General features: G+C 45.1%; 43 protein-coding genes. 16 read left to right on the top strand and 27 right to left on the bottom strand.

From position 1 onward, the window contains the following. Positions 1-432 precede the first annotated feature (432 nt). The 3 genes from QXR61_07610 to QXR61_07600 form a co-directional block, all read right to left on the bottom strand. Entirely contained in the window at positions 433-759 is a 327-nt protein-coding gene (locus QXR61_07610; protein MEM3757813.1) for a hypothetical protein, read from the bottom strand. A 4-nt stretch (positions 760-763) separates the two neighbouring features. After that, the gene (locus QXR61_07605) at positions 764-1,936 is read right to left on the bottom strand and encodes an AAA family ATPase (protein ID MEM3757812.1); all 1,173 of its coding nucleotides are present in this window, start codon (positions 1,934-1,936) and stop codon (positions 764-766) included. Positions 1,937-2,003: 67 nt separating this feature from the next. Continuing rightward, positions 2,004-2,732, bottom strand: a complete 729-nt coding sequence (locus QXR61_07600; GenBank protein ID MEM3757811.1) for a ThuA domain-containing protein — start codon at positions 2,730-2,732, stop codon at positions 2,004-2,006. Positions 2,733-2,833: 101 nt separating this feature from the next. Between QXR61_07600 and QXR61_07595 the strand changes: the two genes are divergently transcribed. Beyond that, complete coding sequence (locus tag QXR61_07595) at positions 2,834-3,904, top strand: uroporphyrinogen decarboxylase family protein (protein ID MEM3757810.1); 1,071 nt, start codon at positions 2,834-2,836, stop codon at positions 3,902-3,904. Positions 3,905-4,027: 123 nt separating this feature from the next. Continuing rightward, positions 4,028-5,083 (top strand): alpha/beta hydrolase family protein, encoded by a 1,056-nt coding sequence (locus tag QXR61_07590; protein MEM3757809.1) that lies wholly within the window; start codon positions 4,028-4,030, stop codon positions 5,081-5,083. Between the two features lie 19 nt (positions 5,084-5,102). Here QXR61_07590 and QXR61_07585 read toward each other — a convergent pair whose 3' ends face one another. The 6 genes from QXR61_07585 to QXR61_07560 all read right to left on the bottom strand — a co-directional run bounded on the left by QXR61_07585 (position 5,103) and on the right by QXR61_07560 (position 9,829). After that, on the bottom strand, positions 5,103-5,309 hold the full coding sequence (locus QXR61_07585; GenBank protein MEM3757808.1) for a hypothetical protein: 207 nt from the start codon (positions 5,307-5,309) through the stop codon (positions 5,103-5,105). Positions 5,310-5,338: 29 nt separating this feature from the next. Further along, a complete protein-coding gene (locus QXR61_07580; GenBank protein MEM3757807.1) occupies positions 5,339-6,427 on the bottom strand; it encodes a DNA topoisomerase IV subunit A in 1,089 nt (362 codons plus the stop codon). Continuing rightward, a complete protein-coding gene (locus QXR61_07575; protein MEM3757806.1) occupies positions 6,414-7,937 on the bottom strand; it encodes a DNA topoisomerase VI subunit B in 1,524 nt (507 codons plus the stop codon). The genes QXR61_07580 and QXR61_07575 overlap by 14 nt, the downstream gene beginning before the upstream one ends. Positions 7,938-8,021: 84 nt before the next feature. Continuing rightward, entirely contained in the window at positions 8,022-8,582 is a 561-nt protein-coding gene (locus QXR61_07570) for a KH domain-containing protein (GenBank protein MEM3757805.1), read from the bottom strand. Beyond that, entirely contained in the window at positions 8,563-9,363 is an 801-nt protein-coding gene (locus QXR61_07565; GenBank protein ID MEM3757804.1) for a serine protein kinase RIO, read from the bottom strand. The genes QXR61_07570 and QXR61_07565 overlap by 20 nt, the downstream gene beginning before the upstream one ends. Before the next feature lie 154 nt (positions 9,364-9,517). Further along, the gene (locus QXR61_07560) at positions 9,518-9,829 is read right to left on the bottom strand and encodes a translation initiation factor eIF-1A (GenBank protein MEM3757803.1); all 312 of its coding nucleotides are present in this window, start codon (positions 9,827-9,829) and stop codon (positions 9,518-9,520) included. 164 nt (positions 9,830-9,993) lie between these two features. Between QXR61_07560 and QXR61_07555 the strand changes: the two genes are divergently transcribed. From QXR61_07555 to QXR61_07525, 7 genes are all read left to right on the top strand, one after another. Next, a complete protein-coding gene (locus QXR61_07555) occupies positions 9,994-10,785 on the top strand; it encodes a ParB N-terminal domain-containing protein (protein MEM3757802.1) in 792 nt (263 codons plus the stop codon). After that, positions 10,776-13,811, top strand: coding sequence for an FtsX-like permease family protein (locus QXR61_07550; protein ID MEM3757801.1), 3,036 nt, complete (start codon positions 10,776-10,778; stop codon positions 13,809-13,811). The genes QXR61_07555 and QXR61_07550 overlap by 10 nt, the downstream gene beginning before the upstream one ends. Before the next feature lie 62 nt (positions 13,812-13,873). Continuing rightward, on the top strand, positions 13,874-14,905 hold the full coding sequence (gene fen, locus QXR61_07545) for a flap endonuclease-1 (GenBank protein MEM3757800.1): 1,032 nt from the start codon (positions 13,874-13,876) through the stop codon (positions 14,903-14,905). 122 nt (positions 14,906-15,027) lie between these two features. Further along, positions 15,028-16,536, top strand: a complete 1,509-nt coding sequence (locus QXR61_07540) for a phenylalanine--tRNA ligase subunit alpha (GenBank protein MEM3757799.1) — start codon at positions 15,028-15,030, stop codon at positions 16,534-16,536. A gap of 2 nt (positions 16,537-16,538) precedes the next feature. After that, positions 16,539-18,233: a phenylalanine--tRNA ligase subunit beta gene (pheT, locus tag QXR61_07535; GenBank protein ID MEM3757798.1), complete on the top strand. Its 1,695-nt coding sequence runs from the start codon at positions 16,539-16,541 to the stop codon at positions 18,231-18,233. Positions 18,234-18,386: 153 nt separating this feature from the next. Further along, positions 18,387-19,226: a hypothetical protein gene (locus tag QXR61_07530; GenBank protein ID MEM3757797.1), complete on the top strand. Its 840-nt coding sequence runs from the start codon at positions 18,387-18,389 to the stop codon at positions 19,224-19,226. A gap of 426 nt (positions 19,227-19,652) precedes the next feature. Beyond that, entirely contained in the window at positions 19,653-22,676 is a 3,024-nt protein-coding gene (locus QXR61_07525; GenBank protein MEM3757796.1) for a glycosyl hydrolase, read from the top strand. Here QXR61_07525 and QXR61_07520 read toward each other — a convergent pair. Continuing rightward, positions 22,670-23,752, bottom strand: coding sequence for a hypothetical protein (locus tag QXR61_07520; protein ID MEM3757795.1), 1,083 nt, complete (start codon positions 23,750-23,752; stop codon positions 22,670-22,672). The genes QXR61_07525 and QXR61_07520 overlap by 7 nt on opposite strands. A gap of 88 nt (positions 23,753-23,840) precedes the next feature. On the opposite strand from QXR61_07520, the gene QXR61_07515 reads away from it, so the two are divergent. Further along, positions 23,841-24,398, top strand: a complete 558-nt coding sequence (locus QXR61_07515) for a DUF998 domain-containing protein (GenBank protein MEM3757794.1) — start codon at positions 23,841-23,843, stop codon at positions 24,396-24,398. An 87-nt stretch (positions 24,399-24,485) separates the two neighbouring features. After that, complete coding sequence (locus QXR61_07510; GenBank protein ID MEM3757793.1) at positions 24,486-25,424, top strand: sugar kinase; 939 nt, start codon at positions 24,486-24,488, stop codon at positions 25,422-25,424. On the opposite strand, the gene QXR61_07505 is transcribed toward QXR61_07510, so the two are convergent. Further along, a complete protein-coding gene (locus QXR61_07505) occupies positions 25,414-26,064 on the bottom strand; it encodes an RraA family protein (protein ID MEM3757792.1) in 651 nt (216 codons plus the stop codon). The two genes, QXR61_07510 and QXR61_07505, sit on opposite strands and share 11 nt — an antisense overlap. Before the next feature lie 138 nt (positions 26,065-26,202). Between QXR61_07505 and QXR61_07500 the strand changes: the two genes are divergently transcribed. Together QXR61_07500 and QXR61_07495 are read left to right on the top strand one after the other, a co-directional pair. Next, positions 26,203-27,405: a mandelate racemase/muconate lactonizing enzyme family protein gene (locus QXR61_07500; GenBank protein MEM3757791.1), complete on the top strand. Its 1,203-nt coding sequence runs from the start codon at positions 26,203-26,205 to the stop codon at positions 27,403-27,405. 217 nt (positions 27,406-27,622) lie between these two features. After that, a complete protein-coding gene (locus tag QXR61_07495; GenBank protein ID MEM3757790.1) occupies positions 27,623-28,498 on the top strand; it encodes a hypothetical protein in 876 nt (291 codons plus the stop codon). Between the two features lie 26 nt (positions 28,499-28,524). On the opposite strand, the gene QXR61_07490 is transcribed toward QXR61_07495, so the two are convergent. The 5 genes from QXR61_07490 to QXR61_07470 form a co-directional block, all read right to left on the bottom strand. After that, positions 28,525-29,880 (bottom strand): hypothetical protein, encoded by a 1,356-nt coding sequence (locus tag QXR61_07490; protein ID MEM3757789.1) that lies wholly within the window; start codon positions 29,878-29,880, stop codon positions 28,525-28,527. A 121-nt stretch (positions 29,881-30,001) separates the two neighbouring features. Continuing rightward, positions 30,002-33,277, bottom strand: coding sequence for a carbamoyl-phosphate synthase (glutamine-hydrolyzing) large subunit (gene carB, locus QXR61_07485; protein ID MEM3757788.1), 3,276 nt, complete (start codon positions 33,275-33,277; stop codon positions 30,002-30,004). A gap of 6 nt (positions 33,278-33,283) precedes the next feature. Next, positions 33,284-34,441: a glutamine-hydrolyzing carbamoyl-phosphate synthase small subunit gene (gene carA / locus QXR61_07480; GenBank protein ID MEM3757787.1), complete on the bottom strand. Its 1,158-nt coding sequence runs from the start codon at positions 34,439-34,441 to the stop codon at positions 33,284-33,286. Positions 34,442-34,475: 34 nt separating this feature from the next. Further along, complete coding sequence (gene argH / locus QXR61_07475; protein MEM3757786.1) at positions 34,476-35,972, bottom strand: argininosuccinate lyase; 1,497 nt, start codon at positions 35,970-35,972, stop codon at positions 34,476-34,478. A gap of 8 nt (positions 35,973-35,980) precedes the next feature. Then, entirely contained in the window at positions 35,981-37,183 is a 1,203-nt protein-coding gene (locus QXR61_07470; GenBank protein ID MEM3757785.1) for an argininosuccinate synthase, read from the bottom strand. Positions 37,184-37,290: 107 nt separating this feature from the next. On the opposite strand from QXR61_07470, the gene QXR61_07465 reads away from it, so the two are divergent. Beyond that, complete coding sequence (locus QXR61_07465) at positions 37,291-37,968, top strand: hypothetical protein (protein ID MEM3757784.1); 678 nt, start codon at positions 37,291-37,293, stop codon at positions 37,966-37,968. Between the two features lie 41 nt (positions 37,969-38,009). Here the strand turns inward: QXR61_07465 and QXR61_07460 are convergent, their stop codons facing one another. From QXR61_07460 to QXR61_07420, 9 genes are all read right to left on the bottom strand, one after another. Beyond that, complete coding sequence (locus tag QXR61_07460) at positions 38,010-38,843, bottom strand: sugar phosphate isomerase/epimerase (protein MEM3757783.1); 834 nt, start codon at positions 38,841-38,843, stop codon at positions 38,010-38,012. A gap of 107 nt (positions 38,844-38,950) precedes the next feature. Then, positions 38,951-39,544 (bottom strand): type-4 uracil-DNA glycosylase, encoded by a 594-nt coding sequence (gene udg, locus QXR61_07455; protein ID MEM3757782.1) that lies wholly within the window; start codon positions 39,542-39,544, stop codon positions 38,951-38,953. Between the two features lie 91 nt (positions 39,545-39,635). Further along, complete coding sequence (locus tag QXR61_07450; GenBank protein ID MEM3757781.1) at positions 39,636-41,231, bottom strand: hypothetical protein; 1,596 nt, start codon at positions 41,229-41,231, stop codon at positions 39,636-39,638. Further along, positions 41,210-42,019 carry an ABC transporter ATP-binding protein gene (locus QXR61_07445; protein ID MEM3757780.1) on the bottom strand — a complete coding sequence of 270 codons (810 nt, stop codon included), beginning with the start codon at positions 42,017-42,019 and terminating at the stop codon, positions 41,210-41,212. The genes QXR61_07450 and QXR61_07445 overlap by 22 nt, the downstream gene beginning before the upstream one ends. 17 nt (positions 42,020-42,036) lie before the next feature. After that, positions 42,037-42,522, bottom strand: a complete 486-nt coding sequence (locus tag QXR61_07440) for an adenosine-specific kinase (protein ID MEM3757779.1) — start codon at positions 42,520-42,522, stop codon at positions 42,037-42,039. 67 nt (positions 42,523-42,589) lie between these two features. Next, positions 42,590-43,594 (bottom strand): radical SAM protein, encoded by a 1,005-nt coding sequence (locus QXR61_07435; GenBank protein ID MEM3757778.1) that lies wholly within the window; start codon positions 43,592-43,594, stop codon positions 42,590-42,592. A gap of 40 nt (positions 43,595-43,634) precedes the next feature. Then, positions 43,635-44,345 carry a glycosyltransferase gene (locus QXR61_07430; GenBank protein ID MEM3757777.1) on the bottom strand — a complete coding sequence of 237 codons (711 nt, stop codon included), beginning with the start codon at positions 44,343-44,345 and terminating at the stop codon, positions 43,635-43,637. 204 nt (positions 44,346-44,549) lie between these two features. Then, positions 44,550-44,714 (bottom strand): 30S ribosomal protein S30e, encoded by a 165-nt coding sequence (locus QXR61_07425; protein MEM3757776.1) that lies wholly within the window; start codon positions 44,712-44,714, stop codon positions 44,550-44,552. Between the two features lie 19 nt (positions 44,715-44,733). Beyond that, entirely contained in the window at positions 44,734-45,363 is a 630-nt protein-coding gene (locus QXR61_07420) for a methyltransferase domain-containing protein (GenBank protein ID MEM3757775.1), read from the bottom strand. A gap of 56 nt (positions 45,364-45,419) precedes the next feature. Here QXR61_07420 and nucS point away from each other — a divergent pair, with 56 nt between their 5' ends. Continuing rightward, entirely contained in the window at positions 45,420-46,208 is a 789-nt protein-coding gene (gene nucS, locus QXR61_07415) for an endonuclease NucS (protein ID MEM3757774.1), read from the top strand. A 13-nt stretch (positions 46,209-46,221) separates the two neighbouring features. On the opposite strand, the gene QXR61_07410 is transcribed toward nucS, so the two are convergent. Together QXR61_07410 and QXR61_07405 are read right to left on the bottom strand one after the other, a co-directional pair. After that, positions 46,222-46,587 (bottom strand): hypothetical protein, encoded by a 366-nt coding sequence (locus QXR61_07410; protein ID MEM3757773.1) that lies wholly within the window; start codon positions 46,585-46,587, stop codon positions 46,222-46,224. 51 nt (positions 46,588-46,638) lie between these two features. Then, entirely contained in the window at positions 46,639-46,869 is a 231-nt protein-coding gene (locus QXR61_07405; protein MEM3757772.1) for a 30S ribosomal protein S17e, read from the bottom strand. A 210-nt stretch (positions 46,870-47,079) separates the two neighbouring features. On the opposite strand from QXR61_07405, the gene QXR61_07400 reads away from it, so the two are divergent. Beyond that, on the top strand, positions 47,080-47,295 hold the full coding sequence (locus QXR61_07400; GenBank protein ID MEM3757771.1) for an NFYB/HAP3 family transcription factor subunit: 216 nt from the start codon (positions 47,080-47,082) through the stop codon (positions 47,293-47,295). Positions 47,296-47,505: the final 210 nt, after the last annotated feature.

Genomic DNA, 47,505 nt, shown 5'->3' with positions numbered 1-47,505 from the left:
TCTTGAATCTTAAGTATAGTCCCTAAACCTATACCGGTCTTCTCAACTATCTCCATCGGCGGCGTAACAGCTACAGCCTCTATAGTCACGTAACCCGCAGCCCTAAGCTTAGACGCTATTGATGGGCCGACACCATCAAGAGACTCTAAATCCTCCATCCTTAATAGGCCTCCCACACGACATTATTTTTTGAGATTTTCCTCCAGCATTTCCAGCACAAAGGGGTTCTCTTACCTTTGTACACGATATATACAGCTATGTCAGTATTCTTGCATTTATCATCCCATGGATTTAGGCAATGCTCCAAATTAACCCCCACGCTAATAGACGATAAATTATCGGGTTTAGCCTGAATCCCAAACCTAATTCTAGTCATCCACACAACCATTTAATATTTTGCGTCTCAGAGTTATTTAAGGAATCTGTGAAAAATTAGGTAGGGGGAGGGGGGTGACCTTTAACCTTCTTTATTGCTGCAAGAAACTCTAGTAGGGCTTTAATTGCTTCATTCTCAGTGTTTATTTGATATGTCTTTGGCTTGAACCTGTTCTCCTTAACCCAACCTAGATCAACTAGTATTTTAAGTCTCCTGTCAACTGATGGTGTTCTAAGACCTGTATACTTAGTTAAAGCGTACTTCGTGAAAGCTTTATCTGGGTTTAGAGCCAAATGAATTAAGACTCTAAGCTTTTTTCCTCCACCTAAACCAAGCTCAAGCTCTTCCCATATGCTCTCAATTCTCTTATTTTCTTTTCTCATTTCTCTATGCTTCCAACTGTCTCAACAGATTATTCAAAAATCTTTCCAAATCCACTAGGGTTGCGCCGGATATCCCGATCTCCATCAAGGATTTCATATCAACTATTCCTCTATAAATCAAGTCTTGAACATGCTCTTCGAAATCCTCAACTGGTTTTACACCATACTCTTCACAGATAATATTGTAGAATCGCTTTAGATCCCTTAAGCCTATGTACGCAGACCTGTTTGCTTTCAATCCCCTAACAAGAGCTAAAAGAATTAGTCTGCCGTCTTTATCAAGGTTCATAATGTCTTCAGTCGTTATGGTCGGATTTATCTCGCTGAAGACCCTGCGAACATGCTCAGGCAAAACCCTATTTAACCCAAGATTTTCCGCCAATATCCCAGAATAATAAAGGAGTTCAAGACCAATCCTAACATCACCGTTGACTGGCGGGTTTGCGGTTACATCGCTTGCTAAGTCAAGCGTCTCGTCTAAGACGACGCCCGGCTGGAAAGCTTCTTCAACCCTGTCTTCAAGTATATCTCTGATCTGACTACTCGTGTATCTCGGAAACTCTATTATGCCTATTCCAAGCGTCGATCTCTCACCTGACTCAAGGAGATCATGCCACTTAAGCGACCTAGCGATAAATATCTCGCCAATTATTGGTATAGGTTCGCCGGGGCGCATTTCCGGTATACGCGTCAAATCATATATAACCCGCTCCCTCGGGTTCATCTGAACAAAATAATCTATTTCGTCAAATGTTATTATGAGGAAGATTTCTTCAAACCTTAAATATTCAATCAGCTGCCTAATCATTTCCTCAGGGCTTAAGCTTTTCGTTGATATTTTTTGTGTAACCTTCCTCACCAAATTGCTGAAGAGAACATAACGTGTCGCCCCATCAACTTTACAATTCACATAAACATGCTTAAGGTTAATGCCCTCCCTACGCGCCATCTCAACGATGATTTCGCCAAACTTAAGCGCGGTGCAGGTTTTCCCGGTTCCAGCGGCCCCAACAATCTGGGTGAAACGCGGGTAGGCGTCCCAAACATTTTTTAACGTGTTGCCGTAGATTGAGAGCAACATGCTTATCTGCTGATCCCTATGAGGTAAACGCTTTGGAACATAATAGGGCGAGAGCTTGTTCCTATCCTTAAATATATGTGACTGGGCTTTAAACAATTTTCGAACCCAAATTAAAACTATTTAGAAAGGTGGTCATAAATAATTGTGTTGAAGAAGTTTTAGTTTAAATGGGTTCAAGAGGTTTCACATTACCCATTATCGGTTTAGGTCTCCTTATTGGGGCACACCATTTAACAGCGTTGCCTATAACCTTCAGTACAGTGGGGTTATAGTAAGTTGGATAGGTTTCGTGGCCAGGTCTAAAGTAAAATATTTTGCCCGCCCCCCTGTAAAAGCAGCATCCGCTGCGGAAAACTTCGCCGCCCTTAAACCAGCTTATGAATACTAGTTCGTCTGGAGGCGGTATATCGAATGGTTCGCCGTACATCTCCTCATGCTCAATTTCAAAGTAGTCTCCAAGCCCTTCAGCGATCGGATGCCATCCAGCGACAACCCATATTCTCTCCTTTTCAGCAGCCTCCCTCCACTTAAGGTTGCATGAGGTTCCAAGTAGGCGCCTGAATATTTTGGAGAAATGCCCTGAATGCAGTACTATTAGCCCCATTCCGTCAGACGTTACCCGCCTGTACACTCGGTCAACTACGGTGTCGCTCACTTTATCGTGCGCAACATGCCCCCACCAGATCAATACGTCCGTGTTGTTAAGAACTTCTTCTGTTAAGCCATGCTCTGGCTCATTAAATGTAGCCGTCCGAGCATTAAAACCTTGGTCACGAAGATATTTGGCGATAACGGCGTGCATTCCTTCGGGATATATTTCAGCAACCCGCTTATCTTCCCTTTCATGAATAAACTCATTCCAAACAGTTACGTTTATCCTATTGCTGTCCATATGCATCACACGTAGAAAAATAGAAACTTTATCAGATAAATCTTTTTAAATGATAAATTATCTGTAGGCTGAAGACTAATAATTCTGATCGGTGCGTTGAGATGAATATTGCTGAAAGGGTTAAAACAGTGCTAGATGGAAGAATGCCTGACGCTGTTCCAATATTAATTTATTCAAATCATCTCCCAAGAGGTGAATTTGAACGAAACTTAAGGAATATTGGTTTAGGTTTAGATGTCAGATGCAGCGTTTATAGATCGTATATGCCCAATGTTAAAGTGGAGGAGAGGAGAACAGGTCATTACGTTTACACTATTTATAATACTCCTAAGGGCAGTCTCTCGATGATTACGAGAGTTAATCTTAAATTTCAGCTTCCAGGCGGCAGCTGGATCGTTGAGTATCTCGTCAAAAATATTGATGATGTCAAGGCTTTAAAGTTTATTATTGAGGATACTGTGTATGAGGCTAATTATGAAGAGTACATTCAGATTAAAGAAGATTTAGAGGGGGACGGTATAGTTACAGCGAGCTCCGATTATACGCCGCTCATGAAGATCATCTTAAGATACATGGGCTTCAGGAATTTCGCTATGATGTTTAAAAGGAGGCCGGATATTATAGATGATCTTGTTCAAACGATCGACGAAAAATACGCGGAAATGTATGCTGTTATAGCTAGGTCTCCGGCAGAGATAGTGAGAATTGGAGACAACATAGATGGCGTAATGATATCGCCGTTACTCTTTGAGAAATATTGCTTGCCATTCTACAACAAGTATTGCAGTATTCTTAAGGCGAGTGGAAAGAAAGTTATATCGCACATGGATGGAAGGCTTAGAGTTCTCAAAGACCTCATATCTTTGACCAGTTTAGACGCGATAGAAGCCTTCACACCGCCGCCGGGAGGGGACTTGCCGCTTAAAGAGGCTAGAGAATCTTGGCAAAACAAGGTTATATGGATGAATTTCCCGGAAGCCGTTTTATTGGAGGGTCCGGAGAAGGTGAGGGATTTCACCATAAGCCTTTTGAGGGAATCCGCTCCGGGAGATAGACTGATAATGAGCATAACTGAGGATATACATCCAATTTACCTTAAATCAGGATTGAGGGCTCTGGTGGAGACGGTACATAAGTACGGGAAGCTGCCGATCGAAATTCCCACATCCTAATAAATCTAAGCGGAAGAATACGTGTAAACATCTTACTGTACCATCTTAAGTTTCTGCTCACATTTTATTACCTAAGATTATTTAAGTCGCTAGCGCTAGCTCTATGTATTAAGGTGATGGCTCGTGGTTGATGTTGTTGATGCCCCTCAAATCACGGACAACTTCATCTTAAAGCTTTACAAGCGGATTAAACCTTCCATGTCCTTTAAAGCAACTTCCAGAGAGGAGTTTGAGGAATGGAAAGCCGAGGTGAAGAATAAAATTATACAGCTTTTAGGGGAGTTCCCTGAGCCAGCCCCATTAGAGCCCCTTTTACTTTCGTCTGAAGAGACTGAGAAATTTGTAAGGGAGAAGTGGTTAATTCAATCCGAGGAGGACTGCTATGTTCCGCTCTACCTACTGATACCGAAAAACGGCGGAGGAAAGAAGCCAGCAATACTTTGCGCTCACGGGCACGGCCCCTATGGCAAGGATCCCGTAGCAGGAGTTCACTTTAATGATCCTGAAAGAAAAGCTAACATTTTAAGGCACAACTATAATTATGGGGAGCAGATGGCTGAGGCGGGCTTCATAACCATTGCGCCTGATTGGAGAAGCTTTGGGGAGCGCATAGCCTATCACAATCCATATCCTGGAAGAGACATATGTAACGTTCATTTTCTCCAGCATCTGATCTTAGGTAGAACCCTGCTTGGGTCAAACATATTTGACGGAATGCGGGTAATAGACTTCCTTTTAACGAGAAGAGAGGTGGATCCGGAAAGAATAGGCTGCATGGGTCTCTCTTTTGGAGGAACAATGACCACTTTCTTAGCTCTGCTGGACGATAGGATAAAAGCTGCGGACATAATATGTTATGCGACAACCGGTGAGCATTACGCTATTAGCAGACCTAATTTCTGTGGCTCCCAAATCGTGCCATATTTATACAAGTATATGGATGTGCCTGATGTGATAGCTGCAATAGCGCCTAAACCACTGCTAATAGAAAGCGGTGCGTCCGACACATGCTTCTGGATCCATTCAGCGCTAAAAGCACATGAAACCATTAGAAAGGCGTATGAGGTTAGCGGGCACCCAGAAAATCTCTGGATAGAGGTTTTTCCGGGAGAACACAGCTTTTCGGGACGAAAAGCTTTCGAGTTTTTCAAAAAATTCCTTATGGAGAAAAACGCTTAGGTTTTAGCTTGGAGTGGCTTTATGTGGTTTCAGCGATGATCATTAGTAGTCCTAGAAGAACCAGTATTGCGCTGACGATCATAAAGAAGACTCCAGCTCCGCCTATATTGCTTAAATTCATGTTTGTTTGATGCGCCAGTATTACGCCCACAATCAATAGGATTAAGCCGGAGATTCTTTCTATAAACATTAAACCTAAAGATTTCTCTTCTCTCCCTCTACTCATCCATCTCCCTCAGCTGAACCAGAAAAGTTTTACTCTCCAACGTCTTTTAATCTTTGCGGCAAATACTTGTCCACAATGTGGGTTAACCCATACCTTGAGAACGCTTCCAGCTCACACTTCCTCTGAATCTTCATGAAGACGTTTATCTCCCTCTGCCATATCTCCCCCTTATATCTCGGATCACGCATAAGTTCATGTAGACGCTTGACGTCTATGTCCTCAAGCTTATCGCTTGGCAGCTTATAGTTCACTATGTCAGACGCCCAGACACCAGCCCATTTAGCATCAGGTGTCGTCAACTCTTTCACGTGGGCTGCGTTAGCTGAACCGGAAATTATCACCATAGCTATGTGCATGCCCCACGGATCAGCGTCAGTAAACACGTAAACTGGCAACCCCAGCTCTCGGTTTAATCTGCGGATAAAATATCTTGTTGAACGCGGAGCCTGGCCGCCCAAAAAGACTAGGATGGCCTTAAATTTTTCATGAACCCTTTCTTCAATAAATCTCGTGAATAAACCACCCTTCTCAATAGCTATAACCTTGTCGGCGCTTGTATCCACAAACTCCGCTGAAGTTAACGCTGGCCCGATCATTACGCCGTCCGGATGTGATGTTAAATTAAGACGCTTCCCCTCATAGTTTGGGACAGTATATTCTATCGTTAGGTCGCCGAAAACCGCCGACCTCTCCTCTGGAAAAACATTGAAGTCTTCTCTTGTACACCCCAATATTGTTTCTAGATCAGTTATAATGTCGTCGGACTCATCCTGAGTGTTAAAAGATACATCGTACGCTTGGGCTGAGTAGAAGACGTCTCTGAGCGTCGAAGTCTTTTGATTTAAAGTTAACTCATGAACGAAATACGCCATCCAAACCAGCTGTGTAAGGGGTCTCAAATGCCTAATATTACCCGCGCTTCTCTTAACTCTCTTACTACCTAAGACGTACTGCCTAAGCTCTGGGTCGTAGTATATGTTGTCAATAGATCTGCTCGGCATAATAATGTTCGGGAACGTTCCCTCCTCCAATTGGCTGTATATGTCGCATCCAAACCTTTCAAGCTTTAAAAGAACCTCTCTCCTCTTCTCCCTAGCTGTGATGCTAATCTTCTTCAAGCTTCCTAGCCCTCCTTAAAAGTTCCCCTACACTGGGTATTTCCTCTTTTCCAGCCAGTTTTGCCGAAAACTCAGCTATTTTGGGCAGATACTTCGCGAAGACCGAGAGGCGTGCTTTCTCACGTTTAACTCTTTCTTTTCTCGATAAATAGGCTCCTAATTGACGTGCAACCTCTCTTACCCCATTTAAAATCTCCCTGCTAACTTCCGGTCTATCAGCAATCATCTCCTTCCCAACAGTTTTCCACGGTATCTTTGTGCTGCATACATGAACTAAAACAGCAAAGGGCATGCCGAGAGTCAACCCATAATTCCTCCAATCAATAGACTTAACAATCCTCCAGCTAACATCGCCTGACTCATCGTAAACTAGAGGTATTTTGTTTGCAAACCTATACAAAAGTATGTCGTCTTTTATCGGAACCTTGCCGCCGTACGCTATCCCAACCTCAATAATGAATGGATGCCCAGAATACGCTGAGGGCTTACGCTGAGTAACAGCCACAAACTCGGGTTCAAGCTCCTTCAGTATCCCAGCCCTGAGTATTTCTTCGCCTAAAGGCGATAAGCAATCGGCGTCAGGCGGCAGAAAATCGTTAAAGCTCTTCATTGCTTGGACAAGCTTAACTATCTCCTCTGGCTTAAGGCTTTTAGGGTCGGCGTCCTCCGGGAAACCGGCAAACTCGAGGAAACGTTGGGCAATGCGTTTGCCAACCCTATGAAAGTGCTCCTGCATAAAATCGAGTAGGGTCTTACACCGTGTTACACGTATTATGCGATATAATGTTTCAACGTCCACGCCATGGGGGTGAGGCAACGTTTCTTTCGGTTGGGGCGGAAGCCTTGAAACAACTCTCTCAAACTTATATAGCCGACCTCTTGGATCAACAAACGTGATATTGGCGTATGGGTTAACGATCGCCGTCTGCTTTAAATACTCGAGAACCTTCGGCATCGCTTTGGTATAATCGCCTTCAAGGCTCAGCTCAACTATTGTTCCATGCCATCCTCCCTCATTTTCACGTATTCTTCTATCTAAGATGATTGGGCGGTTACGCTCAATATCTATCATTAGGGTGTACTCGTATATCTTCTGGGAGCCGGTGCTTGAGATAACTTTTACAGGTTTATTAGTCGTTATCTGCCCATAGAGGATAGTCATCGTTCCGCCTAGACCGAATGTTCCACGGGATTGCCGCAACTTATATTTCGAGCTGAATAGGAATTGGCAGAAGGCTAATGGCACATAGTCTGCCGGTATGCCTGAACCATTATCTCTAACTCTCAAAAAGTAGATATTTTCATTCTCACCCTCGTTAGTAGACGATAAACGTATATAAATCTCCGGTAAAATCCCCATGGGTTCCGTAGCGTCAAGAGAATTCTCTAAAAGCTCTCTTATAGCTGAGAAAATAGCCCTTGCAGGGTTCGCGAAACCCGCTATCTCCCTATTCCTATAGAAGAAGTCGGCTGGACTTATTTCCTGAAATACTTGACTTATTGTTTTCACGCCCCTCTAACTCTTAAAATTGCATATCTTAGTTATGAGCTTATTGAATTCATATTATGTTCATCTAGATCCGGGTGATAGAGTTCACGCTTCCCAGAGTTCAAGTCGCCTCTTCTTAAGCTCTTGCTTCTTCCTCTGCAGAAACCTGTAGACTGTCGAGTGCTGGCTACCGTTTATCAGCATATTTATTGCTTCGCGGGCTACGTTAACTTGTTCAATATCACCTATTATCGCAACTGTATGCCCATAAACAGATACTAGGGCTCCGCTTAGCTCCTCAATCATTTCCCTAGACTTTCCTTCCTTCCCAATTATTCTGCCTCTAACTCTCCTCATTTCAGACTCAGATTTCCCAAGGATCTCCCTTAAATCAATTATGTCTAGCATATAGTCTTCACCTTCTAAAAGTTTAAAGGCTCTTTCAGGAGAGAAACCTCTACCTATCGCTAAAACTATATCTTTAGCCCTAAAAAGCAGCGAGGGGTCGTCGGCGTCATCTCTTAAAGTGATTGTTACGTCACCAGTATCACTGTCAATGTCAAGGTTCACCGGTAGCTTCTTCTGTATATAATCTTTTACGCTACCGTTCGGTCCTATAAGTACACCGATTCTCTCCCTAGGTATCTTAACGAACAGCTGCTTCACCTGTCACCACCCTATATAATTCTTCGATATCAATAACATTTACACCAATCCTTGAAAAATATCTATTTATGTTCTCTAGATCTCTAAAAAGAAATTGATCTGAACTAGGATGCTCTATTGGAACAGCTTGTGAGAGATCGAATAGAACGGGTCTGCCCCTCCAAACCATAATGTTGTATTCGCTTAGATCCCCGTGAACTAGACCAGCCCCCCTATAAAGTCTCTTAACATGTAAAAGAACCATACGATACATTCTCCCCGGATTTTTAAGATCAACCTCCTTTAAAAGCGGCGCGCTTACGCCATTTCTACCTATAAACTCCATGATTAAAACGTTATTTTTTATAGCTATTGGGCGCGGAACCCTGACTTTAGCCTCGTACGCCGAATTCAAATTCTTAAACTCCTTTTGAGCCCATAAGAAGACTAGATTCCTCAAATTCTTCCTAACGTTCTTAAATCTTGGATCCCCAATAATATATGGGAGTCTGCCCTTCCTAAACTCGGCTGAAACCGTTAGAAATATTTTTATGGCTATTTCCTCATCGTTTGGACCTATTCCCCAATATATCCGCGACTCCTTACCGGAATTCACGACGCCGTAAATCTCCTTTATTGTACCATCATTCATAAAATCGTATATTGTCATAAGAGTCGATTTATCGAAGACCTCTTCAAGAACCTCGTATTCTTCGCTTCGCTTCTCCTTCATCAGTTGCTCCGACTCATAGGTCTTCTCCTCTCGTTCCAGCTTCTTCCGCAATCTATCCTTAAGTGACAATGAAAAATACCTCCGGATTACTGGTAGAGATGCTTGTAATACCTTTTTCCATGAGGCAAGTTTCCTTAAATAGGTTACTTGACATTTATTGAGAAGATGCTTAAATAGATATTCCAGCTCACCTGTTAAAACTCACGAGTTTTGGAAAAGACTACTATTGAATAGTTAAAAGACCCATTTTACGCAGATGCTCCGCTTGACCCTTCGTGTAGCGCCAAATTATGTCTCCTCGCGTTTCATATTGGAAGTCCCATGGTGAAACTAGAACAACGTCACCAACTCTTATCCAAAACCTACGTTTAAGCTTACCCCTTATGCGGCATATGCGTTCATGTCCATCCTGACACTTAACCAACACGCGGTCATAACCAAGCAACTTGACAGCTATTCCTAAAACATCGCTTCCAGATGGAAGCACTAATTCCTCCTCAAGCTCTTCTTCACTAACAACTTTCTTTTTACCCAAGTACCCTCCTCATCATTTACGCTGATTACATCTACCTATTAAAGTACGGGCCCTACTTAAATACATTACACCTAAGATCCATTCTGTTAATAAATGGTTTACTCTAAGTCACACTTATATTCTTCATTCTCTAAAAATAGCTTGAAAAAGTGAGGCTGAAAATATTGCGTAAAATAGAGCTGACAACGCTAGAAGATTTGCCCGTAAAAGTTGAAAGTATTAAATCAAGTCTTGAGAGAATCTATGGCGTTAAGCTGGGAATGGAGTTTAAGGTTCTGCCCGTTAAATCACTTTGCCCAACAGAAGATTTTCTAGAGAAGGATAAATTAGCTATGATTCTCATGAAAATCATAGACGAGGGCTATAGGGTTCCTATAATAACCGTTAGGAAGGGCGGAGAATACTACGTTGTGGATGGTCACCATAGAGCCTACATCTTAACAAAAATGATGAAGGAAACCGTAGAGTCCTACGTACTACGTTTTCCGGAAGAGGTGAGCTACCGTGCTCCCCAGAAACGCGCAATAGAAACGCTGCCCATAATTGATCCAGCACCTATAGATGATCCAATTTTAAAGGCGTGGAGCCAAATAATCACATTACTGAAGTATTATGAGGCAATGTACGGCTTGCCGTTTTACATAATAGTTGAAAATGTGCCTCTAGAAAAGCTTGTTCCTACGCAGCCGCAGGTCAGCGGTGAGCAAGTAAGGTCGATAGAAAGGTTGCTTGTCCCAATAGTCTGCATTAAATACGGGGGGAAATATTATATTCTCGATGGACATGCGAGAGCCCTAAGAGCTAAAGAAATGAACTTAGAAACCATTAGAGCCATCCTCTTAACTCCAAAAAAGGATCTAGAATATGGAATTATCAGAACAGTTAACAGGTTGGGTCTTAAAGGAATTGACGATATAAAAGTATGCGGGGAGGAGTATGCAAAATTATGCATGTAAAATACCTTACAGTTATTTTTTTCGCAGTGTTGCTAATACATTATTGTTTAACTTCATCATGTATCGTCAACTGCGCTTCTCTTTCTCGTCAATCCATGCAAGTAATTGATGTTGCAGAACAGACATATGTCTCGCCATTGATACATGTAAAAACCATTGATGCTCTGACGGGTAAAGCTGTACGGAATGCGACAATAATATTGTGGGACATATCTAATTTAATTGTATATAAATATTTCACTGACGAGAACGGGGAATGCATAATACCTGAAGACCGTATCAGACTTAGAAGCACATATTGGCTGTATGCTTTTAGAGGCGACTTCAATGCGAGAATGGTTGATTATGTTCCCGTAAAAGCGACGATTTATTTCGAGAGGGCGGAGGCTAAAAACATGATTTTAACGTTGCTTCCAGGGGCATTAATTGAGATTGAAGGTATCCCCTATATTGCTCAGTCGCCGAGTATGGAAAAACGCCGCATGAGCGTAAAGGTCATGGTGGAGACAAAACCTTTCAACCACTCATTTATTAGTGAGTATGGTTCCTCTCTAGACGCTTTCTTCTTAGGCTTACCGGACAGCATCGTGATTGTTCCAGCGGGTTTTCCCTTCTTCCTTGAAGTTGGAGTATCCTATATAAGAAGGGAGTTTTCGCGGTTATCATTTGAGAAAGAGATCTTCCGCATATATAATGGGTCTCTACCATTTATAGCGTCTCAAGGAGAGGTTCTCCCGCCGATCAAGATTCCAGCCTACAGCCTTAAGAGGGGCGTGGAGTATACTAGAACGCTATTCGCAGAGATTTCTCGTATTATCGATGGGGCGCAAGCTATTGGTTTCACCGTTTTCGATGAAAGAAGAATGTTAGGCCACGTAAGCCAAAACATAGTGGAAGCTGAAGTACTTTTGCAGGGCGCCCAAAAGGACGAGGATTTCAGAAAAGTTTGGTTAACTCTTAGAAAAGCCATTGACGAAATAGATAGTATTCACAGGATAATCAGAGATAAATTGTTTTTTGCCGAGAGTCAAGCCGTTTATCTCCCGGCTGTTATTTCAGTCTTTAGTATCGCGGTGTCCTTCTTCTTTTTTGAGGATGAAAGAAGGAAAATATTGTCAAACATTATCTTTTATGTGCTATTCTTAGCGGCCCTCTACTATACTCATCCAGGTACACATGTAATAATCAGCAGAAACATCATGCTTTTCATATGCGCTGCCGTCGCCTCATTCATCGTTTTCTCATCTTTAGTTTTCATAATACCGCGGATTTGGAAAGAGCGGTCTGTTGAAGGAGAGGTTACGTGGAGAAGCGCAATCGTGTTACTCTTCTCTATGGGTAAACGCCAGATAAAACGCAAAAAGATACGCGGGTTCTTTACAATCTTCTCGGTTGGTATTCTTATTTTAGCGTTTGTGTCGCTTACATCTTTTGGAACCGTTTTTGGAGTAGTTTCTGAAAGAGTTGACTCTACATCGCCACAAGAAGGTGTTCTAGTGAGGAGAATGGTTAATGGTTCCTCAGCTTTCTTTTCGCCATTAGGCTACGGCGATATAATCACTATCTCAGAAATAATCCCCATGGTTAATGTCGCACAGAGATGGAGAAACCTTCCTCAAGCAAACCCCATAGTCCTGCTAGTAAACCCGAAAACCAATGAGAATCAACCTATTTACGGCATGATGGCTATATGTCCCAGTATTGAAGCGTACTATACAGGGATAAGGGAAATCGTTGAGAGCGGAGAGCATTTAGGCGATGATGCTTATGGCGAGGTTCTTATAGGTTCAAACTTGGCTAAAAGGTTGGGCGTTAGGGAAAACAGTAACGTGACCATAAGGATAACAGGCGGCCTTACAGAGAATTTTATTGTGAAAGGGCTTATTAACGATGAGAAATATGAGGCTTTAAAAGATATTGACGGCTCATTTTTCGGCCCATACAGGCTCCTTGAAGATGGCTCCTTGCGAAGGTGCAATGCCACAGAAATAATGGTTATTAATCTGAAGACCGCGGAAAAAATTCTTGATAGGGTACCAAACCTCATGTTACTATCAGATATAGTTTTTCAACCAGCCTCCATCACTAACGTGGAGTCAAGTATTAAAAGTATTGTTCTCACGTATGGTTATGACATATTTGTTTCATCAAATAATGTGGTCACATATTACCATATCGGCTCTTTCATAGAGTTTAAAGGGGTTTTAGAGCTTTTAATTCCGATAATTATGGTTGTCCTTAACGTCAGCATGGTGATGATTAACAGCGCTTATGAGAGAGAAAAGGAGATTAGAGTTTTATCGGCGGTTGGATTAAATCCAACACACATAGGATTAACATTTGTAGCCGAAGCCGCGGTTATAGGCATGGTTGGCGGCAGCTTAGGCTACCTGGCCGGATTAAGCTTTTACAGAATCATGACGCTCTTCGGCCACGATCTAATGGTTAGGGAGAAGCTCGAATGGTGGTGGAGCGCCCTAGGCTTCGCCTTAGCCATACTGATCTCAGTATTATCCGCCATGAAGCCGGCAGCCATGGCTGTCAGCGCATATACACCATCAAGGATAAAGAGGGTTAAAAGACCTGAAGAGGAGGAGAGAAAGCGCAGAGAAGAGATATTCAGGGTATATCAGGTCAGAGAGTTAAGCATGCCGATAAAAGTGCTGATTAATGAAAAGGAGTTCTTTGTAGGCTACTTTTTAAGCTGCTTAAGCGACTTGAGGCATGGTTACGTGGAGAGAGTTGAAAATATTGAAGATCTGCCGGAGACTGAGAGCGTTAGAGGTGAAATAATAAAGACTATTAGATTTGTGTATCTGTTCGGCCCTCCAGAGAATAGGCGTGGGACAAATAATGCTTTAACTTTAGTGAAGAGGCGGGATGAAGAATATTATAGAGTTAAACTGGTTTCGGAGCCAATTTCGCCTGGTATGCCTGAGAGCGCTATGGAAAGAACCGTAGATTTTGTTCATGAGATATTGATGAGATGGATTAAAGAGAAAAAGAGGATAATGGGGGCGGTTTAAAGATAAAATAAAAAATAATAATGGGAATTTCAAATTACACCTTATTAAAGAGAGTTGGGTTTATGGGTGTCGATTTAGGCGATTTGGTTCCTAGAACGCCGACTGATTTAAGCAGCCTTAGTGGTAAGGTTGTGGCGATAGATGCATATAACGCGCTATACCAATTTCTCGCGATAATTAGGCAGCCTGATGGGACACCGCTCATGGATCACTCGGGGAGAATTACAAGTCACTTGAGCGGCCTATTTTATAGAACATGCAATTTACTTGAGTTAGGGATAAAACCCGTTTATGTTTTTGATGGTAAGCCGCCAGACCTTAAAGAGGCTGAGATCAAGAGTAGGATGAAGGTGAAAGAAGAGGCAATAAAGAAGTATGAAGCCGCGTTAAGGGAGGGTAAGATCGAGGAGGCCCGCAAATATGCGCAGATGACCTCTCATCTAAAAGACTACATGGCTGAGGATGCTAAGCGTCTGTTAACGCTTATGGGCGTACCATGGGTTCAAGCCCCATCAGAAGGTGAAGCCCAGGCAGCGCATATAGTTAGGAAAGGAGACGCTAACTTCTGTGCAAGCCAAGATTATGACAGCTTGCTTTTTGGCGCGCCCCACCTACTAAGGAACCTAACTATATCTGGGAAGAGGAAGCTTCCCAGAAAGAACGTCTATGTTGAAGTTACGCCCGAAATAGTCGAGCTGGATCGTATTCTTAGGGAGCTGGGCATTACACGTGAACAATTAATTGACGTGGGAATACTCATTGGGACAGACTATAATCCCGATGGCGTAAGGGGCATTGGGCCTAAAACAGCGCTTAAACTCATAAAGACGTATGGGAGCTTAGAGAAAGCCCTGCCGGCGATAAAGGGTGCCGAGTTTCCAGTTGAGCCAGCGAAAATAAGGGAAATTTTTCTTCACCCGAACGTTACAGATAAGTATGAAATTAAATGGGGTGAGCCGAATATAGAGGGCGTGCTGAGTTTCCTTTGCGGTGAAAAAGATTTTTCGGAGGACCGGGTGCGAAAGGCTTTGGAGGAAGCCATCAAAGGGATGAGGAAAGCTAGGGCGAAAAGAACGCTGGAATCATGGTTCTAGCATTAGTATAACTTGGGTGAAAAAGGCTAAAAGGAGCCTAAACCAGAAATTGCTTATTTGAATCCTAGCGAAAAATATATGAGTTGATGGCTTTAAGGAAGCAGAGGGAAAAGGTGAGATCAGTGGATCTGCGTGAAAATGAGAGAAGAGTCCTCATGGCATTAAAGAATTTTGGCGGGAGAGCTACTATTGAGAAGATTGTTGAAGCGACCGGTCTCGCACATGCGGCTGTTATACGGGCGGCTTTATCGCTTGAGGATAAAAAGCTTGTGAAGATGAATGAGAAAAAGGTGACACGTTTTTCACTTAACGATGAGGGGAAGAAATACGCTGAAGATAAGTTGCCGGAGAGACGGTTAGCTGAGATACTGATGAAAATGGGTGGTGAAGCATCAATAGACGATGTTTTTAGGGCTGCTTCAATGGACAACGAGACTGCAACTATAGCGTTGGGCTGGCTTATCCGCAAAGGCTGGGCGAAGATGGAATCTAGGGAGCGGAGGCTTAAGATTTTAAGGGAGCCGGAGACCGGATCCGATGAAAAGCTTTTGGCGATGCTTAACATGGCTGGAGTTTTAACCCTTGAAGAGCTAGACGATAACCTGAAAGAGGCTTTTAAGGTCCTTAAGGGTAGAAAGATAATCAACGTTAGTGAGGGATCCATTAAAGAGGTTGAGTTAACTAATGATGGGTTGAGCCTGCTTGAAAGGGGAGTCGAGGTGGTTGAGGAGATAACGCAGCTAACTCCGGAGATCATAGTGACTGGTAAATGGCGTGAAAAGAGGATCCTAAAATATGATATTAGGGCTCCTACGCCCAGAGTTTGGCCTGGAAAAAAGCATCCATACCTGCGTTTCCTAGATGAGGTTCGAGAGAAGCTTGTTGCTTTAGGATTTAAGGAGATGAATGGGCCGATTGTTGAAATAAGCTTCTTTAATTGTGATGGGCTCTATATGCCTCAAGACCATCCGGCCAGAGAGATTCACGACATGTATCTTGTTAAGGATCCTGAGTATGGCGACTTAACCCCCTATATGAAGTTTCTTGAGCGGGTTAAAGAGGCGCATGAAAATGGGTGGAAGACTGGCTCAAAGGGTTGGGGATACAAGTTCTCGCTTCTCATGGCTGCAAGACTGATTTTGCGCAGTCATACGACAGCAGTAAGCGTAAGGACGCTTATAAGCGAGGATCTTGAGATACCCGGAAAATATTTCGCTATAGCCCGCTGCTATAGGCCTGAGCTCATGGATAAAACTCATTTAAGCGAGTTTAATCAGGTTGAAGGCATAGTTGTAGGTGAAGATTTAACGTTACGCGATCTGCTTGGGATACTTGAACGCTTCGCAATAGATATAGCTGGAGCAGATAAGGTTAGGTTCAGACCGGACTACTTCCCGTTCACCGAGCCGAGCGTTGAGTTGTCAGCCTATAAAGAGGGTTATGGCTGGATGGAGTTCGGCGGCTCCGGAATCTTTCGCCCAGAGGTGACGCTGCCGCTCGGCATAGATGTCCCAGTTTTAGCTTGGGGTTTAGGCGTAGATAGGCTCTTCATGATGAAGGCTGGAATAAACGATATACGCTATCTATTCACTCACAACCTTGATTGGCTTAGAAGAAAGGAGATGATATAAGTATGCCGACAATCGAGGTTGAACGTGAGGATCTGGAGTCGCTTCTAGGAATGAGGCTGCCGCAAAGTCCTGAAGACTTGGATGAAATATTGTCGTTCATAAAAGGCGAAGTGAAGTATGCTGACGAGAAAGAGATCCATATAGATGTTAAGGATAGTAATCGCGCCGACATATGGGGCGTGGAGGGGATAGCGCGTGCCTTGAAAGGAATACTTAACATCGAGAAGGGCCTTAAACGCTACGAGGTTGCTGGCGAATCGGGGGTTGAGATCGCCGTTGACCCACGCTTAAAAAATATACGTCCATATATCGCTTGCGCGGTCGTTAAAAATGTGAAGCTAAGTGATGCGGCGATACGCCACGTAATGCGCTTCCAAGATAAAATGGATCAAACCTATGGCCGCGGTAGGCGTAGAACATCAATAGGGCTATACGATTTTGATCTGGTTACCCCTCCATTACGCTACACTGTTTCTAGACCGGATGAAACGAGGTTCATTCCGCTGGGTTTTGATGAGGAGTTAACGTTAGCCGAGATACTTGAGAAGCATCCTAAAGGAATAGAGTACGGGCATATAGTTAAACAGTTCGATGTTTGGCCGATCTTCATAGACTCTAGGAGCAAGGTTTTATCTTTCCCACCCATAATCAACTCAAATGACCTTGGGAGAGTTACAGTTGAGACAAAGAACGTTCTTGTGGAGGTGACTGGCACATTATACAGAACAGTTCTATACACTCTGACAAACATTATTTTAGCCCTAGCAGATAGAGGCGGAAGAATATATTCAGCTAAAATACGCTATCCCTACGAAGATCTAGGAGAAGTTACAACGCCAGACCTCAAAACGGAAAAGATGCATATAAACATTGACTATGTGAGGAAAGTTATAGGGGTTCCGTTAAGTCTCAACGAGATAATAGATCTTTTGGAGAGATCTAGATACGGGGTTTCAGAGGTAGAAGGCGCCGAGATTGTTGTTGAGATACCGTGTTATCGCCCAGATATAATGCATCCAATAGACGTTGTTGAAGACATAGCTACAGCCTACGACTTAAACAGGATAAAGCCAAGGTGGCCTCAAATATCGACCGTCGGTGGGCTCTCGCGTGAAACTCAGCTTCGTAACCTAGTTAGGGAATTGATGATTGGCTTAGGTTACCAGGAGGTTCTCACATTCACTTTAACAAATCAAACCGTGCTATTTGAGAAAATGAACATTCAACGTGAGAGGGTGGTTGAGGTGGCAAACCCAAAAGTTTCGTCAATGACCTGCTTAAGGAGCTGGCTGCTGCCAAGCTTAATGGAGTTTTTAAGCCACAATACTCATGTCGAGTATCCGCAAAGGATCTTTGAGGTTGGCTACTGCGCTATACATGACGAAAAGCAGCCCAATAAGACCAGAGACGTTGAGAAATTAGCGTGCGTGACAATAGATTCTGAAGCCGGGTTCTCCGAAATTAAATCGGTTCTTGAAGCACTATTATATAACCTGGGGCTTGAATACAGTTTAGAAGAGACGAGCCACGGAAGCTTTATCGATGGACGCGTTGGAAAAATAATTGTGAATGGGGAGGAGACCGGTTTTATAGGTGAGATAAACCCACAAGTGCTCCAGAACTGGGGCTTAGAGAACCCAGCCGCAGCCTTCGAGATAAACCTTAGCAAAATATGGAGCCTGTTAAAGACTAAGTAAATCTTTTTCCTATCCTTTTTTCGTTGAGAGGATCGGAAAAGCATGATTTTATCTAATCTTTTAAATTTTTGGCATCTGGGCAACCGGTAGGCTTAGAAAAGTTTATTAGATTCTTACATTTCTATTTCTGGGTAACCGGGTGAATAATGTTAATTGTCGTTTGAAATACAAGACTTAGCAGACATTTTAAGAATCCTCACCCTAATAGAGCTCGGTGAGAAAGTTGTTTCAAGGCGTGGTTTAGAGCATAGAATATGCCGCCTCTGCAAGGGGCGATTTAACATTGATGCTAAGGATTTTAATGAGACTTTAAAGAGCATGGTTGAAGAGGGTCTCTTATCCGCGTCAGGCGACCACGTTAAGTTGACTGATAAGGGGGCTGAGATAGGCAGAGAATGGAGAAAATTCCTTTTTAGGAGCGAACCTGTCTTAGAGGTTATAGCTGGTATAGCGGATGGAACAGTTGCCAGCCTTGTGGTGATAGCGTCCTCCCTTATAGCTGGGTTGACTGTGAAAGTGACGCTGATAGCGTCTATATTAAGTCTCATAATAATTTCGATAACAAACTTTTCAAGTTTTCTGCTGGGCGGAATGACTGAGGATTTAGCGGATCTAACAACGTTGCAGAACCTAATAATTTATAGTTTAAGCGATATCCCGGACAAAGTAGAGAAAGAGAAAGCGATTTATCTAGCTAAGGAGCTTCTTGACTTACTGCGTAAGGAGAGGAGTAGAACGAACGTTTTATCAGCTCTAACGTGTGGAGGAGCAACGTTTATTTCGGCCGCTGTACCGATAGCGATCTACCTCATCCTGCCTCAACCAATCGATGTTTTCCTATCATTCCTAATCATCGCAGCAATGATCGGTCTGTTCCTAGTTTACTACCGCTCCCGCAAAATGAAAATACACTGGAAAATAACGCTCCTACAGACCATAGCAGTTATAATTGGAGCCGCAGCCATATCTCTGATTTTAGGCGCCAACATCTAGAGTTCCGAAGCGCTTGAAGAGGAGGGCTCACATAACACTGAGCGTTATACGCTAAGGTAAAATGGTGGGCTGGGTTAAAGTAAAGTTTATTTACATTTTCTATATACGATAAATTTAGCGATGATACGAGCTTAATCCCGCCGGAACCCTTTTCGCGGGGCCCGCAGAGACGGACTCAACCGAGATGGGCGTAAAGCCCCTTCAATGAGGGAGAGTTTACCCAGATGCGGGACACGGCGGGCGTGGGCGCTAAGATTCCACGTGTGAGAGAGCCCAGCTGAGGGGAGCGAAAGACCGCTCGTCTGTGAGGCTGGGTGTTAGTCGCGTGGAACACAAAGCGCCCACGATAATTATTTTTTGGGCATGTTCAGAAGGCTTAAAGGCTTATAAGCTGTTTCAGGAAATGAAGTATTTAAGGTGGTCTTCTTGGTTAGCTACGAGCTGTTTAGGAATCCGCCGCCAGAGTACAGGGGGGCGCCCTTCTGGTCGATAAACGACTATTTGGACCCCGAGGAGGTTGCCCGCCAAATCACTTTACTAGACTCTGGTGGATACGGGGGCGCCTTCTTCCACGCTAGGGAGGGGTTAGCCACACCTTTTCTAAGCGATGAATGGTTTAAATCTTTCGAAGCAGCCCTCAAAGAAGCGAAGAAACGCGGCATGTTTATATGGATATATGATGAACTTTGCTGGCCCTCAGGCTTTGCTGGCGGAATAATCCCGGCTCTTGGATCAAAATATCGGGCTAAGGCTTTAGTCGCCGTGCTGAGCGAAAGGGCCTATGGCGGCAACGAGGTTTTAGCCACCTTCAAATGCAAATTGAATAGCGAGGGTTTGCCCTGCGAGTATGTGCCCGCTAAACCCGGTGAATCGGGCGGCAACTACATCTATCTATCCTTTATGACTTATACGGCTCCTCTAGGTGAAACATGGTTTAACGGAATGAGCTACGTTGATCTGTTAAACGCTGAAGTTGTAAGAAAATTCCTTGAGGTTGCCTATGCGCCTTATGTTGAAAGGTTCCGGGATGAGATTGGAAAAAGCATACCGGGAGTCTTCACCGATGAGCCAAACACGTCTAGCAGCAGGCCGAGAATGCTCGGTTTCGGCGAAAATGTTACTGTTCCGCCTAGAGGGCCTAGGTTTCCAACTTTTGCTCTTCCATGGACTGACGGGATTGTTGAGCGCTTTAGGGAAATGAGCGGATATAACATTTTGGATAGGCTGCCTGAATTATTATTTGACATTGGAAACTATATGAAAACCAGATACGACTTCTGGAAAACCGTAACTATGCTATTTTTAGAAGCGTTTTCCAAACAGATATATGATTGGTGCGATAAAAACGGGTTAAAGTTCACAGGCCACTATCTGGCTGAAGACAGCCTTCTCAGTCAACTGATATGCGGCGGCGCTGTGATGCCCCATTACGAGTACCAGCATGTCCCTGGAATAGATCACTTAGGCATGCATGTTTGGGGAAGCCTGCTGACAGCTAAGCAGGTTTCAAGCGCTGCAAATCAGCTCGGGAAAGGGAGGGTTCTATGTGAAACGTACGGTTGCACTGGCAACTACCCGTCTTTCGCAGATAGAAAGTGGATTGGAGACTGGCTTTATGCTATGGGCGTCAACCTATTAAACCATCATCTAGTGCCGTACTCGATGCGTGGTAGGAGGAAGCGGGACTATGGGCTTAACTTCCACTGGAGCCAGCCTTGGTGGAAATACAATAGGATTATAGAAGATTATTTCGCTAGATTAAGCTACATGCTTTCTATCGGTAGGCGCATAGTTAATGTATTAGTGATTCATCCTATAGGCAGCGCATGGGCGGCTTTCTCGCCCCTAAATACATCCAAGGTGAAGGAGCTAAATGATCTTCTAATGGCGTTACTTAGAACCTTGATTTCACTACACGTAGACTTCGACTTGGGAGACGAGACTCTAATGGCGAAGCATGGCAGCGTTAAGGACGGGAAGCTCCTTGTTGGAAAAATGCCGTATGACGTGGTTATAATACCGCCAAGCCTAACTCTGGAGGAAAGCACCGTTAAGCTGCTGCAGGAGTTTGTCGAGGGTGGCGGAAAGCTGATAGCCGTATCACCTAAGCCGTTTTTAGTGAGGGGCGAACGGAGCGAGAAAATCGCAGATCTATTGAGTAAAGCGGTTAATATCGAAAAGATTGACAAGGCTTCTATAGGCGAGGCTCTAAAAAATGTTCCTAGACCTATCGCAATAGAGGGGGATGAGGAGGGAGACATCCTATATCATTTAAGGTTAGATGAAGAAAGCGGTTCCCTCATATTGTTCCTGGCTAATGCTAGCAGAGAAAACGCCCACAGCCTAAGGCTGTCTATAAATGGTTTATTCAAGGTTGAAGAATGGGATGCTATAAATGGAGAAAAAAGGGTTTATCCATCGGAGTCCGCTTACGGAAGAACCAGCCTGAGTGTAAGACTTGAACCGGTTGGTTCAGCTCTATTCGTTCTAAGTCCCAGCGCTCATGCAGCGGAGACTTTGACGAAGGAATTGGTTAAGGTCTGCGAGGAAACTATAGGTGGATCATGGAAGATTAGAAGATTAAACCCCAATATTCTTGTGCTGGATTACTGCAGGTACCGTGTTAAGGGGGCTTGGAGCGAGCTTACGCCCGTCTGGAAAGCGCATAACTCCATAGTGCAGAATGGATTAGGCGCAAGATTTTCACTGAGATTTGAGTTTGAATCCGACATTGATCTCAAGGGTAAACGCCTATATCTGGTCGTCGAGAAACCTGAGCGCTTTAAGATCTACGTTAATGGGGTGAGGGTTGAGTGTAAGCCTAATGGATACTGGTTAGACTGGAGTTTTCCATTGATAGATGTTTCGGAGCTTATTGGGAAGGGATTAAACACCGTGGAGCTGGATGGAGTAGTGGAATTAGAGCCCGAGCTGGAAAACATATATCTGCTCGGCGACTTCGGAGTAAAAGCCGGAGCAAAAGGATCCTCAAAAATAATTAGTGAGCCGGGATCTGTGGAGCTTGGAGATCTGTGTCAGATGGGCTACCCATTCTATGCTGGTGAAATCGAACTGAGCAGAAACATAAGCCTAAATATACCCGAAGACGTTAAAATCATGCTTCAACTCGACGGGCTTAACTCATCGCTAGCTATAGTCTACGTGAATGGTAGAGAAGCCGGAAAAATCATGTTGCCGCCCTACGAGATCGAAGTCACCCAGCTCCTAAAAACGGGAGAGAATGAGATAAAAATACGGCTTGTTGGAAACTTAAGAAACGCCCTCGGCCCACTCCATTATGAGGGCGGGGATCCTGCATTCATAGGTCCGGAAACATTTAGGGATGCTGCGCACTGGGTTGACGAGTACGTGCTCAAGCCCTTCGGCGTAAAAAACATTAAACTCTTAATGTTCAAGGAGCTTCCGGCGGGTGAAAGCCAAGATCAGTAGACTATTTGGAGCCCAAACTTCTTTTCCAGATTATTGGCAGTCTCCCTCATTTCTTCTTTTGTCCTAAAGCTTGTTTTTAAAGCGACGCCTTTAGGAGATATTTTGCTTAATATGTGGGCGATTTTTTCCGGCGGTATGAAAGGTATCTGGATCAGTTTTCCCTTCTCCTGAATCTTCCTATATAATGGGATCCAGCAGTCTTCTCCGCAGTCCGGGTTTCCTTCGCCGGGCACCCACTGTATGCAGTTAAGGCTATTTATGTTTAGCAGGTCGTCGAGATGCTTTAGTTCTAGTGGGCCGTCTAAATGCCATATGGTTCTCTGGAAGTAATCGCATTCTTCAATGATGAGCGGATACACTGTTTCCCTAAAAATCTTCGGCGATAGGTAAACTATTGTGTCGCATTGAAGGACAAAATGTTTCTCACGGCTCCATATGTCGGCCCAAGTAGAATAACCGTTTTCTGAGACTTTTATCAATCTACATGATTCCTCAAAATATTTGAAGAACAGGCTTTGAACCTTATCTAAAGCCTTCTTCAACTTCTGCTTCTCGAAAAACATATCTCTTAAAATTCTAGTTGGATATTGGCCCCTAAGCTGCCCCACTACTGTTACTGGATCCAGCAGATCCGTAAATGCGACTATCGCTTTGTCTCTACATTTTTCCCTAGCAGCCTCATATGCTAGGCAGGTATAAATCCACCATTCATTTTTGGGGTTAAACTCGACCTCCAAAACCTCATCTAGGCTGAAGTTACCTTCAAACCAAGCAGTATTGACTTTTCCATCAAATTTCAGCTCCGCACCTAGGTAAGCCGAGAGCGATCCGGGGCCGAGATTAACCCAGACATTTGGATAAGCTTCCATCAGAAAATCCACTCTTGACATTTGGTCAAGAACCCTATACAGCGCTTCATCGACGTTAGGATAATATCTTAGGAAAGCCCACGAATCTATGGAGACCTCTTCCCCATATTTTGGCACAGTGACTTGTATCAGTGGACGGTTAAGTTCTCGCCCCCACCATTCCTCAAATATAACCTTAACCTCATGCCAATCCTTCTTGTAGAGCATGAAAACCCCCGCTAAGATACGCTTCTAAAATTAATTAGCATGAAACCATTTAAATTCTTAGATGCTTTAAGAATAAAGGTGGCTGGTTATGGGAACGCTGGATACAAGTAAATTTTTCGCTTCCCTCGGGATCATCGGGCCTGGAGTCGCATATATCTTCATATGCCTATCAATATGTTTGTCGCCCTCATTCAGCTGGTATGAGAATGCGTTAAGCGATTTAGGCCATTCCCAGAAAAGCGTTGTTGCACCCATATTTAATTTTGGTCTATTGGTATCCGGCTTCTTGACGGCGATCTACGCGTCTAAATCTCTGGCAGAATACGCCAAATACACTAGTATATCGGTGGTGTTCTCAGCCTTAATGCTGCAATCTGTAGCAGCGTTTGATGAAATCTATGGTAGAATCCACTTTATTGTATCAGTATTATTCTTCATTTCAGCCAGCATATCGTGCATAGTTTACTTCGTAGAGAAGAAAAAGGTCTTAGGCTTTGCGGCATTTTTAGCAGGTTTAATGGCTTGGCTATTCTACTGGGCCAACATATATAAAATGGGTGTAGCTATCCCCGAAATAATCTCCGCGATCTCCGTCACCTCATGTTTAATTGAATCATCACTAAACATAATTAGGCAGAAAGATTGAGAAAATGAGATTAATACCCTCAAAGATTTATTATTTTAGTCTCTACTAAGATACGTTAATGCGATTAAGGCGGCGAGGTGCTTTAGAATGGTTGATATTGCCAGCTTCGGCGAACCTATGGTTGAATTCTGCGCTACAGAGATAGGTAAGCTCAAGGATGTGCAGTTATTTAAGAGGGGCTGGGGCGGGGACACCTCAAACTTCATCGTTGCTGTTGCTAGGCTTGGCGGAAAAGCAGGCTACATATGTCGCATCGGGGACGACGAGTTCGGCGAATCGTTTCTGGATCTTTGGCGCAGGGAAGGCGTGGATACATCGCAGGTTATAGTTGAGAAGGGAGGTTTCACCGCCGTCTACTTCATATCGCTTCTGCCGGGTGGTGGACACGACTTCACCTATTTCAGGAAGGGTTCGGCTGCAAGCCATTATTCGCCGACGGATTTAAATCCGGAATACTTAAGCGGTTTGAAAGTATTCCATTCAAGCGGGATCTCAATGGCTATAAGCGAAAGCTGCAGAGAAACCGTTTTAAAAGCAGCCGACATAGTTAAAGAACACGGCGGGCTTTTCAGCTTCGACGTGAATTTCAGACCTAAATTATGGCCGCCTCAATGCGCTAGACCCTTCATCGAGGAAGCTATGCGAAGAGCGGACATAATATTTGTAAGCAGAGAGGACGTGGATCTACTCTACAATGAGGACGCAGATAAAGTGGTTAGAAGAATATACAGTTTTGCTAAACCAATATCCATCATAGTGAAGATGGGCGGGGAGGGCTGCATAATATTTGACGGAGAAAGGAGAATCCATGTCCCCAGCTTTAGAGTTAATGTAGTCGATACGACGGGCGCCGGCGACGCCTTTGATGGAGCCTTCATAGTCGGATTACTGGAGGGAAAACCCTTGGAGGAGGTCGGCGTATTCGCTAATGCTGTCGGCGCCTTGACTACAACTGGTTTAGGAGCCGTTGCACCAATTCCAAAAAGAAGAGAAGTTGAGGATTTTTTGAGGGAAGCTAAACTCTAGCGTACTCCCTTATAACCTGAGAGAACGGTCTACCCTTCTTTATCTCCTCAGATTCTTTCCTCTCCAATTCGTCGATCCGCTTGGCTCTCTCTAGAACTTCCACCAGCTTGTCTTTCGGTATGATAACTATCCCATCATCATCGCCCACAACAATGTCGCCTGGATTTATTACTACGCCACCATACTTCACTGGAAGATTCACGGCTTTTATCTCGGTTCTCCCAACTGAAGTGTTGGGTGAGAGAAACCTATAGAAAACTTGGAACCTCATCTCTTTAATCTCCCTAAGATCCCTTATTGCACCGCACATAACGGCTCCTTCAAGACCCCTAGTCTTAGATGCAAGGGACATTAGGCCTCCGAAGAGCGCTATATCCTGCGCTTCACCGCCCTCTATAGCCGCCACTATAACGGAGCCCTTCTCTGCATTGTCTATGGCGTCTATGGCTTCAATTGGAATAACCCGCCTAGTGGAGTAAGAGTGCAGTATGGTGACAGCTGGTCCAGCGATCCTAACGCCTTCTAGAGTAGGATGGAAAGTAACGTTTAATGTACCATTTATGCCTATTTGATTTAACGCGTCTGATAGCGACGCTGTCGGAGTTTTTTTAAGCTCCTCAATATAGTTTTTTAAAGACATGTGGAAATCCTCCTATTTCAGGCTTCACTCTTACCTATAATCGATTTAAGTTTTAAGTTTTGTCCGAAAAAGAAAAACGCTTTAATAATTATTGCGGCGAGTAATTCTATATTGCTATCATTTAGAAGGGAGGAGATATTGGTAAAGATAAGAGACTTAAAGGTGGCGATTGTCAACGTCCCAGGTTTAGGGAGAATCGGAATTGTACGCGTTGACACGGATGAGGGCATCTGCGGTTATGGGGAAGCGCATTGTCCAAGAGACCACGTGTTACGCCTAAAAAATTTCTTGGTCGGGCAGGATCCAACTAATGTTGGCAAAGTTATGTCGCGTATGCAGTACATGGGCGGCTTTAAACCTTGGGGATCAGCTGTCAGCGCGGTTGAAATGGCTTTATGGGATATAACCGGAAAAGCGTTCGGCCTGCCAGTTTATAGGTTTCTAGGCGGTAAAAACCGTGAAAAAATTAGGGTTTACTGTGATTGTGGGGTTGGGGTGCCACTGGATCCGAATGATCCAGCATCAATGTATATGCCGGAAGCCTACGCTGAGAAAGCTAAACGCATGAAATCGCTGCCAGAAGGCTTCACCATTCTGAAATTTGACATAGGTTTTCATGGCAGACAGCTTCTAAATGTTAAGGGCGGATCCTTCGAAGCAGAACCAGCCTATCCAACCAAAGGCCACGTAACTGAGCGGGGTCTTAAATCCGAGATAGCCATAGTGAAAGCCTTAAAAGACGTTTTGGGCGACGAGGTTGGCTTAGCGCTAGACTGCGGTCCCGGGCAAAGTTTTCCCTCGGCCTTGAAGCTGGCGAAGGCTCTTGAACCATATAATTTGATGTGGGCTGAGGATCTGCTTACCGGAGATTACTCGCCGTACACTGAGGTCTACCTCTATGGTCTCCTTTCGAGGAGAACCACTACGCCCATACTTACCGGTGAGCAGATTTATTTGAGGTACGGTTTCAGAGATCTGATAGGTAAGCATGCTGTTGATATAGTGGCTCCAGACGTCTCCGATGTTGGCGGCATATATGAGCTTAAATGGATAGCTGAGTTCGCTGATCTCTACGGTGTGCTCATAGCCCCACACAATTATGGGCTGCCGATAGCCTTCATGGCGAACGTTCACGCCGCCGCAGCCATGCCGAAGAACTTTATAGCTTTTGAACATCATGCTGCGCACGTAGCCCAATGGGAAGACTTCGTCAAGGGGTTAGAGAAGCCATTAATTAGGGATGGTTTCGTGAATGTTCCTGAGAAACCAGGGCTAGGCATAGAGGTTAACGAGGACGCTGTAAGGAAATATTTGGTTGAGGGGGAAGACTTCTTCGAGTAGCCTAAAGGCGATATGAGGGATCTTAATCTAACTCTGAAAAATGAAGTGTAACATTTTATTAATACCATGTTTTTTCTTTTTTAAGATCTAAGGTATCTTTGAGAGTTGAGAAGCTTTTGAGTCTGGATGATGCGAGTATGGAAATGCTTATGTCTATGAGGGTTGGGATTAAATACATAGTTTTCGAGAGTTGCGGTAGGCAGCTGGTGCAAAGCTGTTGAAGAGATTGCGCATGATCTTAGTATTAGTAGTCTTTTTCGCCAATTCTCTTATTTCTTCCCTTTTATGCGCACAGGAAGACTATGTGGTTCAGAAGGCTACATTAACCGTCTATAGGGATGGTGTTGTCCATGTTGATATCGTGCTCTTGGTTAACGAGTATGAGCCGTTAATATCGGTTCCGCTATTATCTCCCCTGGAGAGGGTTAGCGATATAATGGTTCTGGACGAGAATGGCAGCCTATTAGACTATGATTTAAGCGAGGGCAACATAACTATCTATTCTTTAGGTTCCACAAAGATAACACTGGAATACAGTACAGATGGGTTAACATATAAGGTGTTTGGTCTTTGGACAATCAATTTCACAGCGCCCTTTGAGTTAACCCTCATCCTGCCGGAGAACGCGACAATAATGTATCTCAGCGGTGTTCCATCAGCCATAAGGGTGGTCGATGGCCGTCTTGAGATGGATTTAAGCCCCGGAGATTGGGAAATAAGCTACGAGGTGCCTATACAGCCGCCAACGCCGCCTCCACCACAGCCGCCAAACCAGCAACAGCCACCTATAACGTGGGTCTCACCAATAGGATACATGGTAATTGCAATAGTCATTATATGCGTGGTCATCATTATCGCCATAACAATCATTCATTTAAGGCGGAGGAGGGTTAGAGAAGCCCTAAGCGATGATGAGGCTGAGATTGTTCGCTTCATCAGGGAGAGGGGCGGAAGAGTGTTGGAAGCCGAGTTAAGGGAGAATTTCCCACATATACCGAGGACAAGTATGTGGCGGCTAGTGAAGCGCCTAGAAAAACAAGGGATTGTTCGTGTTAGAAAAGTTGGGCTTCAAAACGTTGTTGAATTAAAATAAATGGTAAAATATGTGGGGAAATTCCCCTACGGTATTTCAAAATCTTTCGTGGCTACAGTTTGAAGCCCCTCTCTACTCAACGCGCGCACCACCACCCTATAATTGCCGGGTTCAGCGGCAGTAAGCTTTATCTCTACCCACCCAACGTCTTCGGGCTTAAGATCCCGGAGAACCTGCGCCGATATTGGTGACGCGTAGAGTTCCCATCTTCCATTTCTCTCCCTTTCAATTATGATCCCAAACGCGGAGTTTGGAAAGGTCACTGTAGTGTTGCCAGCGTTTCTGACGGTTATCCTTAAGGTCACCGTTACTCTACGCCCAGCGTGTGCTTCAACGATCTTCTCTAAATCCACCTCAATCTTAGCTTTCTTAGCGTTTTCCCCCTCATGCTCCCTAAGCCTAAGCTCAAGCTCTAGGCAGACTTCATGCATCTTCCTGCCTACGATCCCTAACTCTGTCGCGTTAACTCCCTCCCTCAGTCTTAAGCGCTCCCTAACCCTCTCCAGTATTTCCAGCTGCTTCCTCCAGAACTCCTCGGAGTTAGTGAAGTTCCAGCGCTCGAAGAATTCGCGCTCAGCTACATTCATTTCCCTAAGTTTCTCCTTAACCCTCTCACGTAATCTCTCAAGTTTCCCCTTAAAGCGCTCTATCCTTTCGCTGACTTTCTCCCTGATCGCGTTTTTCAGATCCTTGAAGGCTTCAGCTATAAGCCTGTTCGCCTCGGCAAGCATGTGAGCGACGTCTGAAACATTACCCCGCTGCAGTAGCTCTTTAGCCTTCTCAATGTCCAAAATTTCTTTTGCCTCATTCAGCTTAGCAGCGGCCAGCTTAGCAGCGGCGTTGGTTACGTCTATGCCATTCCTGTTCGCTATTCTTTCGAGGGCTTCAGCAGTCATCTCTATTCTCTCTAGGGCGCACTGTATAGCTATGAGCAAACCCTGCCCCCTAATAACCTCATCCTTTAAGACGCCCAGCTTACATAGAATATTGTTGAGCTCCCTGTAGGCATCGCGGAAATATCCCATAGCCTTCATCGCAAGCGATATTGCATCCGTATAATTTCCATCGCTATAATATGTATGGGCGCTTTCAAGTACACTTACGCCTAAATTGAAGGTTTCATTCGCCGCCCTAAGATAATCCGTCAGGTTTGCGTCTTCAATCATTTCCATCAACGTCTCGTTTGCGAGGATAGAGTTCAGCAGAATCTCAACCCTAGCTTTAGCCTTATCCGCCAAAGAGAGCATAGCCTCCGCCCTCTTCTCTAGGGTGGGTTCATCCACCATCACGGTGCTCGTTTGCTTTGCAGCAGCCAGCAGGGGCACCAGCGTTAAGGATAAGAGCAGCATTGATATGATAATCCTCTTACACCCGCACATCATGCTCGATCACCACGCTATAATTTCGCAAAAGTCTTAGTTAAGGAACACCGTGAAACGCCGCGTTTCAAAAGATTGAAATGCTTCTTAAGCCTAAAAACAAAAAATCTCTTCTAGGCTACGTCTACCAGAATTTTAATGGCAGGCTATCCATGTACTCGTTTAATGAGCGTATTATGATTTCGCTCTTCCTCCTATACTTTAAGACTTTGATTATCGCTGAAGCCAGCTCAAGCGTCGTAACTATTGGGATGTTGTATTCGACAGCTAATCTCCGTATAATATACTCGTCTTTAAGTATGTCGGCCATCTCGTCCCCCGGGTTAGCTGCAGGAATATTAATGACGAGGTCTATTTTACGCTGGACTATGTAATCTATTATATTCGGTTTTCTAGAAGACTCACTAACCTTATAGAGGACAGTGATATCCTTAAGCCCAGCCCTATATAATGCGTCAGCTGTATGCTCAGTTGCGCAGATCTTAAAGCCTAAATCGTTCAGGTTTTTAGCCAACGGTATTATTTTACGCTTCATCTCCTCGCCGCCAACAGTGATTAAGACCGCGCCGCCATCGTTTGGAAACGTGAATTCAACAGCCTGTAAAGCCTTTAAGAGCGCATCAGCAAAGTTTTCGCCTATACACGCGGCTTCCCCAGTGCTCAGCATCTCGACGCCTAGAACCGGGTCTGCTCCGCTTAAACGCATAAAGCTGAACTGCGGAACCTTGACTGAAACATAGGGCGTTGGCGGCAGCTCAAGTAAACCCATCTCTTTAAGGGTTTTGCCGAACATTATGGCTGTTGATACATCTATGAGGTTAACGCCTCTGCTCTTGCTGACGTATGGAAGTGACCTTGAAGCCCTGAGGTTACACTCTATAACTGAAACCTCATCATTTTTGACGAGAAACTGTATGTTGAATGGACCCTTAATCTTGAGGGCTCTAGCGATCATACGTGAGTAGTCCTCAATCCTCTTTATGACGCTGCTGCTCAGAGATTGGGGTGGAATACACATGACTGCGTCCCCGCTGTGAACGCCAGCCTGCTCAACATGCTCTATGACTGCGCCTATAAGGACGTCTTCTCCGTCTGAGACGCCGTCAACCTCGACCTCCTTAGCGCCCTCAATGAACTTTGATATCACAACCGGGTGCTCCGGCGAAACCTTAGCGGCCAGTTCAAGGTATTCCCTAAGCTCTTTACTGCTGTATGCTACCCTCATAGCGTACCCGGATAGAACGTAGCTCGGTCGGACTAGAACTGGGTAGCCTATCTCCTCAGCGAACTTTTCAGCCTCCTCGATGGTCGTCAGCTTGCTCCACTTCGGCTGCGATATACCTAGCTTGTCTAGAAGGGCGCTGAACTTTGACCTGTCTTCAGCCGCATCTATGCTTTCGCTAGATGTCCCAAGTATGTTGACGCCGGCCCTAGAGAGCTTAAGAGCTAGGTTGTTTGGGATCTGTCCTCCAACGCTGACTATAACCCCTAGAGGCTTTTCTTTCTCGTATATGTCGAGGACTCTTTCTAACGTCAGCTCTTCAAAGTAAAGTTTATCCGATATGTCGTAGTCTGTTGAAACGGTTTCCGGGTTATAGTTAATCATTATGGCTTCATCCACGCCATGCTTCTTTAAAGCCCAGATGGTGTTAACGCCGCTCCAATCGAACTCGACGCTTGAACCTATCCTGAAAACCCCCGCGCCTAGAACAATGGCCTTCCTCTTTCCAGCATCAAACTTTACGTCGTCTTCATCGCCATTATAGGTCATGTAGAGGTAGTTTGTTTTAGCAGGCCACTCGGCTGCCAAGGTGTCGATCTGCTTCACAACTGGAATTATCCCATGCTTTTTTCTGAAACGCCTAACCTCTTCTTCGCTTAAACCAGTGCATCTAGCAATCTGGGCGTCTGAGAAGCCTAGGCGCTTAGCCTCTTTAATAATTTCGGGCGCATCTTCATCGTTAACCTTAAGCCTCCTAAGTTTCTTCTCCATATTAATGATGTTCTTAATCTTGTGGAGGAACCATGGGTCTATCCCGCTTAGGCGGTAAATCTCTTTAATGGGCATTCCCATCTTCATGGCTTTAACTATCTTAAATAGCCGCTCATCCGTCGGGTTCTTTAGGCAGTCTCTTATGGCTTCTAGGGGCTCAGGCTCATCGTCATCGTTGTTTGCGACCAGCCCAATCTTGCCCAAGTCAAGCATCCTAACCGCTTTCTGCAAGGCCTCCTCAAACGTCCTCCCGATCGCCATAACCTCGCCGACGGACTTCATCTGGGTGCCTATATGGCGGTCAGCGTTCCTAAACTTCTTCAGATCCCAGCGTGGGATCTTAACGACAATGTAGTCTAGGGCTGGCTCAAAACATGCCGTTGTTATGCCAGTAACCTTGTTAATTAATTCTGGAAGCGTGTAGCCTATCGACAGCTTAGCGGCTATATAAGCGAGCGGATAACCTGTGGCTTTGCTGGCTAGGGCTGAGCTCCTAGACATTCTTGGGTTAACCTCTATAGCCCTCATCTCCTCAGACCTCGGGTGGAGCGCCCACTGGATATTGCATTCGCCGACTACGCCTAGGGCTTGAACCGCCCTAATAGACGCTGAGCGCAGAATATGGTATTCGCGGTTCGTCAAAGTCTGTGAAGGCGCAACGACGATCGAATCGCCCGTGTGAACGCCCATCGGGTCAAAGTTCTCCATGTTACAGACGGTTATACAGTTGTCTCGATAGTCCCTCATAACCTCATATTCGACTTCCTTCCAGTGCCCGATATACTCTTCGACTAAAACCTGCCTGATCATGCTGTGGGTTAAGCCCCTGCTAACGATCTCGACCAGCTCATGCCTATTATAGGCGACGCCGGTGCCCTTACCGCCCAACGTGTAAGCTACCCTAACCATAACAGGGTAGCCTATCTCCTCAGCCGCCTCGACAGCCCCTTCAATGGATGTTGCAGACCTGCTTCTTGGAACTGGTATGCCGGCATTAAGCATGGTCTGCCTAAAAAGCTCCCTGTTAGACGCTCTCTCAATGGCTTCAATGGAAGTCCCCAAAACTTTTACACCATATTTTTCTAGGATGCCCATTTTAGCTAACTGAACCCCGCAGTTTAGGGCTGTTTGTCCCCCGAAGCCGAGCATTATCCCGTCTGGTCTCTCCCTCTCAATAACCTTCTCCACATATTCTGGGATAACTGGCAGCAGATAGACTCTGCCGGCAAGCCTAGGGTCAGTTTGAATCGTCGCTATGTTCGGGTTAACTAGAACCGTTTCGATACCTTCCTCTCTTAAAGCCTTAAGGCACTGGCTCCCAGAATAATCGAATTCAGCTGCCTCACCAATCTTTATCGCGCCGCTGCCCAATATCAGAACTTTACGCACCCACTCAAACTTCGGCATACTCTATCACCCAGCCCTCCTAGCCCTCTTAAGAAACTCATCGAAAAGGAACTCTGTGTCATATGGTCCGGGGGAAGCCTCTGGATGCCACTGAATGGCGAAGGATAAACCATCCTTAGATTTTATGCCCTCAACAGTTTTATCATTGGCGTTTATAAACCAGCATTTTAGACTGGTTTTCTCTAGGGATTCAGCCTTAACAGCATAGCCGTGATTCTGGATCGTTATGTAGCAGCGTCCCGTCTCAAGGTCATAGGCCGGCTGATTCTGAGACCTATGGCCATACTTCATTTTATACGTGTCGCCGCCCATAGCCAACGAGAGAATCTGGTTCCCTAAACATATGCCCATCATAGGCACCCCTTCCTCCGCAAGAACCCTAACGGCTTCTATAGTTTTAACGCACTTCTTCGGGTCTCCCGGCCCATTACTTATCAAGACACCGTTCGGCTTAAACTCAAGGATCTCCTCGGCCGGGAGATTGTAGGGAACCCTTATAACTTCCACTCGGCGTTTAAGCAAGCATCTTATTATCCCAGCCTTTACACCGCAGTCTATTAAGGCTATCCTAATATTTCCGTCGCTCTCATAGTAGATTGGCTCCTTAATTGTGACCTCGCTGACCAAGTCGCGCTCATTTGGATCTGGAACGCCCTTAACCTCCTCAAGCAGCCTATCTATATCCGGCTCCTCGCCTTCCTCACATACTTGGAGTATGCCGAGCATAACGCCTCTCTCACGGAGCTTCTTCGTTAAGCGCCTAGTGTCCATCCCATATATTCCCGGGACACCTTCACTCCTAAGCCACTCATCAAGTGTTCTTCTAGAAGCCCAGTGGTGGGGCTTCACGCATAGCTCTTGGATCACGAGCCCGGTAACCTTAATCCCAACGGATTCAAAGCTTACGGGGACGCCGAGCTCGTTATAGTCGTATGCTGGAACACCATAATTTCCAACGAGCGGATACGTTAAAGTTAGAATCTGACCATAATATGATGGGTCTGTTAAGGACTCCGGGTAACCAACCATCCCAGTTGAGAAGACAACCTCGCCGGAAACCTTCTTTACAGCCCCGAAGCCCTTACCGATGAAGAATGTCCCATCCTCAAGAACCAGAACGGCCTTACCGGCCTTCATTTTTCCGGGGCTCTTTTCGCGCTCCAATGAACCCTTCCTCAAGCAAAAGCTAAACGGAAATTTAAACTTTATGGTGGGAGAATTCCTGCGCAGCATAGGATTTGGCTATGGTGTTAAGCGCGTCAATTGACTCCTCGATGCATCTTCTTAACGCTTCTATGCTGCCTTTACGCTGGCTGAGCGCTGCTCTTCTTGCGGAGATCATCCTTTCAACCTCCCTTCTAGAAGGCCCTCCCCTAACGCTGTGAGATTCCACGAAGCATGCTGGATCAATTGCTCTCCGCAATTCTTCAGCGTTAACATGTATCGGTGAGCCTAAAATCTCCCTTGAGATTTCCGCCAGAGTTTCTGGCGTAGCGTCATAGAGGGTTTTCCCCCCGTCTATTAGGGCTTTAACTAATGCTCCTACAACCTTATGGGCGAGCCTGAATGGAATATTATGGTTTCTAACAAGGATGTTTGCGAGCTCAGTAGCCGCCGAAAAGCTCAGATGGGGCTTCTTGATGGTTTCCTCCTTAACCTTTATGCTTCCAATCAGCTCTGAAAGCATCTTCAGCGTTTCACTCATGATTCTGCATGCATCCCAGAGTTTAGGCGTTGCCTCCTGAAAGTCTAGATTGTATGTTGATGGGAGACCCTTTAAGATTATTGAGGCAGCCGTAAAGTCGCCTATTATTGAACCCATTCTAGCCCTCACAACCTCAGGAACCTCCGGGTTCTTCTTTTGGGGCATTATGCTGCTCGTTGATGTGAACTCGTCTGGAAGCTCTATCAAGCCGAACTCCATGGAAGACCATAAAATTAAGTCTTCGGCTAGGCGGCTTAAGTCGACAGCCATAACGGATAGGGCTGCTAAAACCTCAAGGAGAAAATCCCTTGAGCTAACCGCGTCAAGCGAGTTCTCAACAAGCCCGTCGAAGCCCAGCAGCTCCGCAACCCTCTCGCGGCTTATTGGAAAGCTCGTTGTCGCTAGGGCTCCGGCGCCCATTGGGCATAGATTAACATGGCTATAGGCGCTGAGCAGTCTCTCTAGGCTTCTACCTAGCATATCGGATTGCGCCAGTAGATAATGGGCGAGGGTTGTCGGCTGAGCTGGCTGCAAATGCGTATATCCGGGAATAATGGCGTCAATGTTCTTTTCAGCCGCCCCGATGAGCGCCTCTTGAAGGTTGACGGTCAGCTCCATTATGTTGAGCAGCTCCTCTCTTAAAGCCATCCTTATGGCTGTTGCGACTTGATCGTTTCGGCTCTTCGCCAAATTGAGGTTTCCGCCAACATCCATCCCTAGGCATCTTATAACCTCTTCCTCGACTAGCATGTGAACGTCTTCGATGTCCGGTCTAAGGGTTAATCTCTCCTCTAGGCTGATTAGCGCTCCCAGAATCTTTGAGCCTTCCTCGGCGCGTATTATCTTGTTCTCTATTAGCATTATTACATGAGCCCTATTAATGTTCATAACGTGCTTAAGCAGCTTAATGTCGCTCTCTATTGAGGAAGTAAACTTGATGATGTCTGCCCTAGATCTTATGAGCCTACCGCCCCGAAGCAGCTCGGACATCCTTGGTCTCAGCCCTTCCTAACCCTCTTAAGGGCTCTAGCAACCCTTGTTGGTAAACCCCAAAGCTCGATGAACCCGGCTGAGGAGGTCTGGTCGAAGGTTGTGTCAATGTTATATGTGGCCAAATGTATGTCGTAGAGCGAATAAGGCGAAGAACGCCCGACAACCAGCGCATTACCCTTAAAGAGCTTAACCCTAACTTCGCCTTTAACCCTCTCCTGCGTCTTGTTGATGAACGCGTCTAAATCCTCCTTAAGCGGATCCATCCATAATCCAGCGTAAACGAGGTAAGCCCACTCGGCGTCAATATGATGTTTGAAGAGAACCTCATGTCTCGTGAGAACCATCTTCTCAAGATCTTTATGCGCCTCTATAATGGCCGTTGCAGCAGGGCACTCGTAGACCTCCCTAGACTTTATTCCAACTAAACGGTCCTCCATATGGTCTATTCGGCCAACCCCATGTTTCCCAGCAATATTATTTAGGCTGTCTATGAGTTCAACGGGCTCCATGCCTTTGCCATTCAAGGCTACTGGAACACCGTCCTCAAACTCTACGCTAATGTATTCTGGCTTATCAGGCGCTTTCTCCGGCGGAACAGTCCATTCGAAGGCATCTTCAGGCGGCTCTTCATCGGGGTGTTCAAGTATTCCGCACTCTATTGAGCGGCCCCAAAGGTTCTGGTCTACGCTGTAAGGCTTACCCTTATCGACTGGGACTGGTATGCCATGCTCCCTCGCGAAATCTATCTCGGCGTCCCTAGTCATGTTCCACTCCCTTACGGGCGCTATAACCTTAAGGTTCGGGTTCAACGCCTTAACGGAGACCTCTATGCGGACTTGGTCGTTGCCCTTACCAGTACACCCATGCGCAACGGCGTCCGCATGCTCTTTTTCGGCGACCTCGACGAGCTTTGAGGCTATCAGCGGCCTCGATAAAGCCGTGCTGACGGGATATTTACCCTCATAGAGCGCATTAGCCTTAATCGCTGGGAAAACATAGTTTCTGGCGAACTCGTCTTTTGCGTCGATCGAATAGTGCTTTAGGACGCCGAGCCTGTAGGCTTTTTCCTCAATAGCCTTTAAATCCTCTTTCTGGCCGACATCCAGCGTTACGGTTATGACCTCAGCGCTATACTTTTGTTGAAGCCACTTTATGAGCACGGACGTGTCTAAGCCGCCCGAATAGGCTAAAACTATTTTCTTCACCAAACCTTTCAGCCACTCCTCAAAGCTCTTAACCGATGAAAGAGATAAGGGTTAAATATATGTGCTTTTTGACTAAAAACATGGCTTAAATGGGTTCTAAGTGACCAAAAATGGTCGAATTATCCCTAGCAAAAACCGTTCAATACCTCATAGAGGGCGATCCATCGATTCAGGACGCCATTGAGAGAGGCTATGCGAACCTAAGCGCGGTAGCCCGCCTACTTAAGCCTAAAGCCGAAGAGATACTGGGGAGAAAAGTGACGTTGGAGGGCATGATAACCTCCGTTAAGCGTGCAAGGGTGAAGTTTAAGCCGCTAAGGGAGCAGCTGAAGGTTGTGGCCGACAGCATCATAACTATCAGAACAAGCCTAGCGAAAATTTCTCTTGAGAAGACTAGAAGAAACCTTGAGAGGGCTAGGCTCATCTCAGCGGAGTTTCCGGAAGCATTCTTTCAGGTTCTTGAGGGCGCCACTACGCTGACTCTGATAACTGATCAGAGAATCTTTGAAGGCATCCGCTCAAACCTCGAAGCTTCCGGGATACTCGATGAGAAAAGGAATTTAGCGGCCGCGATAATTCAGAGCCCTAGGGAGATTGTTGATACGCCGGGTTGCATCGTGATGTTCTATAACGCCATATCGAGGAGGGGGATAAATATTGAGGAAACAATAAGCTGCTACACTGAGACGGTGATAGTGGTTAAAATGGAGGATTCTACGAGGGTTTACAGTATACTCGCTGATTTAGTGTTGGATGCCAGAAAAAGATTAGGTTTCACGCGCAGCTAGGTTTGCTCTCGTGAAATGAGCGTGCGGCTGCTCTTTAACCTTTAAGCATTAAATAGTATGCCTTCAAGGAATCTTCGCCCATCAATTAACCCGTCCTCTGGGCTGAAGAATGGGTCTTCATGTTCGATGCTGAGCACGTAGTTGTAGCCTACCTCCTTAAGGGCCGTAATGTATGAGCGCCAGTTTATCCCGCCCCAGCCAGGTATCCGGTATCTCCACCAGCCCCTACCTAAAACACCGACGTATCTAAGCTTGAAGGGCAGTATCTCGGTGTCTTTGGCATGCGTGTGATAGATTCTGTCGCCAAATTTATGGACGGCCTCAATGTAATCTATCTGCTGCCAGAAGAGATGCGATGGATCAAAGTTTAAGCCTAAAGTCCTATCCGGGATGCTCTCAAAGGCGGCTTGAAAGTGATCTAAACCCTGAAGATTGGTTGCATACCAGTTCTCCAAGGCTATTTTCACACCGTGCTCTCTAGCGGCATCAACAATCGGGCTGAAAACCCTTGGGAAGTCTTCCCTCAAAGTCTGCATCTTATCCTTGCCTTTAATTGGGCCGCCAGCTAAGGTGCAGACCACGTTCACGTCTAGGGCTGAAGCGGCTTCAATAATCTTTAGCAGATACTTCTGTTCGCCCTCGTCCTCAAGTATTCTTATGCTATAGAAGGCTAAACCCGATATCTTTAAGTCTCTTTCATGGAATAGACGCTTAATCTCGCCGGCTCCGCCAGCCAAGACCCTATCGACCTCAATGTGCTTTAAGGCTGGTGAAACTGAAACCTCTAGACCTCTAAATCCATTTTCGGAAACCCACTTAACAATCTTCTCTAGACTCCAGTCTCTTAATGGCGCTGTGAGGAAACCAACAAACATATGCGTGCATCTCCAGATATTAAATACTGGATAATAGATGTTTATAATGCTTAAAGGTTATAAATCTCAAACTTTTATGAACCCGTCCGGAAACCATGATTTGCGCTTTATCCCATTAATCTCCTAATAAGCTTTATTGCGCTTCTAATCTCGTCTCTAAGTTTCACGTTGTAGAGGGCCGCCGCCGGATGATATGATGGAACCACATGTACTTTTCTCCCCCAGAGATCCACCTCGTATATTTTTCCTTGAGCCTCACTCATAGACTTAAACGGTATGCCTGCCCTAGAGAAAATATACGCTGTCGAATGCCTGCCAAGGGTCACAATTATCCTAGGCCTTATTAAATCCAGCTGCCTCTCGAGATAACCGCTGCACGCTGCGACTTCATCAGGGTGCGGGTCTCTATTCTCGGGCGGCCTACACTTCACAATATTTGTTATGTAGACCTCATCTCTAGAAATGCTGTTCTCTCTGAGGATTTCGTCCAGAAGCTTTCCAGCCGAGCCGACGAAGGGTTTTCCCTTAATATCCTCCCAGTATCCCGGGGCTTCACCGATGAAAACTATCGACGCGTTTATGTCTCCGTCGCCTAGAACTGGTTTTCTGCGATTTCTCCATAGACCGCATCTTTTACACGCGTTAACCTCAAGCGTCAGCTGCTGGAAAAATTTAAGCTTGGTCTCCATGCTTGAAGCCATATTCAGCCCAGAAAAATATAAATTAAAAATTGTCTATAAAACCCTGCCGCGTGTAGCTGAGCATCATGTCATTATTATCAGCTTTTTAACATTAAATTTCTAGGTGAATTATGTTTTTCTCAATCTTTCTTGAAAAAAACCTCATCATAAGCGCTGAGTAAAGCAGGATTATTGCCGAGAGCAGTGCGCCTATATTTTCGCCTAAATTTAGGTATTGGTTTAGAAAGATTAGGCTGTATGTTGGCGTTAAAAGCAGTGCTGAAAGGAACATTGAGGTCCATCCTGCAAGCGCTGAGGATACGCTACGGCGTTTTCTCGCAAGAAACTTGATCATAACGTAGAAGTTAACCGGGCAGCCTATCATCGACGTTGAGGCCACTAGGACTAGCGCCATTAAGGGGTTAATTCCGTAGATGGCTGATAGGAGCAGTATTATCACCGCTGGTATAGCTGAGGACACCAGTGTAAAGTCGTAGAGTAGAGCCCTAATCATTATGCGCATATTTGCGCCGGAGGTCATTGGCACCCAGAGGTTCTCGAAGTCTGATACCCTCCAGTTGGAGATCAGCATCAGCGGAACTATCAGCGAGTAGGTGCCTATGAAAAACATTAGGAATAGGGCTGGCTGAATGGGTGCGCCCTGAGTCTCTTGAGGAGAGTGAATGCCGCTTACAGCAACCACAAACGATATTATGGTGTACATGAATATGACTGCGAATAGGCTTCCTTCCCTAATCATTCGGATAAACTCCTTCTTCATTAGAAAGGCGAGCAGCGATTTTGATTCGAGGTTTAATGTTAGAAACATCCCCATTCTAGAAAACGTTTTAATGCTCTTCTCCATCTTTAATGTCTGCATCCGCATCGAGGCGTCAAAGGGCGACACAAACGGGACTCGCGTTGTTAGGGGAAAGAAGTTTTCTCTTGAAAGTATTGCGAATAGGGCGGCTAACAGCAGAAAGTATAGTGATAGCCCAAGAAAATTTAGTGGTTGAAAACCTACACCGTACACTTCTCCAACAAGTATTTTAGCTAGTAATGTCGAGGGGTAGGGGAGTAAGCCGTATTTTAATGGAAGGTTTAGGGCTGAGCTTATCGATGGAAAAAGCAGAAGAAGAATTAGGGCTGATGCGGTTAACTTGGCGGAAAGGTTCCTTTGAAGCGACATTATTATCGATAGGGATGTTTTCAGGAGGAAGAGAAGGAAGACGAAGATGAGCATAGCTGAAAGAATGATTATGGCTGAGCTAAGCGGTAAATTAAGCCATGATACGACCAGCGCGTAGATGGCGAATAACGGGTAGATGAAGACGAGTATAGATGTTAAATCGGCCAGAATGCTCGCAATTAAAAACTCTATGGGCTTTACGGGCGACGTGAAGATGAAGTTTTGCTCGTGCTCAAACACGGTGTAGCCCCTAAAAGTTAAGAAAAGAATGAATGCCGTGAGAAAGCTGAGCATTGCCGCTAAAGTCTCAACATATGTCTCAATATTAACCCCGCTCTGCTTAACTGCGTCAACAATCATTATCGAGAAGCCGAACGCGCTTGGAAGCAGGCTAAACATGTAGACGAGCAGTAAGGCTAAGTTGGCCTTAGACGCCCTAAATGTGCCGAAAAAAGATTTAACCTTAAACTTATAGAGAGTTACAACTACGCTTAGTCTCACGTTCTCCTTCTCCCCCAAAGGCCGAAAAATCCCCTTTTCTTCTCAACAGTCTCCTCAATCGGCTGCTCTTTTGCTTCCTCCGTTAACTTGAGGAAGACTTCCTCCAGGGTTGCGTTTTCGCCGCTTCTAGACATTTGTTTAAGGTCTTCTAGGTCTCCTGAAGCGATGTTCTGCCCCCTATAGATTATTGCAACCCTGTTGCACAGCCTCTCAGCTGTGTCCAGCATATGCGTGGATATAAATATGGTTTTACCATCCTTAACCCTCTCATTAAACAGCTCTTTAAGAACATGCTGACCCATGGGATCTATGCCGATGAACGGTTCATCGAGGATTAGCAGGTATGGGTCATGTATGAGCGCCGAGGCTATCGCAACCTTCTGCCGCATGCCCCTTGAAAGCGAAACTATAAGCGCTCTTCTCTTCTCCCTAAGCTCAAAAAGATCGATGAAATGGTTCATTCTCTCCTTAATCTCCTCGTTCGGAACTTCCCTAATCTTCCCAGAATACATGAGGAACTCCTCAACGGTTAGGTAGTCTGGCAGGGAAACGGACTCCGGAACATACCCAATAATCTTCTTATACTCGTATGGTTCTTCGCTTATATCTACGCCGCTAACCCTCACGATGCCCCTATCCATTTTCAGCAAGCCAACTATTATTTTAAGCGTAGTCGTCTTCCCAGCGCCGTTTGGGCCAATAAGCCCAAAGATCTCTCCCCTCTGAACCTGTAGATTTAAGCCTCTAAGCGCCTGAACGCCATCATAAGACTTCCATACATCCACCATTTCAATGATAGGTGTCATCGCTTTATCCGCCACGATCATTTTTTATAGCCGAGCTTCCTTAGAAGGCTTCTCCGCCACTCAACTCCCTTCTCGTCTTCAATGCCTTTAGGCTTCAATCCGTCTATAACGCCTAATATGCCTCTTCCCTGCTCCGTCTCCGCTACAACAACTTGAAGAGGGTTCGCTGTCGCAGCGTAAACCGTGCAGACCTCCGGAACCCTCTTTATTGCGTTTAGCACGTTTATCGGGTATGCTCCACGCATAAGTATTATAAAGGAGTGGCCGCAGCCAAGCTTAAGCATGTTCTCGGCGGCAGCCCTCTTAAGCTCCTCATCTGTTCCCTCAACCCTAACGAGGCATTCACCGCTGCTTTCGCAGAAGGCTAAGCCGAACTTTATGCCTGGGACGGAGTTAACCATGGCTTCATAGATATCCTCAACAGTCTTTATGAAGTGAGCCATCCCTAGAATCACATTACAGTCTTCAGGTATATCTATGCTCACAACTTTGATCTCAACCATGTTAATCCACCAATATAGCTATAGGCCTTAATGGATAATTTATGGTCATCGGCGCTCTTAACCATTTCTAAACGTAATCTTTGACGCTCTTCCACTGATCTAAGATTATTTCTAATAAGCCGGATAGCCCTCTATGCACTGAGTAAAATATGTAGCATAAATATACGCAGTTGGTGCATCGGCTATACTCCTCCCTAAGCCCTTTAATCCAACTGCTCCTCCAAACTCTCGGCAGATCAAATATCGAGACCAACGGCTCCCTACAATGGCAGCCTGAAACCCTACCCATATGGTCTACCACTAGGAAGCTCTCTAGAGCCGCACATCTCCATATCCTCCGACCTGTTAAAGCCAATTGCCTTACAGCCTCAAGGGTTTTCCTAGTTATATATATGTGCTCGTTTTCCCTTTTCATCTCCATCAACTCGTCGCATATCGCGGCTAACGTTTTCCCATCAGTTATCTCATACTCATCGTTCCTTCTACCTATCGAGAAGGCGCCTCTATCCGGCTGATAATCATACGAGTATAGGCAATACCATACTGGTACGCCGCGTTCCGAAAAATATTTTGTGAAGTCAATTATCTCGTAAAGGTTCATTTGAGATATCGTCGGTGAGACCCCAACATGAATTCCTTCGCTCTTAAGTTTCTCAATCGCATCCATGGCCCTCCTCCAGGCGCCGTCCACGCCTTTAAGGTAGTCGTTCTTCTTCTCATCCAACGTGTCCAAGGATATAGCCACGAAGTCAACGTTTCTTAGTACCTCAATCTTGCCGGCAGCAACGCTCCCATTATCGTAAACGGTTGTAATGAAGTATTTGGACGCGTAATTCAATATTTCGCCAATATCCTCGCGAAGAAGTGGGTTTCCGCCCGAAAAAACTATCTCCAAGACCCCTATATCGCGCAGTATATCCAAACCGCGCTTCACATCCTCTGTTGACAGCTCCTCAGAATCCTGATCCATCCAAACAGTACAGCCCCTACAGCGGTAATTACACCTCCTAGTTATAAACCATTGAGCATGGTATGTTCCAGGAGACTTTACTGCCCGCCTAGCCAGACTCAAGATTTTAGACTTCGATATCATTGCATCAACCTTTCAACTTTCATCGTATAGGCTCCCAGGATTCCGATAACGTTCTATTAAATAGGATAAGTGAGATATAATTACTTATCCATAACTTGAGCACACCTAAAAAACCTATACGCTTAAACCTTCTCATAGACTCGTAAACCGTTAAATCGCTGAGAAAAAGTATTCTGCCGACCTTAGAGAGGCGAAAGGCTAATTCATGATCCTCTAAGCATGGAAGCCTCTCATCAAACCCCCCAATTTTTAGGAAGGCTTCACGCCTAACAGCTAGGAACTCCCCCCTTGAATGCGGCTTAACATGTGAGAGCAACCTTAACAACAAATTATAGAAGAGAAAGAAGGCTATAAGAGAGGGTCCTGAGCTCTTAGGCATAATGTTGCATGTTACCCCGACAACACTTCTATCCCTAAAAGCTGAGAGAACCTTCTCAACAAAGTCTGGTGGAGGCTCAACATCAGCATCCATAAACACTATTATGTCGCCGCTCGCCTTTAAAGCACCGTAATTCCTCGCCCTACCTATGCCGCGCCTATTAAACACATAAACCTTATCCGTAAACTTTCCGGCCACTTCAACGGTTCCATCAGTGCTGCCGCCGTCAACAACGATTATTTCTAGGCTTGGATCAACGCTGGCTATCCTCGCAAGTAATCTGCCAATATACTTCCCTTCCTGAAGGGTTGGGATTACCACCGAGACCCTTAAGGGTTTTTCCTCCACCATAGCGCTTCATCTTTCCACATCTACTATCAGCTGAATCCTTCAAGCCTTTAAAAATATCCTTAAAATCCCGAAAAATATTTTCAACAAAAAACTGAGCGCTATTTTTTCTCTTAAATTCGCACTCGCCTTAAGGATAATGCGCTAGAGAAAAGACCCGTCTCTGATCGCCCGAATTTAGATTTGCGTATACATGCTTGAAATCTCTTAGAGTATCCAGTTTTGGCCCGGTTTTCTCTGAAGCATTATCCTCTTCTCATAGTTTCTCTTAACTCTTATTCTAGGCGGTTTGCTAGTCTTCGGTAGAGGTTCAATCTTCGGGGTTTGTGAACGGACTTTCCCGGCTTTTGAAAGGCTACCGTGGGTCGGCATATATTATTCTCACCACCATTTAAAATATTATTTCAACGGTTCCATTATTTATGTTTTTAGCGGGTATAGGACGCTTTTCCCCCAACCAGCATACTGCAATATAGCACTTAACCTTATCCTCAGTATCCGCTAAGAAGAAGGATAAGCCGGCCTCCGCCAGAGTTCTTGAGAATAGCTCTCTTGTGAACGCTCCTTTAAGTCCAGTTACAATTATTTCCGAATTTTCTTTGGCCACTCTTAACATTTCTTTCAGAGTTAGCTGGGGGTTAGGCATGTTCTGAAGCATTGTTACAGCGAAAACCTTATTGAAAAAATGGTCTTTAAACGGTAGGAAGTCAGCGTCAGCCCTAATTAAATGCACCATATTTAAGCCGCTTCTCTTAACGAGGTTCTTTGCTCTCCTGAGAGCTCCTATGGAGATGTCAACTCCAACCATCAGCCCAGACAATCTGGCAATATGCTCAAAAAGGAGACCGGTTCCGCAGCCAAGGTCCAGAACAATGTCGCTCGGCTCAATATCAACGTTTTTTAGGATCTCCTTAATCTTTAGATTCTGCTCATAACTATACAACGCATCATATATCCTTGCGATTCTATCGTAATATCTGGCCGTCTCACGTTTTATTCTCCAGTATTCTAAGCCGACCATAATTAACTAAAACTATTTATTTCAAGGAGACCCTAAAAGATTTTTGGCGAGCAATATTGCGCCGCGAAAAGCCAGCCATTATAAGCGAGAACCCAAGCCTAGATGAAGCCGTCGACATCCTCAACAAGGCCTTCAGCGAGCGGAGAACCGTTATAGTAGTTGGAAACTGCTGGGTTGAGTATCAGGGTAGGGCGAGCTCGAAGCTCGAGCCGGGCGAGAGGATCACGATAATTAAGGAGGATGGTTCAGTCCTAGTTCATAGACCTAGTGGGTATGAGCCAGTTAATTGGCAGCCTCCCGGCTGCATCCTCCAAGCATATAAAGGCGAAGATTTCCTCACCATCGTGTCTGTGAAGAGGAGCCCAAAGGAAACCGTGAAAATATTTTTTGATAAAATATTCTTTCTCTCCGTTCTGGAACTGAAGGATGAGGGCGAGTTCTCGCTCTATGCGAGTGAGGAAGACATGCGGAGGGCGATTCTCATGGAGCCCTCGATAATTGAGGAGGGCTTTAAGCCGATTGAGTACGAAAAGAAGGTTGAACCCGGCTTCATAGATGTTTACGGCGTGGATAAGGATGGCTGTATGGTTGTTGTTGAAATAAAGCGTAGAACAGCTGGCAGAGAAGCCGTACTACAGCTAGCCAGATACGTTGAAGCGTTGAAGGCTGATTTGGGCCGCGAGGTGAGGGGGATACTGGCTGCACCAGATGTATCGAAAGAGGCCGGTAAACTCTTAATCTCTTTGGGCTTAAGCTTTAAAAGGGTTGATCCGAGAAGGTGCTCACAGATAATTTCAGGTGTAGGTGAGAAAGCCGGGGAGAGAAAAATAATGGACTTTCTTTAAGAGGAGTGCTGAGCTAGTCTTCAAGTGAGGTCAAGAGGCTAACTATTCTTGAGGCTAAAGACACTATCTTATCTGTCTCCTCAACAACCGCAGCGTCGCCATAAATCTCCCTCATCTGTTCTAGCCGCTTTATTGACTTCTCCACGCTCACTAGGCATCTTAGAACCGGGTCATCCGGCTGGGTTTCGCTTTCAACGGCTTCCTCCACTATGCTCCCTATTAAAAATGGCTCCCCAAGACTATAATATATTGCAGCTTGGGCTTTTCTTAGGGCGTCGATGGCTAGGCTGAGCGCTCTGCTGTCTCTCTTCGCTATCTTAACTTCATCTATGGCCTCCCTTAAGCAGCGTAGAGCCCACCCTTTTCTGTACTCATCCATCAACAATTTTCATCACGCAGTTGACTATTTTTCGGGGAATAATGGGCCCCCTTATTTCTCGCCCATCTGTTTTTCAGGTTTCTCCGGGGTCTGCGTATGATATATGGAGACCAGCCTTGTTATGTAGCCTGCGATGCTGTTTCTAAGCCTAGTGGATGGGATGAACGCCATGCTAGATAAAATCTTCTTGTTCTCCTCAAAGTTAGATGTAAACTTATCCGGATACTTTCTGATTAATTCGCGCGCTATTCTCTTAACCTTTTCTGGACGCACGTTCCCCAAGCGCATCAGCCTTTCTACGTTAACTCACATTACATTACGCTCTAATATATGAACGTTATCGTTAAATTCCCCAGGCCAGTTTCCGCCGAAAACATGCGCGTAAAAACCAACGTCGAAAACTAGGGTAAAAGACTACAGAAAGGCTTTTCTAATGGAAAAAACAAAAATAAATATTGTATTTAACTCTAAATGTTGAAAGAGGGAAACATTATGGGCGAATTAGCCATTGCAGCCATGCATAGGATCTGTAAGAAAGCTGGCGCTGAAAGGGTAAGCGAGTCAGCAGCAATACAGCTGGCTAAAGTACTGGAGGAGATAGGGATAAAAATCGGTAGAGAAGCAGTAGACTTCGCAATGCACGCGGGCAGAAAAACCGTGAAAGCGGAAGACATAGAAATAGCCGCCAAAAAAGTCCTAAGCAGATAGAAACAGACCCTACATTAATAACCCCTCCCCCTTATTTATCAGTAGAATGGGGCTGAAGAAAGTTTTAAAGAGCATAAAGCATTAATCACTTATAAAATGAAACTAAGAAATAAAATGAGGGAGGACGACCGTTCTTTGAGGGTTGATGTCGTTCTTCTCACCAAGAATAGCCTTAAGCCCTGCTTGCCAGAATGCGTTAAGTCGATTTAT

This window comes from Candidatus Bathyarchaeia archaeon, assembly GCA_038882715.1.
Lineage (GTDB): Archaea > Thermoproteota > Bathyarchaeia > Bathyarchaeales > DTEX01 > DTEX01.
Note: the sequence above shows the minus strand (reverse complement) of the source record. Positions and strands in the feature narration are given on the sequence as shown.

Excerpts from the sequence above, each read along its gene's own strand:
- udg (MEM3757782.1), bottom strand. The coding sequence starts at position 39,544 with ATGGCTTCAAGCATGGAGACCAAGCTTAAATTTTTCCAGCAGCTGACG.
- fen (MEM3757800.1), top strand. The coding sequence starts at position 13,874 with ATGGGTGTCGATTTAGGCGATTTGGTTCCTAGAACGCCGACTGATTTA.
- QXR61_07600 (MEM3757811.1), bottom strand. The coding sequence starts at position 2,732 with ATGGACAGCAATAGGATAAACGTAACTGTTTGGAATGAGTTTATTCAT.
- QXR61_07505 (MEM3757792.1), bottom strand. The coding sequence starts at position 26,064 with ATGTCTTTAAAAAACTATATTGAGGAGCTTAAAAAAACTCCGACAGCG.
- QXR61_07445 (MEM3757780.1), bottom strand. The coding sequence starts at position 42,019 with ATGACACCTATCATTGAAATGGTGGATGTATGGAAGTCTTATGATGGC.
- QXR61_07585 (MEM3757808.1), bottom strand. The coding sequence starts at position 5,309 with ATGAGTAGAGGGAGAGAAGAGAAATCTTTAGGTTTAATGTTTATAGAA.
- carB (MEM3757788.1), bottom strand. The coding sequence starts at position 33,277 with ATGCCGAAGTTTGAGTGGGTGCGTAAAGTTCTGATATTGGGCAGCGGC.
- pheT (MEM3757798.1), top strand. The coding sequence starts at position 16,539 with ATGCCGACAATCGAGGTTGAACGTGAGGATCTGGAGTCGCTTCTAGGA.
- QXR61_07515 (MEM3757794.1), top strand. The coding sequence starts at position 23,841 with ATGGGAACGCTGGATACAAGTAAATTTTTCGCTTCCCTCGGGATCATC.
- QXR61_07490 (MEM3757789.1), bottom strand. The coding sequence starts at position 29,880 with ATGATGTGCGGGTGTAAGAGGATTATCATATCAATGCTGCTCTTATCC.
- QXR61_07400 (MEM3757771.1), top strand. The coding sequence starts at position 47,080 with ATGGGCGAATTAGCCATTGCAGCCATGCATAGGATCTGTAAGAAAGCT.
- QXR61_07425 (MEM3757776.1), bottom strand. The coding sequence starts at position 44,714 with ATGCCGACCCACGGTAGCCTTTCAAAAGCCGGGAAAGTCCGTTCACAA.
- QXR61_07420 (MEM3757775.1), bottom strand. The coding sequence starts at position 45,363 with ATGGTCGGCTTAGAATACTGGAGAATAAAACGTGAGACGGCCAGATAT.
- QXR61_07465 (MEM3757784.1), top strand. The coding sequence starts at position 37,291 with ATGGTCGAATTATCCCTAGCAAAAACCGTTCAATACCTCATAGAGGGC.
- QXR61_07520 (MEM3757795.1), bottom strand. The coding sequence starts at position 23,752 with ATGCTCTACAAGAAGGATTGGCATGAGGTTAAGGTTATATTTGAGGAA.
- QXR61_07610 (MEM3757813.1), bottom strand. The coding sequence starts at position 759 with ATGAGAAAAGAAAATAAGAGAATTGAGAGCATATGGGAAGAGCTTGAG.
- QXR61_07410 (MEM3757773.1), bottom strand. The coding sequence starts at position 46,587 with ATGGATGAGTACAGAAAAGGGTGGGCTCTACGCTGCTTAAGGGAGGCC.
- QXR61_07460 (MEM3757783.1), bottom strand. The coding sequence starts at position 38,843 with ATGTTTGTTGGTTTCCTCACAGCGCCATTAAGAGACTGGAGTCTAGAG.
- QXR61_07550 (MEM3757801.1), top strand. The coding sequence starts at position 10,776 with ATGCATGTAAAATACCTTACAGTTATTTTTTTCGCAGTGTTGCTAATA.
- QXR61_07510 (MEM3757793.1), top strand. The coding sequence starts at position 24,486 with ATGGTTGATATTGCCAGCTTCGGCGAACCTATGGTTGAATTCTGCGCT.
- QXR61_07595 (MEM3757810.1), top strand. The coding sequence starts at position 2,834 with ATGAATATTGCTGAAAGGGTTAAAACAGTGCTAGATGGAAGAATGCCT.
- argH (MEM3757786.1), bottom strand. The coding sequence starts at position 35,972 with ATGTCCGAGCTGCTTCGGGGCGGTAGGCTCATAAGATCTAGGGCAGAC.
- QXR61_07440 (MEM3757779.1), bottom strand. The coding sequence starts at position 42,522 with ATGGTTGAGATCAAAGTTGTGAGCATAGATATACCTGAAGACTGTAAT.
- QXR61_07430 (MEM3757777.1), bottom strand. The coding sequence starts at position 44,345 with ATGGTGGAGGAAAAACCCTTAAGGGTCTCGGTGGTAATCCCAACCCTT.